At 41.5% G+C, this 44909-nt stretch carries 37 protein-coding genes and 1 pseudogene; 20 read left to right on the top strand and 18 right to left on the bottom strand.

Annotated elements, in window-relative coordinates:
* Positions 1 to 635: 635 nt before the first annotated feature.
* Positions 636 to 1145, top strand: a complete 510-nt coding sequence (locus tag RMY63_RS14770) for a hypothetical protein (protein WP_322729419.1) — start codon at positions 636 to 638, stop codon at positions 1143 to 1145.
* A 48-nt stretch (positions 1146 to 1193) separates the two neighbouring features.
* Positions 1194 to 2081 (top strand): hypothetical protein, encoded by an 888-nt coding sequence (locus RMY63_RS14765; protein ID WP_322729418.1) that lies wholly within the window; start codon positions 1194 to 1196, stop codon positions 2079 to 2081.
* A gap of 192 nt (positions 2082 to 2273) precedes the next feature.
* Here RMY63_RS14765 and RMY63_RS14760 read toward each other — a convergent pair whose 3' ends face one another.
* From RMY63_RS14760 to RMY63_RS14735, 6 genes are all read right to left on the bottom strand, one after another.
* Positions 2274 to 2996, bottom strand: coding sequence for a hypothetical protein (locus tag RMY63_RS14760; RefSeq protein WP_322729417.1), 723 nt, complete (start codon positions 2994 to 2996; stop codon positions 2274 to 2276).
* A gap of 408 nt (positions 2997 to 3404) precedes the next feature.
* Positions 3405 to 3599 (bottom strand): 30S ribosomal protein S21, encoded by a 195-nt coding sequence (gene rpsU, locus RMY63_RS14755; RefSeq protein WP_069073011.1) that lies wholly within the window; start codon positions 3597 to 3599, stop codon positions 3405 to 3407.
* Between the two features lie 392 nt (positions 3600 to 3991).
* Positions 3992 to 4306, bottom strand: coding sequence for an RNA recognition motif domain-containing protein (locus RMY63_RS14750; protein ID WP_292779617.1), 315 nt, complete (start codon positions 4304 to 4306; stop codon positions 3992 to 3994).
* 402 nt (positions 4307 to 4708) lie between these two features.
* Entirely contained in the window at positions 4709 to 5569 is an 861-nt protein-coding gene (locus RMY63_RS14745) for a 3'(2'),5'-bisphosphate nucleotidase CysQ (RefSeq protein WP_322729416.1), read from the bottom strand.
* A 231-nt stretch (positions 5570 to 5800) separates the two neighbouring features.
* Positions 5801 to 6658 carry a sugar kinase gene (locus tag RMY63_RS14740; RefSeq protein WP_322729415.1) on the bottom strand — a complete coding sequence of 286 codons (858 nt, stop codon included), beginning with the start codon at positions 6656 to 6658 and terminating at the stop codon, positions 5801 to 5803.
* Positions 6659 to 6936: 278 nt separating this feature from the next.
* Positions 6937 to 7527, bottom strand: coding sequence for a PadR family transcriptional regulator (locus RMY63_RS14735; protein WP_322729414.1), 591 nt, complete (start codon positions 7525 to 7527; stop codon positions 6937 to 6939).
* 383 nt (positions 7528 to 7910) lie between these two features.
* Between RMY63_RS14735 and RMY63_RS14730 the strand changes: the two genes are divergently transcribed.
* Positions 7911 to 8324, top strand: a complete 414-nt coding sequence (locus RMY63_RS14730) for a hypothetical protein (protein ID WP_292745367.1) — start codon at positions 7911 to 7913, stop codon at positions 8322 to 8324.
* A 65-nt stretch (positions 8325 to 8389) separates the two neighbouring features.
* On the opposite strand, the gene RMY63_RS14725 is transcribed toward RMY63_RS14730, so the two are convergent.
* Positions 8390 to 9952, bottom strand: coding sequence for an NAD(P)/FAD-dependent oxidoreductase (locus RMY63_RS14725; RefSeq protein ID WP_322729413.1), 1563 nt, complete (start codon positions 9950 to 9952; stop codon positions 8390 to 8392).
* Positions 9953 to 10484: 532 nt separating this feature from the next.
* On the opposite strand from RMY63_RS14725, the gene RMY63_RS14720 reads away from it, so the two are divergent.
* Both RMY63_RS14720 and RMY63_RS14715 read left to right on the top strand, forming a co-directional pair.
* Positions 10485 to 11459 carry a DNA polymerase III subunit delta' gene (locus tag RMY63_RS14720; protein ID WP_322729412.1) on the top strand — a complete coding sequence of 325 codons (975 nt, stop codon included), beginning with the start codon at positions 10485 to 10487 and terminating at the stop codon, positions 11457 to 11459.
* Positions 11460 to 11642: 183 nt separating this feature from the next.
* Complete coding sequence (locus RMY63_RS14715) at positions 11643 to 12836, top strand: Coenzyme F420 hydrogenase/dehydrogenase, beta subunit C-terminal domain (RefSeq protein ID WP_322729411.1); 1194 nt, start codon at positions 11643 to 11645, stop codon at positions 12834 to 12836.
* Between the two features lie 102 nt (positions 12837 to 12938).
* Here RMY63_RS14715 and RMY63_RS14710 read toward each other — a convergent pair whose 3' ends face one another.
* The 3 genes from RMY63_RS14710 to RMY63_RS14700 form a co-directional block, all read right to left on the bottom strand.
* Complete coding sequence (locus RMY63_RS14710) at positions 12939 to 13298, bottom strand: VOC family protein (RefSeq protein ID WP_322729410.1); 360 nt, start codon at positions 13296 to 13298, stop codon at positions 12939 to 12941.
* 154 nt (positions 13299 to 13452) lie between these two features.
* Positions 13453 to 15105: a response regulator gene (locus RMY63_RS14705; protein ID WP_322729409.1), complete on the bottom strand. Its 1653-nt coding sequence runs from the start codon at positions 15103 to 15105 to the stop codon at positions 13453 to 13455.
* 1 nt (position 15106) lies between these two features.
* Positions 15107 to 19819, bottom strand: a complete 4713-nt coding sequence (locus RMY63_RS14700) for a PAS domain S-box protein (RefSeq protein WP_322729408.1) — start codon at positions 19817 to 19819, stop codon at positions 15107 to 15109.
* Positions 19820 to 20028: 209 nt separating this feature from the next.
* Between RMY63_RS14700 and ldpA the strand changes: the two genes are divergently transcribed.
* The 7 genes from ldpA (at position 20029) to aroF (ending at position 27007) form a co-directional block, all read left to right on the top strand.
* A complete protein-coding gene (ldpA, locus tag RMY63_RS14695) occupies positions 20029 to 21210 on the top strand; it encodes a circadian clock protein LdpA (protein WP_322729407.1) in 1182 nt (393 codons plus the stop codon).
* An 83-nt stretch (positions 21211 to 21293) separates the two neighbouring features.
* Positions 21294 to 23027 (top strand): R3H domain-containing nucleic acid-binding protein, encoded by a 1734-nt coding sequence (locus RMY63_RS14690; protein WP_322729406.1) that lies wholly within the window; start codon positions 21294 to 21296, stop codon positions 23025 to 23027.
* 404 nt (positions 23028 to 23431) lie between these two features.
* Positions 23432 to 23611 carry a chlorophyll a/b-binding protein gene (locus RMY63_RS14685; RefSeq protein ID WP_322729405.1) on the top strand — a complete coding sequence of 60 codons (180 nt, stop codon included), beginning with the start codon at positions 23432 to 23434 and terminating at the stop codon, positions 23609 to 23611.
* A 370-nt stretch (positions 23612 to 23981) separates the two neighbouring features.
* Complete coding sequence (locus RMY63_RS14680; RefSeq protein ID WP_322729404.1) at positions 23982 to 24305, top strand: hypothetical protein; 324 nt, start codon at positions 23982 to 23984, stop codon at positions 24303 to 24305.
* A gap of 552 nt (positions 24306 to 24857) precedes the next feature.
* Complete coding sequence (rpsO, locus tag RMY63_RS14675; protein WP_041565894.1) at positions 24858 to 25127, top strand: 30S ribosomal protein S15; 270 nt, start codon at positions 24858 to 24860, stop codon at positions 25125 to 25127.
* A gap of 11 nt (positions 25128 to 25138) precedes the next feature.
* Complete coding sequence (locus RMY63_RS14670) at positions 25139 to 25609, top strand: PAM68 family protein (RefSeq protein ID WP_322729403.1); 471 nt, start codon at positions 25139 to 25141, stop codon at positions 25607 to 25609.
* 339 nt (positions 25610 to 25948) lie between these two features.
* Complete coding sequence (aroF, locus tag RMY63_RS14665) at positions 25949 to 27007, top strand: 3-deoxy-7-phosphoheptulonate synthase (RefSeq protein WP_322729402.1); 1059 nt, start codon at positions 25949 to 25951, stop codon at positions 27005 to 27007.
* A 165-nt stretch (positions 27008 to 27172) separates the two neighbouring features.
* Here the strand turns inward: aroF and RMY63_RS14660 are convergent, their stop codons facing one another.
* Positions 27173 to 28429, bottom strand: coding sequence for an HhoA/HhoB/HtrA family serine endopeptidase (locus RMY63_RS14660; RefSeq protein ID WP_322729401.1), 1257 nt, complete (start codon positions 28427 to 28429; stop codon positions 27173 to 27175).
* A gap of 320 nt (positions 28430 to 28749) precedes the next feature.
* On the opposite strand from RMY63_RS14660, the gene RMY63_RS14655 reads away from it, so the two are divergent.
* Complete coding sequence (locus RMY63_RS14655) at positions 28750 to 29646, top strand: phosphorylase (RefSeq protein ID WP_322729421.1); 897 nt, start codon at positions 28750 to 28752, stop codon at positions 29644 to 29646.
* A 214-nt stretch (positions 29647 to 29860) separates the two neighbouring features.
* On the opposite strand, the gene RMY63_RS14650 is transcribed toward RMY63_RS14655, so the two are convergent.
* Positions 29861 to 30325, bottom strand: a complete 465-nt coding sequence (locus RMY63_RS14650; protein WP_322729400.1) for a hypothetical protein — start codon at positions 30323 to 30325, stop codon at positions 29861 to 29863.
* 611 nt (positions 30326 to 30936) lie between these two features.
* On the opposite strand from RMY63_RS14650, the gene RMY63_RS14645 reads away from it, so the two are divergent.
* Genes RMY63_RS14645 through RMY63_RS14635 form a run of 3 tightly spaced genes read left to right on the top strand, consistent with a single transcriptional unit; the run spans position 30937 to position 37483 of the window.
* Positions 30937 to 32817, top strand: a complete 1881-nt coding sequence (locus tag RMY63_RS14645) for an SEFIR domain-containing protein (protein ID WP_322729399.1) — start codon at positions 30937 to 30939, stop codon at positions 32815 to 32817.
* Positions 32818 to 32825: 8 nt separating this feature from the next.
* A complete protein-coding gene (locus tag RMY63_RS14640; protein ID WP_322729398.1) occupies positions 32826 to 33773 on the top strand; it encodes a MoxR family ATPase in 948 nt (315 codons plus the stop codon).
* Complete coding sequence (locus RMY63_RS14635) at positions 33770 to 37483, top strand: SAV_2336 N-terminal domain-related protein (RefSeq protein ID WP_322729397.1); 3714 nt, start codon at positions 33770 to 33772, stop codon at positions 37481 to 37483. The genes RMY63_RS14640 and RMY63_RS14635 overlap by 4 nt, the downstream gene beginning before the upstream one ends.
* 46 nt (positions 37484 to 37529) lie before the next feature.
* Here RMY63_RS14635 and RMY63_RS14630 read toward each other — a convergent pair whose 3' ends face one another.
* The 4 genes from RMY63_RS14630 to RMY63_RS14615 form a co-directional block, all read right to left on the bottom strand.
* The gene (locus tag RMY63_RS14630) at positions 37530 to 37670 is read right to left on the bottom strand and encodes a hypothetical protein (RefSeq protein ID WP_322729396.1); all 141 of its coding nucleotides are present in this window, start codon (positions 37668 to 37670) and stop codon (positions 37530 to 37532) included.
* A gap of 429 nt (positions 37671 to 38099) precedes the next feature.
* On the bottom strand, positions 38100 to 38786 hold the full coding sequence (bioD, locus tag RMY63_RS14625) for a dethiobiotin synthase (RefSeq protein WP_322729395.1): 687 nt from the start codon (positions 38784 to 38786) through the stop codon (positions 38100 to 38102).
* Entirely contained in the window at positions 38786 to 40528 is a 1743-nt protein-coding gene (locus RMY63_RS14620; protein WP_322729394.1) for a protein kinase domain-containing protein, read from the bottom strand. The genes bioD and RMY63_RS14620 overlap by 1 nt, the downstream gene beginning before the upstream one ends.
* Positions 40529 to 41011: 483 nt before the next feature.
* Positions 41012 to 41257, bottom strand: coding sequence for a hypothetical protein (locus RMY63_RS14615; RefSeq protein ID WP_322729393.1), 246 nt, complete (start codon positions 41255 to 41257; stop codon positions 41012 to 41014).
* A 676-nt stretch (positions 41258 to 41933) separates the two neighbouring features.
* Here RMY63_RS14615 and RMY63_RS14610 point away from each other — a divergent pair.
* Both RMY63_RS14610 and RMY63_RS14605 read left to right on the top strand, forming a co-directional pair.
* Positions 41934 to 42950, top strand: a complete 1017-nt coding sequence (locus RMY63_RS14610; protein ID WP_322729392.1) for a ribose-phosphate pyrophosphokinase — start codon at positions 41934 to 41936, stop codon at positions 42948 to 42950.
* Positions 42951 to 43308: 358 nt separating this feature from the next.
* A complete protein-coding gene (locus RMY63_RS14605) occupies positions 43309 to 43431 on the top strand; it encodes a hypothetical protein (protein ID WP_322729391.1) in 123 nt (40 codons plus the stop codon).
* Between the two features lie 133 nt (positions 43432 to 43564).
* Here RMY63_RS14605 and RMY63_RS14600 read toward each other — a convergent pair whose 3' ends face one another.
* Positions 43565 to 43705: a hypothetical protein gene (locus RMY63_RS14600; protein WP_322729390.1), complete on the bottom strand. Its 141-nt coding sequence runs from the start codon at positions 43703 to 43705 to the stop codon at positions 43565 to 43567.
* Positions 43706 to 43873: a hypothetical protein gene (locus tag RMY63_RS14595; protein WP_322729389.1), complete on the bottom strand. Its 168-nt coding sequence runs from the start codon at positions 43871 to 43873 to the stop codon at positions 43706 to 43708.
* A 396-nt stretch (positions 43874 to 44269) separates the two neighbouring features.
* On the opposite strand from RMY63_RS14595, the gene RMY63_RS14590 reads away from it, so the two are divergent.
* Both RMY63_RS14590 and RMY63_RS14585 read left to right on the top strand, forming a co-directional pair.
* Positions 44270 to 44539: a hypothetical protein gene (locus RMY63_RS14590; protein ID WP_322729388.1), complete on the top strand. Its 270-nt coding sequence runs from the start codon at positions 44270 to 44272 to the stop codon at positions 44537 to 44539.
* A 146-nt stretch (positions 44540 to 44685) separates the two neighbouring features.
* Positions 44686 to 44909: pseudogene (locus RMY63_RS14585) on the top strand (hypothetical protein); the annotation flags it as partial.

Raw genomic sequence — 44909 nt, 5'->3', positions numbered from 1 at the left:
GCTGCTGGTGATCTTGCTCCTGTCGCTCTTACTGCTCCTGCTATCAACGGTTAATCATAATCTGAGATACGCTCTTCACGCTTAATCCATAAACAAAAAACGCTCTCCCAAAAAGGGGGGGCGTTTTTGCATTGGATTAATTGCTACGTTAAGTATGGCACTGCACAGTTAATAACTTTATGGACAAATATCCTTAAGCCATTTTTCCCGGTGTTACGCGGAATGGATAAACTGCAATACCCTCTATCCCGAAGCCAAAAGCCGCAGGGACTACTTTTCAAAGTTTGCCATATCCTTAGCGATTCCCTCGCCATAACCAAATTTATTCGCTCTTTTACCTATGCTTGTCTCCTAATTTTTAAATCAAGGAAGCTTGTAGTAGCAGGATTTTCACCCATTGGTTAAAGGTCATCGGGTGCAAGGATATTCAGACAATATTTTTACCATTTTTGTCGATAAAATCATTGAATATTTACAACACTTTTTTGAAGTGCAAAAATGACCGTTATATTTAAGAACTTAGGAAATAATTATCAAAAAGTAAATTTTACAGTTAATAACGGTCCAGAACGGGTAATAATTGCTAGCAGCGCAGATAATTGCCTTAAAGCTCAAGTATCAAGGAGAAGCCAAGAATGATTTTACACCGTGGGCGTAGGGTAGTAGCCGCTTTGTTGCTGTCAGTGTTACTACTGGCAACAGCCTGTAGTCCAAAAACACCTGGACGTTTTGACCAGGCACAAAAAGAAAGCACTCAACAAAAAAGTGGTCAATCGGTAGCTAAAACTGCAACTCAGGGTAGCGAATTTAATAAACTTTTCCCAAAAGCTAGTGATGGCTACCAACGCGTCTATACCCAAGAGAAAAAAGGCTTTGCGGAAGCGAAGTTGAAAAAAGGCGGTAAAGATATAGCGGTGCTGTCTATTTCTGATACCACTAGCACACCTAGTGCAGCTGCAAAGTTCTCGAAAAGCACTAAAAAAATTGGTGGTTATCCTGCAATAGAAGTTGGTAAAACGCAAACTGCAATTTTGGTAGGTAAGTACCAAGTAAAAGCACTTTCTCGCGATCCGTCATTTACAGCTAGCGATCGCGAAGATTGGTTAGAGAAGTTTAATCTTAATGGTTTGGCTAAACTGAAATAATTTGCACTATTAACATTCAGATAATAAAACCTAAATAAGGAGATTTTTGTGAGCAAATCGATTGTTGAGTTGGTTGATCAATTGCCAACTGGCGGCTTAACTGTTTCTATGTTGAAGTCCCTCGATTTTGTTGCTCCTGGAGAGTGGCAAAATACCGTCGGCTTTGTCAACACTATTAAGGCTGTCACTGGCGAAGACGACGAAGATTTAATTCAGCAAATTGGCGAAAGAGCGATTTATCTATTCAACGATAAATCCCAAGGATACCAAACAGCTTTGTGGTTATATCAAACTGTTGATGCTACAGATAAAGCGCTTGGTGCAGCAGCTTTAGCTAACAAAGTCGGCGAAAAAATTCCTCTGTTGGGTTTTTTAAACTCTGTCACTCCCAAACCTGATAAAGCCCAAACTATTGATTTGACATTAAAATTAGTGGCTGAGTTGGTAGCCTTCTGTCAAATTAATGGCATTCCAGGAGACAGTATTGGGGATTTTGTCGCCTCTTTAGGTGAGTATAGTGGTGAGTCACTGATCCGCATGGTGGCATTAGTTTGCGTTGATGGTTTGATACCTTTGGGCCCAGATTTTATCAGCAAAGCGATATCTGGGCTGAATCAAACAAATCCACAGGAGTTAGAACAAAACTCGACTTTCCAAAACATCAAAGATGTGATTCCAGGGAACAATGCTGGCAGTAAACTCAACTTTATCGGCGAAAGCTTTGACTCAGTTAAAGGTTGGATGAGTGGGTTAGTTAGCGCCAATAATTTAACGCCGCAAAAGGTTGTCCACAACTTGCAAAGTTTTACCGATATTGCTGATGACAAGTTGGACTACCTCGCAGCATTCCTGGATGTAGCAACAAATTATTATGAGCACACTGGCACACAAACTTTAGCACATCGCTTGATTGAACGTGCGGTGGCTGAGATTTAGGTTAATGGGGACTGGGGACTAGGGATTGGGGACTGGGGACTAAAGATTAGGAAGCAAGATTTCCTAATACCCAATACCCAATAGACATCTCCAGAAACGACGTAGGCACAATTCATGAATTGTGCCTACCAAGGATTTCGGGCAACGCAGAATTAATTTTCACTCCTATGTCTAATACCCAATCCGCAGTCCCTATTGGGGTAAATGCAAATCTGCTGCGAGCGCATATAAGTAAGGTTGAAAAATAGCCAAGTTTTCTAGTTTATCAAAGTTACCTGTTTGCGTACCTGTGTCAAATGCAGTAGTAATTACGTAAAGTTTACTGCCATCAAAGGCAACATGACCGATATGTTGCTCTCGTACTCCACCTTGTTGCTTAAGTCCGACGAACCCATAGCGGATTCCCTGAAGTTTACCAATGGGTACTGGTTGCGGTGGGTAGGCTGAGAAAGTAATTTCTTTTCCATATTCATCCTGACGATCTTTGGCAAACGCAGCGTAGTGGTCTGCAACCCAAGTCTTAAGTACTGGTAATAACTGGGTTTGGTACTTGGAACTTTGGTAGTCTATTAGGGAAGCAGTTGGAATACCAGCTGCTAAGAGTTTCTTTCGGAAATCCTCATTGTTTGCTAGTGGGTAAATGTTAATCTCAACTGTACCCAAACGTTTTCCTTTGGAGGAGACACACAGCAGGGGTGCATTTCCTTCACAAGGAGCAACTTGCCAGTTAGTTGGAGCAGCAGCATTTCCCAGAATTTTCTGCCAGATATTTCCCTGATTAGAGTTGGGAAGTTTTGCAGCGGTAGTAGGTTTTATTACTTTGGGTGGAGAAAATTGGGGAAGAATAAATTTGGCTCCTACTGGTATTGACACCAGCAAAATAGAGCCTAGTAATAAATGATAAAGTCGTAACATTTTCCTAAAAATCCAGAGCCAAGGATTGCAGACTAAACAAGTAATTTGTAATTCGTAATTCGGAATTAATTCAGTTTTGCCTCTAGCATTGGTCAGTAAAGCCTAAGTTTTTGTAGCGGAATAAACTACTGCTAAATGCAGATGTAATTTTGAATACAAAAAAGTTAAGCAAAGCGTTGACAATAAAGCAAGGTGGTATTTGCTCTGTTTTGGCTGCTGTTTAACATCATCATCCTTACGCAATTGAAAATTTATACGGTTAGTAGCGCTGAAAGTCAATACAGCGCTACTACGAACAGTGTTATTTTTTGATGTATGCCTAATTACTTGTGGCTTGCCTGGAGATATGGCAATAATAAAGAGATGCTGGCTGGATATTAAATCGAAGGGCAAATTTGCTTGGACTTTTTAATTGAAGCGAGAACGTTGTTGACGACGTTGCTTGTGCCTAGCAATTGCTTTACGCTTCTCTTTTTCTATGGGTGTTTCAAAGTGACGCTTTTTTCTCATATCTTGGAAAATTCCTGCTTTAGAAACTTCCCGCTTAAATCTTCTTAAGGCTGATTCAATACCTTCATTCTCCCCTAAAACTACTTGTGTCATTCTCATTCCTCCTTAATTTGGATGAATAGTTCAAGACTAGATGCCAAAAAAATATTCCAGCAGAATGGAGCCTTTGGCTTTATCTGCTGGAGACTGCGAACTACCCGACGCTGATGCTCCGCATACAGCACGGGCTTCCCAATTCATCGGCAACCGCCTCCAAAACTCCGTAATTCTTTTGGTCTTACATTGCCTCCAAGGGCAGGAGTCCTGGTTCCCAAGACCCACACTTTCCTTGCAACCTGTACCTATGAGCTTGGTTTTTGCTTGCCTTTATTGAGGGTCAAGATGGTTCAAGTTTACCACAAGAACTTGCTCATCCCGTCACTCCCCTGCGGGAGAGTGCGGGGCTTATACTGCTTCAGCTAAATGTGAAATTCTCAGGAATCGACTTAGTAGCGATTATTGTTGCGGCGGGCATTATTACCGCCACCCCAGCTACCGCGAGAGGAGTTGCTTCTTTCCTCACGAGGTTTAGCTTTGTTCACTTTCAAATCACGTCCCATCCATTCAGCACCATCAAGTGCATCAATGGCAGCTTGTTCTTGTGTGTCTGATTCCATTTCCACAAAAGCGAACCCACGCGGCCGGCCTGTTTCCCGATCTGTGGGTAGTTGAACACGGTTTACTGTTCCGTATTCTGCAAAAGCCTGCTTTAGGTCATCTTCTGTAACCTGATAGGACAGGTTTCCGACGTAAATTGACATAGAAATCTCCGAATTCAGGGAGTGTAGAGAGTTAAATTCGGAGAGACGGTTTTTAGAAATCAAAACGAGTTACTCAACCGAAAATAATCTTTATGTCCATGAGTGTAGCACAGCATTCAGCCTTTGAATATTGCCTGATAGTGAATTTTATTCACAAATCAAACCTTTAAGGACGGTTTGCAGACTTTCTAAAGACTGGCTTTTGTTGCTTGTACTATATAAGGTTACACTTTTAATCGGAGATCGTAATTAACTCGCGATCGCCCAGATATTTAGTGTTTTTAAAATTAAACTGTGGACTAAGTGGTAAAGATTATTTTCGGTAATGGGATTAATCATACCACGATCAACTGTCTTAAAAGTAAATTAAAGTAAATTAAAAAATATTTATTCTCAAGTATATTAGCTATGGTCAAACTGCGCTAAAATACCTTCTGCTTTTTTACATAGTAATTCGTGATATTCACCATTACTAGCTAGCAAACCTCCCCATTGATTGATATCACCAGTGTTATACTGCAAGGGAGTGCCGTCGAAGTGGGTAAATTTACCACCAGCTTCTGTTATAATCAGTTCTGGGGCGGCTATATCCCAGTCTTTGGGCGCAGACTTACCAGAAAGGGAAATATAGATATCTGCCTGTTGCTCGACAATAGTGGCGATTTTACAGCCGACACTACCCACAGATTTCTGGTTTTGGCAGGGTAAATTTTGTAGTAAGCGATCTAACCGTTGGTTGCGGTGAGAGCGACTAACGACTAAGGTTAAATCCTCAATTGGTTTACCTGACGACACTTGTAAAGGAACAGATCCGTCACGGGTTTCTACAAATGTACCCCCACCTTTGGTAGCGTAATATAACTTTTGAGTTTCTGGTACTGCTACCACTGCCAACACTGGGCGTGTTTCCTTGACTAAAGCAATGTGAACTGCATAGTCGCCAGTTTTTTCGATAAAGTCTCGTGTACCATCCAAAGGGTCAATTATCCATACCCAAGGGACAAAAGGCTGTCTACCACTACTTGGCGATTGATAAGTTTCTTCGCTGATGTAAGCAAAATCTTTGTTACCTAAAGTTGCTTGTAGCCTCTGCAAAATGTATTGACTCACAGCTAAATCGGCAACAGTGACAGGTTCATTCTGCTTATATTGGACTTCTAAGTTAGGGTCTTTTGCAGTACCGTGGTAATACGATCGCAGTATATCTGCTGCGCCCCAACCTACCTCACGAGCGATCGCTAATATTTCTTGTAAATCTTTCATTAATTTGGCCTGATCTAAAAATATATATAGCAAGGGACTGGGGACTGGGTGAAAAGTCTTTTTGTATCTAAGTTTTATCATCTGTTGATGTCCTAACCACCAAGGCTTGTGCTATATAACGTGATTAGAGGCGCACAGCGATACTTACTTTAACTAATTACTAATTCGTAATTCAAAGTCTTAAATTACGAATTACGTAGCTTGCTTCTCGCCAAAGGCGAGTATTACGAATTATCTTAAATCCATCCAGCACCGAGTACCAAAAAATTTACAGGAATCAGCAGCAATATTAGCTGCCAGTGACAGTGCATCAGTAAAGCTTTGCCTTAAAATGTAATGACAGAAAGCACCGTGGAAAATATCTCCAGCTCCTAACGTATCAACTGCTTGTATCTGCGGCACATCTACGATACCAGTTTTAGTGCCACTCAAGTATTCAATTGGTTCTTGCCCGTGGGTAATGGCAATGTGAGGAATGTCAAATCCACTGAGATAGCTAAAAACGTCTTCTCCAGTCTGGCAGTTGGGGGGATAAAAATTAGCTGAACAGATAGCGTAATCCACAAACGGTAAAATTTGCTCAAATCCAGGCTTCCAACTACCAGCATCGATCGCTACTGGGATATTATTGGCTTTAGCCATTTGAACTATGGAATCACCAACCGCCATCTGATGTCCATCAATTAGTACGATATCGACATTTTGCAAAATATCTGGCGGGATAGATGCGCTGCTAGCTTGAGTTTTGACAGCATTGATCGAAACCACGGCGCGTTCACCTGTGGCTTGAGTGACAACGATCGAAGATACAGGCGGTACTAAATCAGTGGTAGGCTCAAGGTCTGCGATCGCAACTTTGTAATTTGCCAAGTCACCTCGAATTAGCTGCGTCATTGGATGAGAACCCACTACACCTAAGACTGTAGCCTGATTTCCTAAATAATTGAAAGTTACAGCCGCGTTTGTTGCTGGGCCTCCTGCCGCTACAGTATAGTCAGTAGCGACAATCTTTTGATTATTCTTAGGGGCAGAGTCAGCAAGGTAAATCAAATCTAAAGTTACTAAACCTACAAATAATCCACGATTCATCTGCTCTTTCGTTCAAAATTCAATTTCTTTTTCTGGCTCCTGACCGAGACAATTTTAGATTTTGGATTTTGGATTTTGGATTAAATTCTAAAATCTAGAATCTAAAATAAAGGTTTCAAGCCTCTCCGTTCACAGAGAAGAAAATAAAAAAATCAATTTTCAAGCCTCTTCAATACATCGGAGAGGTTAATCCACGCATACGCTCTCTACGAGACGCTACGCGTAGCTTGCAACTCTTACAGAGTACGTGGACTCGCTAACGCTTCGCTATCGTAAATCTAAAATCTAAAATCGAGTGACTCCTGAATTCTTTCTTGGTAATATGGATATGGCTCTTGGCGACTGACAACATCGATTGCTGTCTTCAACCAATCAATATAAGTCTCTTCTCTTCGGATTACCAACTCCAGCACCAACCTTTGCATCACCTGCTTGCGGTTAGCAGATTCATCACTGAGTGATGGCAAATCGATGGTTTCACATTCAGCCAGCTTTTTGCTTCGAGCCGCCAATTGTTGCTCGAGTAGGTGAATGATGGTTTCATTCGACAACTGATCTGCAAAATGCAACTGGACGAGTAAAGGTTCTCTGATAGTCGGTAAGGGCTGATGAATCCCTAGCCAGCGGCTAAATTCGGCTTTCCCTAGCTCCGTCACACTGTAGACTTTGCGGTTGGGGCGATCGTGTTGAATTTCAATGTTACAGGTAATCCAGCCTTGCTCAACTAGCTTATCGAGAGTTCTGTAAATTTGTGCCTGATCTGCTGGCCATAAATGGGCAATGCATTGATCGAAGCAGCTCGTTTTCAGGTCGTAGCCCGTCATTTCTTGCTGCTGAAGAAGACCTAAAATTACATTTGCTAGCGACATGAAGATGGTTTTCCCATAATTGATATTTTCTCGCTCAGTTCTACACTATGTACTTCTTATAATTTTATGCTATTATATGATTAATCAAATATAAGATATAACGGTTATAAAAAGATATGTTTATTATAATGCTTCTTAGCAAGGAAACCAAATACATAAAAAACTCCATTCACAAGGGCATGGGGAAGAATTACCAACTCCCTTCAGGAGTGCTGTTAGCGGCTAGCTAGGGTTGAGCCAGTGCTGAGTAGGGAAGAAAAAGGGAATAGGTTACAGATTATTCCCTGTCTCCTGTAACTTCTCGCCCAATTCCATGCCCAATTCTCAATGCTTAGAAATTATTTAAGCCATTGAAGACTATTGTAACGAAAGGATAAGTAACATTGACTTCTAACACACTTACACAAAGAATACGTCAGCATCAATATCTGCGTGATTTACGAAACAAATTACTCTACCTTCACAAGATGTTGCTGGAGACAGAACGCATTGCCTACGAACAGATTAGTGGACGAGTATCAAGTGGAGAACTTCTTCAGCTAGTCATCGCTCATGAACAATTTGCTTGGCTACATCGCATTTCTGAGATGGTTGTGCAAGTTGATGAAATGCTCCAAGCAGATGAACCGATATTGCTGGACGATTTCCAAAAATTGATTGCTGATGTCCGTACACTCATTGTACCGTTAGAGACGGGTAATACCTTTGAGAGAAAGTATTACAACGCTCTCCAACGCGAACCTGGTGCTGTGTTGGCACATGCAGAGATATCCAGATTTCTCACGTCTAAGGTTTGATTGCTAATTTACCCAAACAGTGCTGAGTACAAAAGTAAGAATCGTACTCAGCACTTCAGCACTCATTAACCAACTGCCACCAAAGGCTGAGGTATTTCAGTTTTATGCCATACCGATTGTCCTGTCAGCAATTCTACAACATCCATCCCATTCCCAATCACACCTGGTACACTCGGATATCCAGCACTTGCTCCGACGAAAAACAGGTTAGATAACTCTGTCGTATATCCCAGACGATTTAAACCAACCTGTTTGGGAATTAATTTCGCACCGTAAATATTACCCTGCGGCTGTCCTAGATAAAATTCGCTGGTGGTAGGTGTGCCGTAAACTTTCATCCGGGCGTAGTTGTCCACATCTGGAATCAAATCTCGTACACTTGTCATCATCTGCTGATAAACTTCTCGCTTTTTGGCTTTATAGGCTTTTGGATTAGTTTTGTGCAGATTTTCAAATGGTTTATAAGAACAGACAGTCGCAATCTCTAAAACCTGATGTCCTTTTGGCCCCATACCTGGTTCGCTAGATTTCATCGTTGGACAAGAGAGGAAAATCCACGGATGACTTAAGTCACCTGCCAATTGTTGTTGATATTCTCTATTCAGGTCGCCTGTGGGATAATACCAAATATTCCAATTACCGATGCCGTAACGTTGAGGATCGAAACGGCTATCTAAACCCAAGTAGATATTGAAAGCACTGGCTGAGTATTCGTAACTGGTTAAACGTTGATGCTCTTTGTGACTCAAAGATTCAGAATCATGCATCAACTCTACTGTTAATTTGGGGTCGAGGTCGCTGATATAAGCTTTGTTGGCACAATAGCTTATACCATCGGCAATGACACTATGGATATTGTGGTTACTAACTTGAATATGGCTTACCGGAGTTGAGTATTTGATTACACCTCCACCTGTGGTAATGACGTTTGCAATGGTATTAACAAAGTGTTTGAAGTGATGTTTGGGATAATAAGCACCTTCTGAGTAGTCCCAAGTTAGAGAAGTGTGCGTGAGTAGCGCAATTTCTTCTGGTGGTAGTGCATAGTCGCCACTTTGCCCCGCCAACAATGCTTGTAGTTTAGGTGATAACCCGATATGGTTATACAAATCTTGTAGAGTCCAATTGCGCTTCAAAAATAAATTCAAATATTTTGGTAATTTTAACCAGTCAGACAGCTTCCGATCAAACCAGTGTACTTCCTGCACTAGGCTGCGAATTTCTTGGTGGAGTTGCTGAATTTCATTGCAGTAACGGTTGATAGGATTAGCTTCTTCTGGAAATGTGGAGAGTAAACGCGATCGCAAATTTTCCCATCCCAAAGGAATTTTGAAATCTGCCTCTGGTGTAATAACTCGATCGATGCAGTCAAAATCGAGGCTATTAAAGGGTACATCTTGATTAAGATAGTGGAGAAATTGACCTATAGTCTGACCAGAACCACATTGAGAAATGTAATGTACGTCAGCACAAAAACTATATTCCCCGTAATCAAAGGTGTGACAACATCCACCAGGTAAATAATGTTGTTCTAGAACTGCTACTTGATAGCCTTGTCGAGTTAAACAGGCTGCGGCCGAAAGTCCGCCCAATCCGGCTCCCAGTATCACATAATCGAAGATTTCCATATCAGTCTCCTTTGGCAATCTTGATTTCGGTGTTATGGTCTTTTATCGCTGTTTTTACCAGTAGAAATGCCAAAATACTCAGCGCCTCTTCATCTAGCAGTTTTCATTCAATGAAAATAGCTAGAGAAACCATTCGAGAGAAGGTGCAAATATTTTTATCGCTGATAGTAACAATTGTACCTTCACCGAATATTCTGATATTTAGCTGCGGCAATTTTTGCCAACAGCCTCACTAACATTTAGATGCCCTGAAGGATGTTTAAAAGTTCACTGATTTAATTTAGAGTAACTGCAAAAAACTTAGCTTAAAATCCCTGTTGAAGCTTGCAGATAGTTAGCAGGCGATAATTTAAGAATTTAAGCCCTATGCTCTTTATCCTTTATGTATTAATCTTATCGAAACTATCAAAACTTGTTTGAAAATGGTTGCTTTTCTTCACAAAAACTTACTAAAGTATTAATTAGCTCAAACTATATAGAAAAGCAAAGAAAAAATAATAACTCTTAATTCTTAACTCCTAACTAATAATTAATGACTAACGATCCATTTGCACCAGTTATCGGACAACAGCAAGCTATAGAATTACTTACTCAGGCTGTCAGACAAAACCGGGTTCCTCCAGCCTACTTATTTGTGGGGCCAGATGGTGTAGGCAGAAGTTTAGCAGCTAGATGTTTTGTGGAATTGCTATTTTCTAGTGGGATCGGAGTTACTACTTCTTTACAAAATCGTTTGCGTCAGGGAAACCATCCAGCTTTATTGTGGGTGCAACCAACGTACCAATACCAGGGACAACGATTAACAGCAGCAGAAGCAGCCGAAAAAGGACTCAAGCGTAAAGCGCCTCCTGTAATTCGACTAGAGCAAATTCGGGAAATTACCGAGTTTTTAGGTCGTCCGCCTTTGGAAGCGCCGAGGAATGTGGTGGTGCTAGAAGAAGCGCAAACAATGGCAGAAGCCGCAGCGAACGCTTTACTTAAAACCTTGGAAGAACCAGGACAGGCAACATTAATTTTAATTGCACCGACACCTGAATCTGTGTTGCCAACTTTGGTATCACGCTGTCAACGCATTCCCTTTTATCGCTTAGATGCACAGTCTTTGGTTGTTGTACTCACACAAACAGGTCATCAGGAAATTTTGCAAAATCAGGCAGTATTGAGCATAGCAGCTGGTAGTGCTGGAAGTGCGATCGCATCTTATGAGCAATTACAAGCTATTCCCCCTGAGTTACTTGAAGACTTGAAAAAAGCGCCTAAATCTTACCGTAACGCCTTAGAGTTAGCCAAAAAAATTGATCAGGATTTAGATACAGAAGCACAATTGTGGTTAGTTGATTATCTTCAGCAATTCTACTGGCAGCAGTGGCATCAACCTAGTATCATTCACCAGGTAGAACAATCTCGAAAGCACTTGCTTTCTTATGCTCAACCACGGCTAGTTTGGGAATGTCTGCTTTTATCTGTGTATCAAAAATCAAATTCTATTTCTCCTACTCATCGCTGAGTGTGATTGTATAGCAGGGGGCAGAAATTCTTTAATTTTGAATTTTGAATTTTGAATTGGTATTACTTTGCGTCCCTCTGCGTTTCAAAATATTACAATGTCTTGTTCAATCTCTATCGTCAAGTTCATAGCCAGTGAAGGTATTGTAATAAAAGCGATTCCTGGATAAAACAAAAAGTTTATATGACCTCAGTTTCTCCTCACAAAAAAGCCAGAGCCTTAAAATCTACCAGCCGCCGCCCAGCCAAAGAACTCTGTAGCGAGTGCGGACTATGCGACACATACTATATTCACTATGTCAAGGAAGCTTGCGCTTTTATTAATCAGCAAATAGGCGAACTTGAACAAGAAACACACACGCGATCGCGCCATCTCGAAAACCCCGATGAACTCTACTTTGGTGTTCATCAAGACATGATAGCGGCGAAGAAACAGCAACCCATAGAAGGCGCACAATGGACGGGTATTGTTAGCAGCATTGCCATTGAAATGCTTAATCACGGCTTAGTTGAAGGTGTCGTCTGCGTGCAAAACACCAAAGAAGACCGCTTTCAACCCATGCCCGTCATTGCCCGGACTCCAGAAGAAATACTAGCAGCACGAGTAAATAAACCAACGCTTTCTCCGAACCTTTCGGTATTAGAACAGGTAGAAAAATCGGGGATGAAGCGGCTGTTAGTAATTGGTGTTGGTTGCCAAATCCAGGCATTAAGAGCCGTAGAAAAACAACTTGGTTTAGAAAAGCTGTATGTTTTGGGTACGCCCTGCGTAGATAACGTTAACCGCGCCGGACTGCAAAAATTCTTAGAAACCACCAGCCGATCACCTGATACAGTTGTGCATTACGAATTTATGCAAGACTTCCGGGTTCACTTCAAACATGAAGATGGCTCATCAGAAACAGTGCCTTTCTTTGGCTTGAAGACTAACCAACTCAAAGATGTCTTTGCCCCATCTTGTATGAGTTGCTTTGATTACGTCAACTCCCTAGCTGACTTAGTTGTTGGCTATATGGGCGCACCCTTCGGCTGGCAATGGATTGTAGTTAGAAATGACAGTGGTAAGGAAATGCTGGATTTAGTAAAAGACCAGTTAGATACTCAAGCAGTGATGTCTAAAGGCAACCGCAAAGAAGCCGTACAGCAAAGTATTCCCGCTTACGATAAAGGCGTTACCCTCCCGATGTGGGCAGCAAAACTAATGGGTGTGGTTATCGAAAAAATCGGCCCCAAAGGTCTAGAATATGCGCGATTTTCCATTGATTCCCACTTTACTCGGAATTATTTATATGTGAAACGGAATCATCCAGAGAAATTAGAAGCGCACGTTCCAGAGTTTGCCAAACGTATTGTTGGGCAATATAAATTACCAGAATAGAAGAGGGATTGGGGCATTGGGCATTGGGCATTGGGCATTGGGGATTAATTATTCTCCCCTGCCTCCCCTGCCTCCCCTGCTCCCCTGCTCCCCCACTTCCCCTTACTGCTGACTCAACTCGATAATATTCCCATCTGGGTCTTGAGTGAACAGGGCAGCGCGACCGGAGGCGCTGGCTTGAATGGGATAATTCTGATTAAGGAATTCTTGTTTTGCGGCGTCTAAGTCAGCTACTGTGAAGGCGACGTGGGAATTACGTCCCCATTTTTTGTTTGGATTTTCCGTGGGGACAGTGGTTGCAACTATCAAGTGAATTTGATAGTTGCCGACTTGATACCATGCACCAGGGTAGTTTAGGGAACGATCTATTTTAGATAATCCCAATACTTTCCCATAAAAATGTTCAGAGCGTTCTAAGTTAGTCACAAGAATCGCTGTATGGAGACTTTGGGTAATCTGCATTGTTAGTTAAGATGTTAGTAAGATGCGATCGCGTTTATTTAGATTTTGGCGTAGTTTGAACTCTTTCGGTGAGTGAGAGAGGCACGAGGAGAAGAATTAATAACCAACGCCTAATGACAAAGGACAAAGGACTAATGACAAATGACAAATACCATCACAAACTTAAAGGCAGCTGAACTGTAAACGTTGTCCAGCCCTGAGAACTGGTAACTTCAATCGTGCCTTGGAGATATTCTACTAACTTCTTAACTAATGTTAAACCTAATCCTGCGCCGCTCTGTTGCCAGCGTTCCCGTTTCGGGTTGCCGTAGGCATCGCTTTCAGGAATGCGGTAAAACGGCTCAAAAATTCGAGATTGTTCTTTTTTCGGAATTATTACCCCAGAGTTACTAATTGTGATTTGAAAATAAGGAACTTGAAAATTATGTAATACATTAGATTTAGCATATTCATTTGTCAGAGTTTTTGTGATGTCAATTACCTGAACATTTAACACAATCTGTCCATCAGGTGGAGTGTATTTACAAGCATTGTTGAGTAACTCTGAAACAATTTCAGTCAGGCTAGCCAAGTCTGAAACTAAAGGTGGTAAATCTGGAAAAACACTAACTTCAAAAGACTGTTGCCTAGCTTTAGCGCGTTCTTGAAAATACTCGGCAACGTGAGGCAGCCAGTTTTGCAGTTGAATTGAAGTTAATTCCAATGGATAGAGATCTGCATCAATCATTCGTAGATGCAATAAATTGTCAACCAACTCTAGTTCTTGTTCGCACTGTTCACGCACAATACCTAAATAGCGACCTACAGATTCAGAAGGAGAAAATGTGTTTGAATTTAAGATTCCCTGCCGATCAAGAATATTTTCTAGCACAGAGATTGCCATTTTGATATTTGACAAGGGCGTTCGCATTTCATGAGAAGTGGTTGCCAGAAAATCCTCTTTTAACTGGTTCAGACGTTGAAGTTCTGCCACACGAATTTCTAGTTGTTGGGCGCGTTCAGCTGCGAGATTACGTTCTTCGGTTAACCGTCGTTGCGTGTCATCCCGGAAAACCAATACGGCTCCTGTAATTACACCACTGTTATTTCTTAGGGGAGTAGCACTATCAGCTATTTGTATAGTTATCCCGTCTCTAGCAACCAGTAGGATGCCACTGCCCAAATATATAGTAGTTTCTTGTTGGAGGGCTACAATAATTGGATTTTCTATCGGCAACTGAGTTTGTTCATCAATGATTTTGATAACTTCAGTTAATATCTTGTCTTTAGCTTCATTCCATTGCCACCCTGTCAGAGCTTCAGCTACCTGATTGATGTATTTAATATTTAATTCAGTATCGACTACAATTACCCCATCGCCCATTCCCCCAAGCACAGAACTCAAAAATTGCTCGCGATCGTAGCGATTGAGTGCTGTTTGAATGGCAACGTAAAGTTCTTGCTCCTTAATGGGTTTGAGAATGTATCCAAAGGGGGATGTCAGCGTTGCTCGCTCAACAGTACACTGATCGGAGTGGCCTGTGACGTAAATAATCGGAATTTGCAAATGATGCCAAATTTGCTCTGCTGCCTGGATTCCGTCTATTTCACCCCGTAACCTAATATCCATTAAAATCAAGTTTGGGTGTAATTCATTTGCTTTTGCAATTGCCCCTTCGGCAGAATCAGCAATATCTAAAACAACGTATCCTAAAGATTCTAAACTTTCTTGTAAGTTGATAGCGAGGATATATTCATCTTCAACAACAAGGACTCGAACTGTCTCTTTTGTCTGCGTGTTTGATGATATGCCAATTATTTTCATCATGTCATGCCCGACCGTTTGTAAATGTAATTTTGAACTCTGTTCCCTGTTGAGAGTCAATTTCAAGCTTTCCTCTGATCTGCTTGACTAAACCCTGGACAAGAGTTATACCCAGCGTTTTAGTTTTCTTACTATCAAAGTTTTCAGGTAAACCAACACCATTATCTCTAATAATGAGTATCAAAGTAGATGCGGATTCTTGATAAAACTTAACTTCAATTTTTCCTCCAAAATTACCAATAAAGGCATATTTCAAAGCATTAGAAACCAGTTCGTTGATAATCAAGGCACAAGGAATGGCGGTTTCGATGTCGAGGCTAGCATTATCAACTTGAATATTTAGTTGAATGTGGCTGGAACTGACATTATAAGAATCAAATAAATGAGTTGTTAAATCTGGAATGTATTGAGCGAAATCAATATCAGCGAGGTCTTCAGAACGGTATAGTTTTTCATGAACTAGGGCAATGGAAGCAATGCGGTTTTGGCTATCGCGCAAAATAGCTGTCACCATAGGCTCTTGTGTTCGTCTGCATTGCATTTGCAGCAAACTGCTAACAATTCCTAAATTGTTCTTAACACGATGATGAATTTCTTTGAGTAATACCTCTTTTTCTTTCAGAGAGGCTTTGATTTTTTCCTCCGCTTGCTTTTGCTCAGTGATATCTTGTTGGATAGCCACAAGGACGCTTCCATACTCAGGATGTTCAAAAACGGAAGCGGTAGCGCTACACCAGAATGGAGTGCCATCTTTTTTAATATTATGGACTTCATAGGTTGCTTCAGCATGTTTCAAAATAGCAATGCAAATCGCCTGACTAACATCTTCAGGTGTATTATTTTGATCACCGTAGTTGATAATCGACACATGCTGACCAATTAATTCACCAGGTTCATAACCAAACATCTGCTCGAATTTAGGATTGGCGTAGACAAACACGCCATCTGTGACACGAACTAGGCAAATTCCTTCTGCCATGTTGCGGGTAATCACTGCTTGCAACTCTAACATTTGTTCAGCGCGTTTGCGATCGCTGATTTCAACTACAACAACGCCTATGCTAATCGGTTCATCGGCTTCAGACTGAATCGGAAAATAGGAAGCTAGCCAAGTCCTGATTATACCTGGAAATTTTGGGGTTTCTCCACTGATTTCCAAATCCAGAATCGGTTCACCCGTTGTTAAGATATGTCGAAAGAGTTGCTCTTGCTTTGGTGCTATATCAGGGACAATCTCCCACGGTGTCTTACCAAAATGCGTCGCTGCGGGAATACCATTAATTTCTGCTAATGCTTCATTAATTAATGAATAACGTAGTTCCCGATCGAGAATGGTTATACCAACAGGTGCATTATTGATGAAGGTATCCAATAACTTTTGCTTGTGAGCCAGTTCTCGCTCCAAAATCTTACGTTCTGTGATGTCGATCGCCACTCTACCCACTAGCTTTTGTGCAGACAATCCGAGAATCGGGAATTTGTATACCAAGAACTCACCAAGGGAACCGTTTGGTCGAGGAGCAACTTCAATTACCTCAATTACCTGATTTGTCTGTGTAATTGTCTGAATATGATCGAAATGCTGCCGAGCAATTTCATCTGGGTAAAGGTTAAAAATGGATTGCCCAATCACCTGTTCGGATAGTAATTTAAATGTCCGCAGGTATGTTTGATTTAAGTAAAGTACACGCCCATCTGTATCAGTGATCCAAGCTAACACTGGGCTGTTGTTCATAAATGCCTGGAATCGGGCTTCACTTTCTTCCAAGGCTGCTTCTGCTTGTTTTTGCTCACTTACATCAATAATTACGCCCAGCATCCGTACAGGTTCGCCTGCTTCGTTGTAAACACCACGCCCTTTCCCCGTCAGCCAGTGAACCCTACCATCAGGAAAAATCACTCGATATTCGCCTTGAAAATTAATATGTTGTGCTAGTGCATTTGATACAGCTTGTTCGATTCGGTCAACATCCTCTGGATGCACGCGATCGCGCCATAGTTGATAACTGGCTGCTGATATTTCTGGCTCTAAACCTAACAAACGATAATGGTTGTCATTCCAGATAACTTCGCCTGTTTGAACATTCCAATCCCAAAGACCGATGTGGTTAAATTCCAAGGTTAGTCTCAGTTGTTCTTCACTTTTGGCTAAGGCTGCTTCGGCTTGTTTGTGTTCGCGTAGCGCAGCTTGTCGATCGCTGATATCCCGATGAGTACCAGTCATTCGCAGAGGATTACCATCTGCATCTCGCATCACAACCTTACCGTAGTTGGCAATCCATTTGCATTCGCCCGACTTAGTTCGGAGTCGATAGTCAAATTTGTACTGTGCTGAACTATCCTTAAGGTGATCTGCCAAGATTTTCTCCACCCAAGGTAGATCGTCTGGATGAACTAATTGCTCCCAGGTACTAAAATCCTGTGGGAGTTCATCAAAGCCGTATCCGAGCATTTCTAAATAGCGAGGGCTGTAATACACCTCTCCAGTCAAAATATTCCAGTCCCACAAAGCGTCTCCAGAAGCCTCAAGGGCTAATTGTAGTCGTTCCTCACTTTCTCGGAGAGTTATTTCTGCCCGTTTACGCTCTTCTTCATCATGCTTCCGTGCAGTAATATCCGTGATTCGTACCAGTTGCATCACAGTACCAGCGACTGTAATTTGTTTGGCGGCGATGTTTCCCCAAAAGGGTTTGCCCTGCTTAGTAATATATTCAATTTCTCGACTCCAAAACCCTTGCTGGTTAATTTCTTCCACAAAGGTGGCGATTTCATTGGAAGCAAACGGTTGTTTTTGTAGAGTATTACCTTCAATGTTAATCAGTTCAGCTTTACTAGAGGCTGCAAATAGTTTGACTGCTCGATCGTTACAGTCAGCGATCAGTAATGTTTCGACATCTACCAAAAAAAGTGCATCAGCGGATTCATTATAAACAGCTTCTAGCAAGTCACGACTACGAATGATTTCTAATTCGGTTTGTTTACGTTCTGTAATATCTATAATCGCTCCCAATAGCTTAACTGGCTGCCCTTGAGCGTCATAAGCTATCTCTGCTTTCGACTCAACGTAGCGCACTGAACCATCAGGTCGGATAATTCGATACTCAAGGTTCAAAGGGGTTATTTGGGTAATCGCCTGTTCGAGTTGGGTCTTAATCAAGGCGCGATCGTCTGGGTGAATCATTTGGAGAAGTTCTGCTTGGTTGGGTTCGCCTTGAGTGGTATTTAGACCAGAAATGCGAAAGGTTTCCATTGACCAGCAGCCCTTTTTGGTTTCTAAATTCAATTCCCAACTGCCTACATGAGCGATTTGTTCAGTAGTGGCTAGCAGTGCTTCACTTTGCCGGAGTTTTTCTTCAGCCTGTTTGAGTTCGGTAATATCTCGCCCTTCTGGAATCAACAAAACAACTTGACCTGTCTCGTCTAAAAGCGGACGGAGTGAAAAATCAATTGTTGCTACCTGGCTATTTGCACCGAGAACATCAACTTCATAACGGATAAACTCCCCTTGAGCTGCACGAGCGATCGCTTGTTTTAATTCTGCTTGAGTTTGCGGTGAAATTGTCCACCAGTATGCTTCCCAAAAAGGACGATCAATCACATCTTTAAGCTTCAGTCCGCCAAAATTTAGCGCCGTCTGGTTCGCCTCCAGTAAAATGCCAGCTGGCGTTAGCAGCCCTATGAACTGGAAAGTGTTATTGAAAATGGCACGGAAACGGCGATCGCTTTGGTGCAATTTGGCAGTGCGTTCTTCTACTTTGGCTTCTAACTCGGTGTTGAGGGTTTGAAGATTGTGGTAAAGTTCGGCTTGTTGGATAGCGATCGCTAGTTGCACTGTCAGTTGCTTGAGCAACTCCACCTCAAATGTCTGCCATTGTCGGGGGGCAGAACATTGATGTACGATAAATAGCCCCCAGAGTTCAACTGCTTGAGTCTCCTTGCTCTCTAACAAAATGGGGACAACTAAATTCGCCTTCACCTGAAACTGTTCCAAAAGTTGAATATGGCTATTACTTAAACCCGCTTCGTAGATGTTCGTCGCTGCCCAGATTTTTCCTTGGCGATATTCTTCCCCCTGATTTTCCTGAAAATAGTTATCTTCAATCTCCAGTCCTAAGATTTTTGTCCATTGGGGTAATACCGACTCTGCTACGATATTACCCAGCATTTTAGGCGTAAATTGATACAGCAGTACCCGATCGGCGTCCAGTAATTGGCGGACTTCTTGAACACTCGTGGCAAGGATATCTTGAAGCCTCAACGATTGGCGAATATTAAGAGCGATCGCTCCTACTAACTTTTGTTGTTCCTGTTGTTGTTTTAGCTGCCGCATTAGCTGCATCTGCTTGATCGCCCCATGAACAGCTCGACAAAAATTATCAGTGGTCAGTTTTCCCTTGACTAGATAATCTTGCGCCCCACTCTTGATAGCTTGGACTGCGATCGTTTCGTCTCCCTGTCCAGTCAGCATAATTACTGAAATTTGGCTATTATTAGAAGTTTGCCTCTGTAGCTGAGTGAGAAATTCCAGCCCGTCTAAATCTGGTAATCGATAGTCCAACAAAATCACATCTGGTATTTTCTCTTGACAAGCTTGTAGCGCCTTATTTCCAGACTCAAATTCGTAAATATCATAAGTGTAGCGATCGTCCCGCTTTAGGAAGCGTCGATACAAAGCTTTATCTTCAGCAGAGTCTTCTACAAAAAATACAGTTGTCATGTTGTCGGCCTCCTAAGACAGCTGCGGGAGTGGGGAGTGGGGGGCAGGGGAGAAGTTGTAGTAAGTCTTTCCCCTCTGCCCCTTTGCACCTCTGCCTCTTGTGCCCACCAATGCCCCATGCCCAATTCAATAAACCCTAAATCAGCAAATTCGGACTTTTTCTTGATCGCAGACTACTATTTTTAGTCGCATAAACGCATAATAGAATAGTGACTGATCTGTTCGTACCTTTACAATCTCTCAAACAAGGTGACTGGTTCAAGCTGATCTGCGGAGCCAGCTTCCAGCATTTGCCGGCAGTCAGAAGTTTAACGTTAGCCTATACTTTGGCGGGCGCTGACTGCATAGATGTTGCAGCTGATCCAGCAGTAATTGCAGCAGCGCAATCAGGGCTACTTGTAGCCAAATCTCTGGCTAGGGATGCCCAAAAGCGAGGTTTTGACTACAAAGGCAATTTACCCTTTTTGATGGTCAGCCTAAACGATGGAGAAGATCCCCATTTTCGCAAAGCAGAATTTAATCCTCATGAGTGTCCTACAGACTGCCCTAGACCCTGTGAACGGATTTGTCCGGCACAAGCGATTGTGTTTGACAGTATCAAAGAACACTTTTCAGGAGTAGTATCCGAAAAGTGTTATGGCTGCGGTCGTTGCATACCAGTTTGCCCTTATAGTATAATTTATACAGCTTCATCCGTGACAACGCCGGGAGCGATCGCGCCATTGGTAATGTCAACAGGAATAGATGCCGTAGAAATCCATACAAAAGTTGGGCGGTTGGCAGAATTTGAGCGATTATGGCAAGCAATTTCACCGTGGGTCGATCAACTAAAGTTATTAGCTATCAGCTGTCCCGATGGCGAGGGGATGACTGACTACTTAAGGGCGCTGTATGACCTGATTGCCCCATTTAATAGTGCTTTAATTTGGCAAACTGACGGTCGCCCGATGAGTGGTGATATTGGCGATGGCACCACAATAGCTGCGGTGAAATTAGGGCAAAAAGTTTTGGCAGCTAAGTTACCCGGATATGTGCAGTTAGCAGGCGGCACAAATAAGTATACCGTTGCGAAGTTAAAGGCGATGGGACTACTGAAAGAGGCAGGGGGAGCAGGGGGAGCAGGGGGAGCAGGGGGAGCAAGGGGAGCAACAACCTCCTCATCTCCCTCATCCCCCTCATCTCCCTCATCTCCATCCATTTCTGGGGTCGCCTATGGTAGCTATGCCCGTGTACTGCTGTCACCAATTCTCGAACAGTTAGAGAATAAGGAGGTAAGTAACACCAATATTAAGGCGACTGTTCGCCTAGAAGAAGATGAAGTATTGCTTTGGCAAGCTGTAGAACTTGCCCATTCTCTCGTTTCCCAGATCAAGTCACAGCAGGAGGGTTAATCGCTCGTTCGGAAAAAATACCCAGGCGGGTTCTCCTGCATGCAAATGTCCTCGCTATCTCTAAAAACGTCACCATAGAACGCATGACGATTACAGACGATCTCCAAAAGTTATTAGACATTTTGCCCCAAGACCTGCAACAAGTACTAGAGAGTCATCCCAAACGAGATAGTTTAGTAGAAGTGGTCTTGGATTTGGGTCGTCGCCCAGAGGCTCGCTTTCCTAATCAAGCTGAGTATTTGAGCGAAGTACCTGTTACTCAAGAACAAATAGATGATTGCATTCAACGAGTCGGAATCTTTGGCGGAGATAATCGGGCAGGAATTGAGCAAACTTTGCATCGGATCAGCGCTATTCGCAACCGCACTGGTAAGATTATTGGCTTGACCTGTCGCGTTGGTCGAGCCGTATTCGGAACCATTGGCATGATCCGCGATTTGGTAGAAACTGGTAAATCGATTCTCATGCTGGGGCGTCCAGGTGTGGGCAAAACTACCGCCTTACGGGAAATAGCCCGTGTTTTAGCTGACGATCTGCATAAGCGAGTGGTGATTATTGACACCTCCAACGAAATCGCTGGGGATGGTGATGTTGCCCACCCCGCCATTGGTCGCGCGAGGCGGATGCAAGTGGCTCATCCAAATGAACAGCATCAAGTGATGATTGAGGCAGTAGAAAACCACATGCCAGAGGTCATTGTCATTGATGAAATTGGCACAGAACTGGAAGCTTTAGCAGCTCGTACCATTGCCGAACGGGGTGTACAGTTGGTAGGTACTGCCCACGGTAATCAGATCGAAAACCTGATTAAAAACCCCACCCTGGCTGATTTAGTTGGGGGTATCCAAGCTGTGACGTTGGGAGACGATGAAGCCAGACGGCGAGGCTCTCAAAAGACCGTTTTGGAGCGGAAAGCCCCGCCTACCTTTGAAATTGCGGTGGAGATGTTAGAACGCCAACGCTGGACAGTACACGAAAGTGTTGCTGACACCGTAGATAATCTGTTGCGAGGTCGTCAGCCCACTCCACAAACGAGAACCGTTGATGACCACGGCAAAATCGCGGTTACAAGGCAGTTAGCTGTTGTCAACGGTCGTGGTGGACAGCTAGGAACAGTGGAGGATTCTTTCCCACCGGCGCGACCCTCTAATGGCTGGCGTTCATCTGGACAAATGGTCGCACTGCCACAATTGCCTGTAGAGCGGGTAACTGGGCGCAGTGAGTTTGACCGTTTGCTGGATGAATCCTTCAATTATTCTGAGAGCATTGATTTTGATGCTGCTACAAGAGTGCCAGGGCCGAATGGTGAAGATTTGCCATTGCACGTTTACCCTTATGGGGTTAGCCGCCACCAACTAGAACAGGTGATTAGCGTGCTAACTTTGCCCGTAGTATTGACAAAAGATATAGATAGTGCTGATGCAATTTTAGCACTGCGATCGCACGTCAAAAACCACGCCAAATTACGCCAAATGGCCAAAGCCCGTCACGTACCCATCCACATGATTAAGTCCAGCACCATTCCCCAAATTACCCGTGGTTTGCGGCGGTTGCTGAATATCGACGACCCAGAAATGGCCGATGATAGAGAACTGCAATTGTTTTTGCACAATGGTAGCGATGATGAGATGGATGCTCTTGAAGAAGCTAGACTTGCCGTTGAGCAAATTGTGATTCCTAAAGGACAGCCAGTGGAGTTATTGCCACGTTCTCCCCAAGTTCGCAAGATGCAACATGAGTTGGTAGAACATTATCGCCTCAAGTCGCATAGTTTTGGCGAAGAACCAAATAGAAGATTACGGATTTATCCAGCGTAACTTTAAGAACTCTACTAAAGAGCCAATGCGTAGCTTTGTCTCCCCCAAGAGCTTAACTACGGTCTACACACAAGTCTTTGTCAAGGCAATTTAAATAACAAGGGATAACGTCAGGACACAGACCGAGCGTTATCCCTTGCCCTACAAAGCTTATAAGCATTTTTGAATGTATAGCAGTCGAAGCATAGGTTAGGACTATCTTGGTTCCTGAAACCTTTGATAATACTGAGTTTCTACTCAGCACTCAGCACTTTGCTATAAAACCTTGGGTAGTATCCCACATTCTGCATGAGTAATTGTACTCAAGATTTTGCCCTCCGCAGGTCGCCTTTACTTAAATATCTGTTACATTACTTTACAGACAGTTACAACTGCTACAACACTTGAACTTTGGAGTTATGCTCATGTCAGATTTTAAGAATACTGCACCTATTGTTTCAGAAGATCCTAATGCTGTGCGTTTTGGCTTCACTCCCCAGAGTGAAAATTGGAACGGTCGTCTTGCAATGATTGGTTTTGTATCTGCAATTTTGATTGAAGCTTTTTCTGGTCAAGGGCTACTCCATTTCTGGGGTATCCTCTAAATTGACGAGCGTAGGGTAGCACAGCCGTTCTACCCTACATAAATCTTTATGAAAAAAGTAAGGGTTGAAAACCTCGCCCGAAGTCAAGCGAAAAAATCCCTGTCTCTCAAGGTAGGTAGAAACCTCAACGCCAGTTCTCTCAAGTCGGCAGAGCCGCCCACGAGACTGGCTCCCCCTCGTGGGTGGCTTAGTTTAATTGCGAATTGCGAATTGCGAATTGCGAATTGCGAATTGATTTCATATTCCACGCAAGTCATTCATTTCTAACCGATGGTGGCTGTTACGATTGGTGCAAAATATCAGATTTTTCCGGTCGAGCCAAAATATAAGTGAATAATTACTTTACATTGAATATGTATAGCTAAAACTCATGGATATACCTCAACGCGTATTAGTCCGCTACAAAGACGCGTCATACAACACCAATGAAATCCGCTTGAGAACTTTTCGGCTTGGGTTGCAAATATGGGATGAACAAACCAAACCCAGAAAAACAGAGCTTTATCAGTTTATATCGTCTTGTTTGAAACAAGTTGACCGCCAAGATCGTTTTATGTTTTCTCTGTTGTTCATAGAATTAACAGACCTCATACGCAACTCTTCCCTGGAAAGAGGAACGAAAGAGGTTCTAATTAAAACAGCTTTTAGAGAATTTGCTTGTGCGATAACAGATTTTGAAGACGTTGCCAAATAAGGTTAGTCATGGGGATGCTGGAATTGCGTAGGCATCACCCTAAAATCATCATACTTATGGATGAATCTGGCTCACATCAGCACGCTGGAATTGCGTAGGCGTAGGCAGCACCCTAATGACTTTCAGCTATTATCGCAATCAACTAAAATCCCTATTAGGGATTGAAACTTATCTTCTATCATTCTTCTATCATTTTGGTGCGATCGCCCGATGGTGCAATATGATCGCAATCAACTAAGATCCCTATCATATCATGTCGGTCGAATTGACCATAATAAAAACACCCCACTCCCAACCCTCCCCGCAAGCGGGGAGGGGAGACAAAGCGTAGCGTTGGCTCTTTGGGGTTCCGAGGGAATTAAGGGTAATTTAGCGGACATGATATCAGGGATTGAAACGAAGTATATGAAGTATATTTAGATGTTAGCCTCGTAAAAATAGTATTAAAAAGTACAAATATTACTTCAGAGGTCATTCCACATCCAGCTTGAGGGCTGTGATATTATAGGAGACTGCTGCATACATTTAGAAAAACTAGAAACTGAATCGATCATGGCCCTCACGCAACTGCGGAAACAAGAAATAATCTCCAATTACCAAGTTCACGAAACTGACACCGGCTCGGCCGATGTCCAAGTTGCTATGCTAACCGAGCGCATTAACCGCCTCAGCGAACATCTTCAGGCAAATAAAAAAGACCATTCTTCCCGGCGGGGACTGTTGAAGCTAATTGGCCAGCGCAAGCGTCTTCTAGCTTATATATCGCAAGAAAGCCGGGAAAAATATCAAGCTTTGATTGCTCGTCTCGGTATTCGTGGATAGGACTACCGCTTATGTCTGCTGAAGAATCTGAACGCAGCCGTTTACCCTTTGAACCGAACAAAAAGCGCCAAAAACCCGCAAAAACTACAAGTAAACCAGCAGCACAGCCTCAAGAATCTACCAAACAGGCTGATAAAAAAGTGGTTTACACCAAACAAGAGATGGCAATTCCCCAAGTAGTCAGCCAACGGATGATCCGACGGGTAGTTGGGTTCTGTGGTGTACCAACAGCTTTGGGCATTAGCGCCTTGGTTGCTAGCTATCTGCTTGCTACCTACTCTGACATCCGACTACCTCCCATCGCCGTGTTATTAGTGAACATGGGATTATTTGGTTTGGGGGTGTTAGGGATAACTTACGGCGTTCTCTCAGCCTCTTGGGATGAAGAAAAAGTCGGAAGTTTGCTAGGTTTGGGTGAGTTTAACACCAATTGGGGACGAATGGTGACAGCTTGGCGCGAAACTCGGCAAAAAAACTCATAATGAACGGCGCTCAGGTATTAAGTAACTGTGATATTGGGTAAATGAAGAAGTGAGGCACTCCGCCCTTGCGGGTTTCCCGACTTGAAGGAAGTGCCGAACCCATGAATGTTGAAGTTGAAATTTTATAACTTCAACATTGCTAATTAAAATTTTATAATCTTTTTTTATACCCCATATTTAGTTATTTAATAGTAAAAGTACTGACTGAGCGCTACATTTTGTCTATTTATTTTCTAAACAAATTTTATTTTTAACTTTTTGTAATTAGGCTAATAGGCAACAATAAAGTTAGCCTATTTACAGAAAATTTTACTCAATTAATTAATCAGGAACTTTCAGATGATTATAGTAATGAAAAGTGGTTCCCCAGAGGCGGAAATAAACCGCATTGATGAGGAATTAACTAGCTGGGGGCTAACTCCAGAAAAAATTGTTGGTCAACACAAAGTAGTTATTGGTCTAGTAGGTGAAACCGCCAGCTTAGATCCACTACAAATTCAGGAACTTAGCCCCTGGATTGAGCAGGTGTTACGCGTAGAACAGCCTTACAAACGAGCTAGCCGTCAGTACCGCCACGGCGAAGCTTCGGATGTGGTAGTTAATACCCCCAATGGAGCGGTGATATTTGGCGAACACCAGCCTTTGGTAGTTGTTGCCGGCCCCTGCTCTGTAGAAAATGAAGAAATGATTGTGGAGACGGCGCGGCGCGTCAAGGCGGCTGGAGCCGCATTTTTGCGCGGAGGGGCATACAAACCCCGGACTTCACCTTATGCCTTCCAAGGACACGGCGAGAGTGCTTTGGATTTGTTGGCGAAGGCGCGGGAAATTAGCGGACTAGGTATTATTACAGAAGTGATGGATGCTGTAGACCTGGATAAAATTGCTGAAGTTGCTGATGTGATTCAGGTGGGAGCAAGAAATATGCAAAATTTCTCCTTGCTCAAAAAAGTGGGAGCGCAGCCGAAACCAGTTCTGTTGAAGCGGGGAATGGCAGCTACTATTGAAGATTGGTTGATGGCAGCCGAGTATATTCTGGCATCTGGCAATCCCAATGTAATTTTGTGTGAAAGGGGAATACGCACCTTTGACCGTCAATATACGCGAAATACACTGGATTTATCGGTAGTGCCAGTGTTGCGAAAACTAACTCACCTGCCAATCATGATTGACCCCAGCCACGGCGTAGGTTGGTCTGAATTTGTGCCTTCAATGGCAATGGCTGCGATCGCAGCTGGTACAGATTCCCTGATGATAGAGGTTCACCCTAATCCTGCCAAAGCTTTATCCGACGGGCCCCAATCTCTAACACCAGATCGTTTCGATAACTTGATGCAAGAATTGGCAGTAATTGGTAGGGCGGTGGGACGCTGGCAGCAACCAGCAGTGGCTCTAGCTTAAAATAATTCGTAATTGATAATTCGTAATTCGTAATTGAATTAGTTGGGGATTTAAACCCCAACAGGTAAAGACCACCAAATCTGAGATTTTGGTGTGGTGTTTCACCAATAATTACGAATTACGAATTACGAATTAGTAATTAGTTAAAATGGTTCACCACAGCGATTACTGTACCTGCATGGGGAAAGCACCAGGTTGCACAGCTATGTTAAGATTCTGGCCATTGCGACGTAATTCCATACGTAAATCGCTCCCGACTTGACTATTTTCTACTGCCTTTTGAACACTGCTGGCATCTGTGACTGCTTGACCACCAAGCGTTTGGATTACATCACCAGCACGTATCCCTGCTTTCGCAGCTGGTGAATTTGGTATAACTTTTATAACTAATACACCTTTATCTTCATTCACACTCAAACCGCTATTGGGATCTGAGTTGATATTTTGTTTTAGCTGAGGTGTTAACCCTACCATCTGAATTCCCAGGTAAGGATGTTCTACTTTACCTGTAGCTATTAGTTGACTGGAAACGTGTTGTGCTGTGTTGATAGGAATAGCAAAGCCTAATCCTTGTGCCCCTTGAATAATAGCTGTATTCATGGCAATTACCTCGCCACGAGAATTTAGCAAAGGCCCGCCGGAGTTACCGGGATTTATTGCTGCGTCAGTTTGAATATACTCTACTCGCTTATCGGGAGCGCCGATGAGATTGCTACTGCGTCCGGTGGCACTAATGATTCCGGTAGTTACTGTATTATCTAATCCAAGGGGATTGCCGATCGCGATCGCCCATTCTCCGGGTTGTAGTTGATCTGAATTACCCAAGGTTACTAACGGGAGATTATCTGCCTGAATCTTCACAACAGCAACATCGGTCAACTCGTCTTTTCCTAAAACCTTTCCTTTAAAGCTACGCCCATCCTTAAGTGTTACTGTTACGGTATCAGCACCATCGACTACGTGGGCATTGGTGAGAATACGACCATCACCACTAATAATAAAACCGGAACCAGTACCACGTTCTACCCGATCCTGTTGTTCTGGCATTTGAGAGCCAAAAAAGCGTTGGAAAAATGGATCGTTAAATTCATCTGGTATCTGGGTTTTTACGGTTCGGGAAGAGTCAATTCGCACCACAGCAGGCCCTACCTTTTGTACCACTTGGGTAACAAAGTTAGGATCTGTGGCTGCTGGTAATGGAGGAGCAGCATTGACTCGACTTACTGCCAAATTAGATGCATTTTCAGACACCTGCTGAGAGTGTCCAGCCATATAGCCGCCTGCCAATGTCATACCTGATCCCAGCAGCACCAGCGATAGAGAGGCGGCAGCCTTTCTCCAGGGTTTATGATATTTGGCATCAGCAGTGTTATGTGAAATGCTATTTGATGGGTGTTCTCTGTTGCGAGATTGGTTTTGCATTGCTGTCTGGAAGGATGTTTAGATGTATTATCAATGTAGATATAATTTGTGACAGTTTTGTTGCGAAGGTATTGCGTTGTTGTGAAAGCTTTGGTATTTTCTCAAACCGTATTGGAATATAGTCATTCGTAGAGACGTACATCGCTGCGTACTCTTTACCAAACTCAGTGCTGAGTACTGAGTAAATTAAGAATTACTCAGTAATTTATGTACTTGGGTTTGAGCAAGGCCCCTTGTGGGCGGTCTTTCAACTCAGAACTCAGCACTCAGCACTCAGCACTCAGCACTCAGCACTCTTCATCATGCCTGAAGGAATAAAAATGGTACAGGGGAAAATCTTACTTAAACCTGGCACTTTATGGACAAGTGTTAAAGAACGGACTGAATATGCTTTGCAATGTGAGGCACTACTCTCGATTCCGACAGAATTTGAATTTGTTGAACAGGATGGCGTGCGCTTTTTGGTGCGGATTTTGTCTAACCTGAATCGCAAAAAAGCAGCTAAGAAGAAACAGGAAAAACAATCTGCTATTTCTGGTGAAGAGTTTAATCCTTTTTTGCCCTACGAAGAGGATTTATTTGTGGCGGATATCTCCCATACCCATGTATGTATTTTAAATAAATTCAATGTTGTAGATTATCATCTGCTAATCATCACCCGTGGTTTCGAGGAACAAGAAAGCTTACTCACCTTAGAAGATTTTACGGCTATGTGGGCGTGTTTGGCTGATTTCGATGGTTTAGCATTTTACAACAGTAGCAAAACCGCAGGTGCTAGTCAGCGACACAAGCACTTACAATTAGTACCCCTACCACTTGCCCCTTCAGGGTTGCAAATACCGATTGAACCTTTGCTAACATCAGCACAATTTCAAAGCTCGAACGCAACTTCAGCAAAACTTCCTTTTGTACATGCTTTCGCATCACTAAATTCTAATTGGGTGCGATCGCCATTTGCAGTGGCCCAAGCAACACTAGAAGTTTATCGCACTTTGCGTCACGCTGTAGGTTTAGATGCAAAGCAATCTGGTGCTTACAATCTGCTAGCGACACGAGAATGGATGTTAATCGTACCGCGATCGCAAGAGCATTTCCAATCTATCTCTGTGAATTCATTAGGATTTGCTGGTGCCCTGCTGGTGCGAAACGCAGCAGAAATGGAGATTCTCAAAACCCAAGGCCCGATGACTATCCTCAAAAATGTTGCTATATCCTAATTGAGTTGGTGCAATGTTTACACCTACACTGGTAATAAAATCCTCACCTTGACTGTGAATGAGTAATAGATGGTACATTTAAATAATTTAATACTTAGAGTTTTGCTCAAGTCAAAGTGGTGGTAGCGCGACACGCCACCACCACCTTGAAGTGCACGATCACATTCAACAGTAAGTTTGTACTTGATAACCCGCAACTTGGGTTACTACTCTGCTAAAGAATTAGGTGTTTTGCAATAATTACTGTGAGTAGCAATGTTAGATAAAACGGGTAGATAGAAAAGGATAAACTAGATGCAAGTAATAAATTGACAACATTCATGCCTTTAGGTGGCTTTAGAACAAATACTTTATCGATTGTAATTTCACCCGAAGAATGCAATTCTTTAACAAAATTATTGTATATCTCACGAAAGCTTCGTTCTTGACCAAGATAGTAAGAGTCCAGTAAAAAGAAAAGTACTATTGGTATAAGCGATATCCAAGCATAATTAGGCTTGTTCTTATCTGCAATCACGACAAGAATTGCTGATACTAAAGAAATACACCAAGTTTTGCAGTTAGCACTGTTAGTTGCCATCCGAGCAACTACCCCCTGCAAAATATTCAGATAACTTTGTACAGCATCAGACTCAAACGTTACCTTGGGTGGTTGTGACTGCGGACTAGAGTTACTCACTTACTTTTTAACGACTGCTATATTGTTGAAAGTATTGACTAACTTTATTGTAACAAAGTCAATTGTGAAAATTATTACAAAATCTCAAATCCAAGACTCTCGGCATACTACTCAAAGTGACCTCTTGATTGCGGCATAATTTCCGACCCTTTTTTAGGGTGACGTGTACTTAGCTAGTTTTTTTCCAGGTCTCTTGCTCAAAGTAGTCACTGTTATTTGTGGAATATGATATTTTTCGTCCATAAGGTTTATCTTCAAAATTCACACTTTGTAACTAACTTAGTTTACTTAAAATTCTATAATTATAAGAATGTCAATTACAGACATGTTATCTTGGTTATGTTATTAATATAGAGCTTAAGGATGAAGTATATTAATTTTTACTTAATCTTTTTAATAGAAACAAGTTATAGCATGTTGTGCATTCTTCAGCTTTCATTACCAGCAAGATATTTTGCGTGTCAACCGAGTTCGTAAAAGTTGGATTATTCAACTTGGAATACAATTTAACATTGTATCCTTTATTCCATAAAATTTACTGAATAAGAATATATATTTAGTGGATTTGACATTTAAGTTAAGAATTAGTTTTTACTTAAGTCAATAAAGTCATGAATTTGAATTCTGTTGCCCCAAAAGTTTTCATTAGTTATAGCCATGACTCAGCAGAACATAAAGACCGAGTTTTACATCTAGCTAACAATTTGCGGGATGAGGGTGTTGACTGTAAGATCGACCAGTACGAACAGTCGCCTTCAGAAGGTTGGCCCCGATGGATGATGAATCAATTAGAATGGGCCGATTTTATAGTTGTAGTTTGTACCAAACAGTATAAGCGCAGATTTGAGGGTAAGGAAGAACCAGATAGAGGACGAGGAGTGATCTGGGAAGGAGCAATTATTACTCAAGAGCTTTACAATCACCATGTCACAAGTACAAGGTTTGTCCCTGTTGTATTTTTTCCTGAAGATGAAAATTTTATTCCGATTATAATTAGTGGGTTTAGTTGGTACAAATTATTTACAGAAGAGGGATATGAAGCTTTTTACCGTTACCTCACCAATCAACCCATGAACCTAAAACCGCCACTGGGTGAAAAGCTACAACTTGCATCGCGTACATTACCGCCTGATAATATCAAACTGAAGTTGTTAAGAGAAAGCTACGAAAACAAAAGAAAGATTTATGAAAAACTTGTTCCGCAAAGGACGGAAACTGATAATTCTGAAGTTAAAGAAGAACATCGGTGTATTTACGAAGAAATTAATACAATAGAGAAGCAAATAAAAAAACTTGAAACTCTTCAGCATCCTCTAATTGAAATTTTAACTTCTACACTTAATCCATCTATTCTTTCTATTATTAAAACAGCTTATCAATCTTGCTGTTCTGGAAATTTACCTAAAATTATACCAAGCACAGTCGAAGCTATTTTAATAGATTTACATGATATTGATAAAGGTAAAACAAAATTTAATCATAATGACTATACAACACTATTTATAAAATCTTTAATTACTGATTCTAATATTCCTACAGAAATATCTGATAAATTAAAGAGATGGGGTAATAATAATATAGAAGATTTTGATAAAATTATTAAATCTTTGACCAAACAAGATTATCCTAATATAGATAAACCATCAGAATCATACATATTAGTTAAAATAGAGTTATTAAAAGCAAAAACACGATCAAAAATTACAAAGTTTACATTGAATGGTTGGGTAATTACTAACATAAAAAATTATATAAATAACAATCAAAATTATTACAAAATAGATTTTTCAAAATCTCCTAATGAGAGCTTTCAACTTGATGATATACCAAAAATTTTCAATGCATTATTGAGTGAAAAAATTCCAGCTTGTCTTCCAATAGAGGAAAAACTAGGAAAAGATATTACAGTAGTTTTTTTTCTGCCTACAGAGTACCTTAATTACCCAGTTGAACAATGGGAAATCAATGATTTTGGTGAAACAGGTTCTGTGGGTGAAAAGTGTCGAGTAATTGTTCGTGATGTGAATCGCTTAGACAAAAATTATCTCTGTGTTAAGAAAGAAAGGTGGATTCATAAATGGAGTGAATTACAGAATATATGTAGGGATAAATCTAAATGTAGTAAATTTAAAGTATTACATCAATATGATGCAAGCAGCTTCTCTTTTAACATAAATGAAGATATTGGCATTATACTAAATATATTTGATGAACATATAAAAAATGATGCTGATAAGGTTTTTGGCTCATTAAGGAGTAATGTTATTCCTATTGCTATTTGCCACAGAGATAAAATTTTGTTAAAAGATTATCAAATGAGAGAAAATAATGACCTAAATTGCTGCATTCATGAATTACCTGAAAAGGTTAGAAAAAATCGTTTTGAATCGCGGGTTAATGGAAAGAAACATTTATTAGGAAATGATATTTTTTTAATCTGGGAAGATCCTAATCTTTTGACACCTGAAGCCAAGTTAATAATTATCAATTAGGTATTATTATGGATGATTGGAGAATATTCAAAGGAAATCATAAACAAAATAAAAACTGGCAACTTCCAGCACCACCAAGTTGGCGAGATTTTGATATTAACAGTGAGCCAAAACAAAGACGGGGTGAAAAATTTGAAGCACGTCCTGAAGAAATAGAATTAGTTAATGCTGCTTTATATTTACGACGACCTTTATTAGTAACAGGGAAACCAGGAACAGGTAAAACTTCTTTAGCTTATGCTGTTGCCTATGAACTAGGATTAGGAGACGTGCTAAATTGGCCAATTACCACTCGCACTATACTTAAAGATGGACTTTATAGTTATGATGCCATTGGACGTTTGCAAGATGCTAAAGATAACTTGGCAGAAATTGGTAAATATATTGATTTAGGCCCACTAGGAACAGCTTTACTTCCTTGTGACAAACCCAGAGTATTATTAATTGATGAAATTGATAAAAGTGATATTGACTTGCCTAATGATTTACTGCATATATTTGAGGAAGGAGAGTTTGAAATTCCCGAACTTAGACGGATAGTTGGTAAGGTAGATAAAGTAACGGTACAGACGGCATATAAGGATCAAACAGTAACTATTGAAAAAGGAAGGGTTCGCTGCACATCCTTTCCCTTAGTCATTTTAACCAGTAATGGTGAACGAGATTTTCCACCTCCTTTTCTGCGCCGTTGTATAAGATTAAATATCGAAGAGCCTGAAAAGACAGAATTAGAAAATATAATTAAAGCACATCTAAATTTAGATGATAACCTAGCTTCAGAAGTGAATAATTTAATTGAGCAATTTCTCAACAAACGTAAACAAGGAGAGTTAGCAACTGATCAACTTCTCAATGCTGTCTACTTAGTCACTAGGGAAAATTCCCCCATAGGTAAAACTAAAAATGATTTAGTTGATAAAATATTAAAATATTTAGATAGCTCAGAGGACTCATGATCAATAGGCTTATTAAACTTCTAGAACAGGTAGAACTGGACATGAGTGCAGCAGAAATTGCTGATGCTCTCTGGTTAGCAAGCCAGATGAAACCATTAGTAGTTAATCCTGTTGAAGATACTGAGCAGCCGATAAATATATCACCTCAACCACGAGTTTCTCAATCAATTGAAAATTTATTTTCTCCTCCCCTTATAGAAAAACCTAAAGAAATTAAAGTTTCAGCTTATACAAAAGATGACATCTCTCAAATTTCTGCTTCTGAGATATTAACACCATCATCACTAGGACTACCTTTTAAAGCTCCTGCTACCTCAGCTCTCTCTAATTATTTAGAAATTGGTAGATCACTCCGTCCACTAAAGCGAAAAGTCCCATCTAGGACAAAATTTGTTTTAGATGAAGAAAGTACCGTGCAACAAATAGCAGAATATGATATGTGGATTCCTGTATTAAAACCTGCACGAGAACACTGGTTAGATTTGGTGTTAGTAATTGAAGAAATTCGTACTACAGTTGTTTGGGAAGAAACTATTACCGAGTTCCGAAAGCTAATGGAGCGACATGGAGCTTTTCGCAATGTCTATACTTGGAGTTTACAGACAAGTGTAGATGGAAAGCCTCAATTGTTGACTCATCAAGGAAAAGTTACAAAAAAACAATATTTCCGTAGTCCTAAAGAATTATTAGAGCCCAATGGTAGACGCTTAATATTGCTAATTAGTGATTGTATTTCTTCTTTATGGTGGCAAGGAGAAATACACAAGTTATTAAAGTTATGGGAAAAACAAGTTCCGGTGACGGTGCTGCAATTATTACCTGAGCAATTATGGGAGAGAACGGTGCTAGGATTAGGTAGCTCAGTACCATTAAGTGCTTTTGCTCCTGGTCTTATCAATTCAAAATTGACTGTAAATAGTTTACCTTTATGGCTAGAAAGAAAACCAACCAATGCACTCCAGTTTCCTGTTGTCACTCTAGAACCTGAATCTTTAGCAGATTGGGCTAGAGTTTTTGTTGGTAGAGGTAATATTGAAACCTTGGGTGTTTTATTTATGCCCAATTGGAGAGAATTAATCCCAACATCTCAATTATCAATTCTTCAGGCAAGTTCTCAGGAATTATCAGATCCAAAATTATTAGTTAAAAATTTTTATGCTATAGCTTCGCCTCTAGCTAGACAATTAGCCAACTTGATGGCATCTGCACCTGTAAGTTTACCTGTTATTAATATCATTCAGCGAAAAATGTTGCCAGAATCAAGGCAAATTCATATAGCTGAAATTTTCATGAGTGGGTTGCTGAAATTTATTCCTGTTAATCAACAGAATCAAAGAGAACGCTGGCAATATAAATTTGTAAATGGTGTTAGGCAAGTCTTACTCCGTTCTGTTAGACGCTCAGAAATTGATGCTGTACTAGAAGCCATTTCTCAATATATAGCTAATAAAGCTGGGTTAGAAATTAAGAGTTTTGCAGCATTGCTAGTTCCTAACCCCAATTGTGATGAAAAGTTGCAAACTGAAATAATTTCCTTTGCCGAAATTACTATGCAAGTATTGCGTCAATTAGGTGAAGAGTATGCAGTTTTAGCAGAACAGTTAGTACAAGAATCATCTGTAGAGTCAGAAACTCAAACACCAAAATTTCCCAGCGGGGAAATTAAAAAATACGATATCTCTCAGCAATATAGAAATGCCAATGTGGTATTATTGGGGGAGAGCGGTGTAGGCAAGTCTGGATTGAGTTTGGTGCTAACTGATAGAGAGTTTCGCCCCACAGAATTAACCCACAGTCGTCATGTTTGGACTTTTGACACACAGAAGTTGAAGTTAAGCGACGATCGCCAAGAATTGCGGGAAATACTTTTGTGGGACTTAGCAGGACAGCCGGGTTATCGGCTGATTCACCAGTTGTATTTGAACGAATTGGCAGTAGCCCTAATTGTATTTGATGCTCGGAGTGAAACCGAACCCTTTGCGGGAGTATATTATTGGAATCGGGCTTTAAGAGAAGCACAAAACTTGCCAGGTAATTCCGCGATCGCTTTGAAAAAATTTTTAGTATCCGCCCGTGTAGACCGGGGTGGCATCGGTGTTACTAAGGCACGCATCAATGCTTTAGTTAGCGAACTTGGTTTTGATGGTTACTTTGAGACTAGCGCCAAGGAAGGACTGGGAATCAAGGAACTAGCTACAGCCATTCGCAACGCTATTGACTGGGAGCATTTGCCAAAGGTAATTTCTACAGAACTATTTCAGAAAATCAAAGTTTTCTTAATTCAAGAAAAAAAATCAAAAAGGCTGTTATCTCAAGTAGATGACCTGTACCGCGCCTTCTTGCAAAGCAACAATGCTCTTGCTGATTCCAAAGAAATGCAAGACAAATTTGAAATTTGCATTCGGTTAGTGGAGTCGCAGGATTTAATCCGTAGACTCAGCTTTGGCAACCTGATTCTTTTGCAACCAGAAGTATTGGATGCTTACGCCTCAGCAATTATAAACGCCGCCAAAGATGAACCAGAGGGTATGGGTTGTATTGTCGAAGAAGACTTACTCGCGGGGCGGTTTCGGATGCAAGAAGATGAACGCATCGCCGATAAAGAACAGGAGAAATTGCTATTAATTGCCACAGTAGAAGAATTATTGACTCGTGAAATTGCTTTGCGAGAACAGACTGAGGCTGCACCATTGCTAGTCTTCCCCTCCCAGTTCACCCGCGAATGGCCAGAAGCTCCCGACCCAGAAGGCAAAGCGGTGATTTTTGAGTTTGAGGGGGCTGTATTAAATGTATACACCACCTTGGTTGTACGTTTATCTCGCAGCGAAATTTTTAAATGCAAAGAAATGTGGAAAAATGCTGCTATGTTCACAGCCAAGGTTGGTGAGTGTGGTATGTGGCTGCGTCATATTGAAGAAGGAAAAGCGGAGTTAACTTTGTTCTTTAAACCGGAAGCGAGTGAAGAGACAAGACTGCGTTTTGAAGAGTATGTGCATACCCACCTGAAGCGGCGAGCTTTGCCAGAAAGTATCCGTCGTCGCCGCATTTTTGTTTGTTCGGACTGTGAGACCCCAGTTACTGAATTACAAGCGATACGCAGGCGAGAGCGCGATTTTAACTGGATTGATTGTAGTGTCTGCGGCACTCGTATTTCCTTACTAGATGGTGAGGAACGCCTGACAGCAGATCGCACCGTCATTATTCCGCAGATGGATAAAGCCGCTGATAAGCAACGCGAGATTGACACAGCTACTTCCATTATTCAAGGCAAAGTTGCCACTGATGATTTTGATATGTTTTTATGTCACAATACTCAAGACAAACCTCTAGTAGAAGCGATCGCCAAGCAACTGCGACAGCGAGGTTTGAATCCTTGGCTGGATAATAAGGAGATTCGTGCAGGAAAGAGCTTTCAATATGCCATACAAGAAGGAATCCAGCAAGTTAAATCAGCTGCTATCTTTATTAGTCTTAATGGTTTGGGAAAATGGCAACTAGAAGAGTTGCGATCGCTTAACAGTCGATTTGTTAACGAAAATTTACCTTTGATTCCAGTTTTATTACCGGGTGTTACTGAGATCCCAAATGATCCAAAGCTACTGTTTCTCAAGGAATTAAATTGGGTACGTTTTGTTGACAATGTTGATGAGAAGGAACCTTTAGAACAACTAATAGCAAGAATTACAGGTATCAATTCACTCAATTGCTAACAATCAAGCCTGGAATCTACTTATGCCCAAACCAAATCCAGCAAAATTAAGAAAAGTGTCTGTCAACCTCCCAGGGCATCAAATATGTGCGCTTCAACTCCCCCAAGTGCTTCAATACAGCACAGGCAGCTTCTACTAAATTCTCACTTTCCCGTAGCCTACGAATGCGATCGCTGATTAATTGCATCTGCTAACATTCCGGCTCGAATGGCACTAAGAAAAGCTTTAAGTCATGAACAATAAGGATTACAGCATTTAATCCCCCTTCCCATAATAATGGCATGGGTCAGGCGATCGCCGAAGGGGAGATGATGTACGGTTGCCCAAAAATTTTTGGATTTAGAAAAAGCTTACTCGTTTATTTGATACTTTTATTGAAACGAACAAGCAAACACCATAAATACTACTGTGACATTACGAGTACAAATTCTCACTTGATAATTTAGCCAAAGTCTCGGATTACCTTTTAAAGAGTAGACTTCTTGCAAAAGTCAAAAAATCAGGAATGTCATGTTGAGCGGAAAGCAGTGGAGTGAAGAATCTCACCAGATGTTTGGCTCCGCTCAACATGACAATTTAAGCATTTATGCAAGAGGTCTATTGTACAAATTGACCGTTATGTGAGTAGTGTTAGTGTTTCCCAATCTAAATCTGATGCTATTTGAGCAAGTTTATCTAAATCACTCAGGTTATCTACATAGGGTAAGCAGCCTAAAACTGGCGTGTTAGTGAGTGATTGAATCAATTGAGATGGTGTCCAGTCAGCTATTTCTGCATCCGTTCGGGGTTGTACGCAGTTCAAAATAATGCCTTTGAGATTGACGCGCGATTGTCTAGCTAATGCTACATTCGCCACTGCTTGAGCGATCGCACCCAATCTCACTGGTACTACCAATACTGTTGGTAAACGCCATTCCCCTGCCAAATCAGCTACAGTTAATTCCTCAGTTATTGGCGAACCTAACCCTCCCAAAGCTTCTATAAGCACAAAATCACGCTGCGATCGCAACTTAGACAAAGCTTGCCACACAAGTGCTAAATCTACTCGGCGATTTTCCCGTGCTGCTGCTATCGGCGGAGCAAGAGGTGCTTGAAAGTATAAAGGTGTAATTTCTTCAGCAGATTGTTCTAGCACAAATAGCTTTTGATACCACTCGCGATCGCCAATCCCCGATTGAATCGGTTTCATGATTCCCCAGCAACGCTGCGGGTAATATTTTTGCCAGTAGGCTGCTAACGCTGTTGTTAAAACAGTTTTACCAGCTTCGGTATCAGTTCCAGTAATCAGTAGTGTGTTTAACATTAATTTCTTTGGCCAGAAAATGGTTGAGTTCCATCAACTGGCGGTAAAGTCGGCGCTTCAGTAATGGTCGGAATTGGCAAGGGTGTTTCTGTGGGAATTGGCAAGGGTGTCTCTGTGGGAATTGGCAAAAGTGTCTCTGTGGGAATTGGCAAAGGTGTCTCTGTGGGAATTGGTAAAGGTGTCTCTGTCGGTGTTGGTTTGACTGGTTTTTCTAATGCAACATTGAGGTTGTAATTGCTTTCGGCAACACCTGAAAGCAGAGTTAACTCAATAGTATATCTACCAGTAACCAACAATGTGCCTTGATAAAATGTAACTTGTTGGGCAGTATTCTCAATTGGTTGTCCATTAGGACTTAAAACTGTTAGCAAAATGCTGCTTCCTGGGTCAATAAGCGTGTTTAATTTAGTACCTTCTCGCCCAAAAAAGCTGTACTGGATGATTTGATTTGCTTTGAGAGTACCTTCAACCGTGGTTGGATTAGATGTTGTAAGCTTGAGGCGCTTAGTAGATACAACAGGGCGATCGTTAGTAGGTATGGATGTCGGTGTTGGTGTTGGTATCAGTGTCGGTGTCAGGGTCGGTGTTAGTGTCGGTGTCGGTGTGAATGTACTACCACCAGAAATTACTGGTGAAGGGAAATTTTGTGGAAGCGTCTCATCTGATGTTTTTGACTGACTGCGGATGGAACTGACTATTGCCCAAGAACCAAATCCTGCTACGATCACTACAGCAATGGCAATTGCGGCGATCGCTAACGGATTATCCAAAACTGAGCTAGTGAGACTTGGTGGAATCACAGGATCGGGTTTTTTGGGCGAAGCTGGTGGTGCTACTAAGTCAGGACGGCGACTAACTGCCATTGTCTGCAAGTTAGACACATTTACATTAGGAAGACTGACTTCTTGTAAAGGTTGTAGTGCCTGAGATACACTAGCAGCACTTTGATAGCGATCGCTCGGTATATGATTCAACATTCGATTCAAAACTTGGGCAAATCGTGGGTTTACTTTTACCCACCGTTGCCAATTCCAAGTTAGTTGGTTTTGATCGAATAGATCCTTTGGTTCTTTACCAGTGAGCAAAACAATCGCGCTTACCGCTAATGCATACAAATCACTACTAGGATAAGCTCCCCCTGTTTGCATTTGTTCGCTGGGAGAGTAGCCTAATTTTCCGACGGTGGTTTTTGGTAGCGGACTATCTGGCGATTGTAAACGCTCTGCCAGTTCCTTTACCACCCCAAAGTCAATTAATACAGGTTTAGCATCACTATCTCGCAAAATAATATTTTCTGGCGAGATATCCCGGTGAATAATTCCTCTACTATGAATATGCTCTAAAACGGGCAACAACAACTCTATCAGCTGCAATACTTCAGCCTCTGTAAAAGTTTTACCCACAGCTTGACGTTCAGCCAGCAGAGTTCGGTACGTCTGACCTGCAACGTAGTCCTCCACCAAAAATAAGCGTTGGTCTTGCTCAAATCTTTCCCGGAATTTTGGCACTTGTGGGTGTTCGATTTGATATAAAATGGCAGCTTCTCGATGAAAAAGCTCTTGTGCCCTCTCCCAATCCAAAGCCGACCTTGCTGTTGAATTCAATTCCTTGATCGCGCAAAGTTCGTTAAAGCGCCTCTGGTCTTCTGCCAGATAGGTTCTACCAAATCCTCCTTGTCCGAGAATTTGAATTATGCGGTAACGGTTTTGCAAGACAGTGCCAACTGTAATCGGTGGTTGCATGATCGATTGATTGAGTGTAGTAGCAACTGAGGAGAAAGTCACCCACAAAGATTAAGTCCAAGAGGCGACGTACAGTTACCTGCGGCAATATTCTACTATACCCAACAAGTACACTCCACCAGAGCAAGGTTATTTCCTACTCCACAACTTAAGAGTTCCCAATCTTCCATTCGATTTCTCTTCCTATAAAAACCATAGATTTTGAAATATGCAAAATTAACTTGAGAATCCAGGTTATACAAATCACTCTTCTCTTTTTCAATCAATCCTTGGGGAAAATAAAAAATTGTAATCTGACTAACTGTGCTTGTGTAAGCCAATCTTCGGCACAATAAAATAGTTAGCGATCGTCTTTATAAAAAATAGTGTTATCTCAATTAAGAATGATTCCTTTAATACTACAAATCTGATTTTGTCAATTGTTATTTGAGCGAGATGGCGTTTCTCTTTGATCCTAAATTTGGGCTACTGCATCAAAAAATTTTAAAATTTTTCATCTGTAAAATTCCGAAAATTGATATGCAACGCGGGGTATGCAGTTATCGCTGCACCCAACTGGAGCGATCGCAACCACCCAACAGTACTAAATTTTATCCCGGCAGCAATACGGATGCTAACTAATTCAGCGGCAATTAGTAGCTTACACTTGACAGGATGCTCAGGTTCAGGTTCACAATTTACAATGTTATAGGACTTACGTAAAACATAACGAAAGTAGCGGTAATTCATGAATTACCGCTACGCAATAATCAGGTTTTCAGCCACATCTTGCGTAAGTCCTGTGTTATTGATATTGAACAACTTTTCTAGATTTAATTACAAACTCTTAAGTAAAAATATTTACATATGCTTACTTAGATGAAATTATTTTTATTGAGTAATGTTTTAATATCAAAAAAATATCTTTTCTTTATTTAATATTTATTTAAACTTTATCTAAAAACTTGCTAGTGCGGAGAGTAATTTTGTCCATTGCTAGCCTCTTCTGGGCTTGTATGATTGTCGTTTTTTTCAATACGTAGCTTATGGAGTAATAAGCTACTCTCTGACTACTTAGAAAGAGGTGCTATACTGTGTGAGGACAAACTCTTTAATATCACTAAAGTTGTCAATGCTTTACTATCAGCTATCAATGAGGTAATTAGAAGAACCTACCACAGCAATAATGTTTAAGCGATTAGGGTTATTTACCTCAACCAAAAAATTGAACTATAGACACTAGTGCATGGACTTGATGTCAGTTAAGCTATCGGTAGCTTATTTGCCAAGAAGACTAGATAATTAGCGAATAATAAATTTATGCAAAAATGTTTAAATTTTGTATGGAAGCTTCAACAAAACTTACAGATGTTTTTTCAGGCTATTTCTTGGTTAAATCTATTAAATCTCTAATGATAATATTGCTATGAATGCACAAAGAGGATCTGCTGTGCTCAGTTCTGCAACTTTCAAAGTGCAACCATCTGCAACAGGACTGAACGATAATCATCGCCTGCGGCTGTTTTCTGGCTCTGCCAATGTACAACTGTCTCAAGAAGTCGCTCGTTATCTGGGTATGGACTTGGGGCCAATGATTCGCAAAAGATTTGCGGATGGAGAACTTTACGTTCAAATCCAAGAATCTATTCGGGGTTGTGATGTCTATTTAATCCAGCCATGTTGTCAACCTGTAAACGATAATTTGATGGAATTATTGATTATGGTTGATGCTTGTCGTCGAGCTTCTGCGCGACAGGTGACGGCAGTAATTCCCTACTATGGCTATGCCCGTGCCGATCGCAAAACGGCAGGACGAGAGTCAATAACCGCCAAACTGGTTGCTAACTTGATCACCGAAGCAGGTGCTAACCGCGTTCTCGCAATGGATTTGCACTCGGCTCAGATTCAAGGCTATTTCGATATCCCCTTTGACCATGTTTACGGTTCGCCAGTATTACTGGATTATCTAGCAAGCAAAGAACTGCCCGATCTGGTAGTTGTTTCTCCCGATGTTGGTGGTGTAGCACGAGCCAGAGCATTTGCGAAAAAACTGGATGATGCCCCACTGGCGATTATTGACAAACGTCGTCAGGCACATAATGTTGCCGAAGTGTTAAATGTCATTGGCGATGTTAAAGGCAAAACGGCAGTTTTGGTAGATGACATGATCGACACTGGAGGCACGATCGCAGAAGGAGCGCGATTATTGCGTGAAGAAGGAGCGCGTCAGGTATATGCCTGTGCAACTCATGCGGTATTCTCTCCACCAGCGATGGAGCGGTTGTCCAGTGGCTTGTTTGAGGAAGTCATTGTCACCAATACCATTCCCATACCAGAAAACAATCGTTTTTCACAACTAGTGGTGCTGTCAGTAGCTAATCTGTTGGGAGAAACTATCTGGCGAATTCATGAAGATACTTCGGTCAGTAGCATGTTCCGCTAACTACATTCACTCTGAAACTATTGAAGGATTTGAACAACCTCTCAATAGTTTAAAGTTTTCAGGGTAAATTTTAATTAGTCAATGAGGAACTAACCGCGATCGCTCTCGATAACTCGCGAAACACCATATTTGCAACCTTAGACATCAGCTTCAATTGTCATGGTTCTGTTTACTAATTGGGGTTGTTTAAAATTCGTGTTCCTACCACGAATGATTGAAAAGCCCAGTTTGTACGCTTGAATCCCCTAACACCCCACCTTTGAGGGGCGCGATTCACTCTTAACGCTGGGTTTAACCTGGTAGTTTTAGGGAAGGTGCGCTTGAATAAAACAACACCCGATAAATGGGCGTGCAATTCATGATTAACACCCCACTCCCTAGAAACAGTGGGGCGGGTGCTTTGGACGCAACCCGCGACGGTGGCATGGTTGCCACCGTTTTGGCTAGTGTGTCAGGTAGCCCGCGCTGTTGTCAGGTTTAAAAATTGCCCACCGTGTTAATTGGTCACGGTAATTCGTAATCTAAAATCCAAATTGTGTAAAAAAAAGACCAGCGCAAATGTTACCAGTCACACTGGTGCAACCTTATAATTTAGGGTCTTTTGGTTAGTGAGTTTATTGCTGCATAGACAACTCCTGTTTCTCAACGACAAAATTTTCACCCCAGCGGACTTGACCGATAATCGCTTCCATGATTCCTGCTTGGTCAGCTGTTGTATCATCTGCTTGGCAATGGTGAATATTTCCTCTCGACAATCACCTTCTAGTTGACAGCCAATGTGTGATGCTAGAACAGTAAGAATAACCAGCTTTTCTCGCTTGCTGATTTTCAAGGGACGCTGCACCATAGTTATCTTGCAATGTCGCAAGCAGCGTTTCCTTGCCTGGGATGTAATTGGTGTAGTAGCCTAATGGCTTGGTCACTCGATTTTAGATTTTGGATTGACGATAGCGAAGCGTTAGCGAGTCCGCGACCGTCTTTTGGATTAACCTCTCCTTATAAAGAAGAGGCTTAAATATTGAAAATTTTTGTTTTTTTCTCCGTAAACAGAGAGGCTTGAAACCGTTTTTTGGATTCTAGATTTAGATTTAATCCAAAATCCAAAATCTAAAATCCTTGCATTGTCTCAGTCATTGGTAAAAAGCAATTATTAGTTTTTTGAGCTTCCCAAGTAACTACAAAGTATCTTTTGAAGAACCCCAAAAATAACTTTCTGGGGATTCAAATTACAAAACTGTAATTTAGAAAATAAGAAAGCTGTAATTTTGAGGTGGCTCAATTAGAAATATGAACACCCTAGCTTTTGAAGGTTGATTTTTATGAATATCCGTCGAGTCTTAGCTGTAGGAGCGATTCCTTTTTTGATTGGTACATTCGGTTTTGTTGCACCCAATCAGGCAAATGCCGCTAATCCATCTTATCGGAACGCCGAGATTTCACAACAGCCCAACAAACGGCAAATATCTGATGAAAAACCACAAATCAGACATTCTAAACCCCATCCACATCAGAAAAAGCGTACTCCCCAACGTCCTCAACCTCATAATCAGGAAGCAGTTCAAAACCGGGTAGAACGCAATAACCGTTAATTGATGCACCCTTGCATTTCGCCTCGCCCTCTGCGGCGATATCGTCAGAGTATTGTTGTTTCTAAATTACAGTTTTGTAATTTAGAAACAGGGCAAACTGTTATTTTGAGAAGACTTAATTAGAAATATAAACCTTTGGAGATTTAATGATGAATATTCGTCGAGTACTAGTAGCAACAGCGATTCCTGTTCTGGTTGGCACATTTGGTTTTCTTTCACTCAATCAAGCAAATGCCGCTAATCAATCCGCTCGAATTGCACAGGCGCAAGAACCGCCCAACCAACCATCAAATGAACGGCCACGTCCACCTCGACCTGATTTGAAAGCCGCAGCAGCAAAGTTAGGAGTTACAGAAGCACAATTAAAGGA

It is taken from the genome of Nostoc sp. ChiQUE01b (genome assembly GCF_034531255.1).
GTDB lineage: Bacteria > Cyanobacteriota > Cyanobacteriia > Cyanobacteriales > Nostocaceae > Nostoc.
The sequence above is the reverse complement of the archived record's forward strand: the minus strand, read 5'-3'. Positions and strand labels throughout refer to the sequence as shown.

Excerpts from the sequence above, each read along its gene's own strand:
- RMY63_RS14770 (WP_322729419.1), top strand. The coding sequence starts at position 636 with ATGATTTTACACCGTGGGCGTAGGGTAGTAGCCGCTTTGTTGCTGTCA.
- RMY63_RS14760 (WP_322729417.1), bottom strand. The coding sequence starts at position 2,996 with ATGTTACGACTTTATCATTTATTACTAGGCTCTATTTTGCTGGTGTCA.
- rpsU (WP_069073011.1), bottom strand. The coding sequence starts at position 3,599 with ATGACACAAGTAGTTTTAGGGGAGAATGAAGGTATTGAATCAGCCTTA.
- RMY63_RS14750 (WP_292779617.1), bottom strand. The coding sequence starts at position 4,306 with ATGTCAATTTACGTCGGAAACCTGTCCTATCAGGTTACAGAAGATGAC.
- RMY63_RS14745 (WP_322729416.1), bottom strand. The coding sequence starts at position 5,569 with ATGAAAGATTTACAAGAAATATTAGCGATCGCTCGTGAGGTAGGTTGG.
- RMY63_RS14740 (WP_322729415.1), bottom strand. The coding sequence starts at position 6,658 with ATGAATCGTGGATTATTTGTAGGTTTAGTAACTTTAGATTTGATTTAC.
- RMY63_RS14735 (WP_322729414.1), bottom strand. The coding sequence starts at position 7,527 with ATGTCGCTAGCAAATGTAATTTTAGGTCTTCTTCAGCAGCAAGAAATG.
- RMY63_RS14725 (WP_322729413.1), bottom strand. The coding sequence starts at position 9,952 with ATGGAAATCTTCGATTATGTGATACTGGGAGCCGGATTGGGCGGACTT.
- RMY63_RS14720 (WP_322729412.1), top strand. The coding sequence starts at position 10,485 with ATGACTAACGATCCATTTGCACCAGTTATCGGACAACAGCAAGCTATA.
- RMY63_RS14715 (WP_322729411.1), top strand. The coding sequence starts at position 11,643 with ATGACCTCAGTTTCTCCTCACAAAAAAGCCAGAGCCTTAAAATCTACC.
- RMY63_RS14710 (WP_322729410.1), bottom strand. The coding sequence starts at position 13,298 with ATGCAGATTACCCAAAGTCTCCATACAGCGATTCTTGTGACTAACTTA.
- RMY63_RS14705 (WP_322729409.1), bottom strand. The coding sequence starts at position 15,105 with ATGATGAAAATAATTGGCATATCATCAAACACGCAGACAAAAGAGACA.
- RMY63_RS14700 (WP_322729408.1), bottom strand. The coding sequence starts at position 19,819 with ATGACAACTGTATTTTTTGTAGAAGACTCTGCTGAAGATAAAGCTTTG.
- RMY63_RS14690 (WP_322729406.1), top strand. The coding sequence starts at position 21,294 with ATGACGATTACAGACGATCTCCAAAAGTTATTAGACATTTTGCCCCAA.
- RMY63_RS14685 (WP_322729405.1), top strand. The coding sequence starts at position 23,432 with ATGTCAGATTTTAAGAATACTGCACCTATTGTTTCAGAAGATCCTAAT.
- RMY63_RS14680 (WP_322729404.1), top strand. The coding sequence starts at position 23,982 with ATGGATATACCTCAACGCGTATTAGTCCGCTACAAAGACGCGTCATAC.
- rpsO (WP_041565894.1), top strand. The coding sequence starts at position 24,858 with ATGGCCCTCACGCAACTGCGGAAACAAGAAATAATCTCCAATTACCAA.
- RMY63_RS14670 (WP_322729403.1), top strand. The coding sequence starts at position 25,139 with ATGTCTGCTGAAGAATCTGAACGCAGCCGTTTACCCTTTGAACCGAAC.
- aroF (WP_322729402.1), top strand. The coding sequence starts at position 25,949 with ATGATTATAGTAATGAAAAGTGGTTCCCCAGAGGCGGAAATAAACCGC.
- RMY63_RS14660 (WP_322729401.1), bottom strand. The coding sequence starts at position 28,429 with ATGCAAAACCAATCTCGCAACAGAGAACACCCATCAAATAGCATTTCA.
- RMY63_RS14655 (WP_322729421.1), top strand. The coding sequence starts at position 28,750 with ATGGTACAGGGGAAAATCTTACTTAAACCTGGCACTTTATGGACAAGT.
- RMY63_RS14645 (WP_322729399.1), top strand. The coding sequence starts at position 30,937 with ATGAATTTGAATTCTGTTGCCCCAAAAGTTTTCATTAGTTATAGCCAT.
- RMY63_RS14640 (WP_322729398.1), top strand. The coding sequence starts at position 32,826 with ATGGATGATTGGAGAATATTCAAAGGAAATCATAAACAAAATAAAAAC.
- RMY63_RS14635 (WP_322729397.1), top strand. The coding sequence starts at position 33,770 with ATGATCAATAGGCTTATTAAACTTCTAGAACAGGTAGAACTGGACATG.
- RMY63_RS14630 (WP_322729396.1), bottom strand. The coding sequence starts at position 37,670 with ATGCAATTAATCAGCGATCGCATTCGTAGGCTACGGGAAAGTGAGAAT.
- bioD (WP_322729395.1), bottom strand. The coding sequence starts at position 38,786 with ATGTTAAACACACTACTGATTACTGGAACTGATACCGAAGCTGGTAAA.
- RMY63_RS14620 (WP_322729394.1), bottom strand. The coding sequence starts at position 40,528 with ATGCAACCACCGATTACAGTTGGCACTGTCTTGCAAAACCGTTACCGC.
- RMY63_RS14615 (WP_322729393.1), bottom strand. The coding sequence starts at position 41,257 with ATGAATTACCGCTACTTTCGTTATGTTTTACGTAAGTCCTATAACATT.
- RMY63_RS14610 (WP_322729392.1), top strand. The coding sequence starts at position 41,934 with ATGAATGCACAAAGAGGATCTGCTGTGCTCAGTTCTGCAACTTTCAAA.
- RMY63_RS14605 (WP_322729391.1), top strand. The coding sequence starts at position 43,309 with ATGATTAACACCCCACTCCCTAGAAACAGTGGGGCGGGTGCTTTGGAC.
- RMY63_RS14590 (WP_322729388.1), top strand. The coding sequence starts at position 44,270 with ATGAATATCCGTCGAGTCTTAGCTGTAGGAGCGATTCCTTTTTTGATT.